The sequence below is a fragment of the Gardnerella sp. DNF00747 genome (assembly GCF_049262675.1).
Taxonomy (GTDB): Bacteria; Actinomycetota; Actinomycetes; order Actinomycetales; family Bifidobacteriaceae; genus Bifidobacterium; species Bifidobacterium swidsinskii.
In genome coordinates, this window is sequence record NZ_CP058394.1 from 1,268,773 (window position 1) to 1,326,443 (window position 57,671).

Below are 57,671 nucleotides of genomic sequence, written 5' to 3' on the forward strand. Positions count from 1 at the left end.
TTCGTTGTTCGCAGCTTTTCCGTTCGCAGCTTCATCATTCTCAAGCCCAAGCACAACCACGCGGTCAATCATGTCAATCCACGGCTCCGCGTGATGCTCCACAAGCACCATCGTGGCGTGCGTCAAATCCAAAACCGCGCGCACAGCACCAACAATCTGCTGCGTGCCATCCGGATCCAAATTCGCAGTCGGCTCGTCCAAAAGCAGCACACTCGGCTGCATAGCGAGCGCGCCAGCAAGCGCCAAACGCTGCATCTGACCGCCGCTTAAATGCGAAGTTGAGCGATGCAATTGCAAGCCATCCAACCCAACTTCTTTAAGACTTTTGCGCACGCGATCCCAAATTTCGTTGCGCGGAACGTTCATATTTTCCGGACCAAACGCAACGTTATCCCCCAAACGCTGGAAAATCGCCTGTGCATCCGGATCTTGCAAAACCAAACCAACGCGACCGCGCGCACGTCGAACCGGCACGCCGTCAACCAAAACACAACCCTCGCTCACACCACCATCGGCATCTTCGACGAGAGTGGTTTGCTGGGATTTTGCGCTATTTTTCGCCACAAAATCATTGCCAATAAGACCTGCCGCGCCGCTTAAAATCGTGGATTTACCGATGCCTGATGCACCAAGCAGCAACACGCGCTGCCCCGCCTTAATCGTGAGGTCCAACCCGCGCACAGCAAAAGCGCGACGGGAAGCATGACGATAACCCCAATTCTCAAAACGAAGTTCAGCGTTACTTGCGTTAGAAGCGTTATCACTAGCTCTACTTGCGTCACTAGCGTTGCTGATACTCTTGCGATCACTTAAATCTGTTGGAAGGAAAGTTTCAGATTCTTGCGATTGAGTAGCATCAGGCATAGTAAATCCTTTATGGCAATGATAGATTTTAGTTATTTCTTAATACGTTATTCGCTATTTTTCGCGTATTTCGCGACCGGACGCAAACTGATCCAACGCGCCGGTCTTAGCGATTCCCACATACAAGAACCACATTAAAACACCAGCAAACACAATTCCGGAAACCACTGTGCTGGCGAAGTATGGAAGACCATACTTGCCGAATACGCTAACAGCCTGTAACTTACCGAGGAAGGTGTAACCCCAGCAACCAATGCCAGTCAATGCGCCGGAAAGAATCATTGTGTTCAAATTCCACTTCTTGTAAGCGAAAATAATGAACGCAATTTCAGCAAACAGACCCTGAACCACTGCAATAGCGAAGGTTTCAGCACCACCCCACTGATTGCCCATCAAAGCTTCGAGCACGCCAGCTACGACTTCAGCGTAAATAGCAGCACCCGGCTTACGCACGATTACTGCGGCCAAAGGAGCAGCGAAGAGCCAAAGACCGTTAATAAGACCTGCAAAACCTGGAAGAATGCTGTTTAGCGCAGTCCATGGAACCTCACTAAAAATGGCAACAACCCAATAAATAAAAGCAGAAACAACGCCAATTACGGAAGCAACTGCGATGTCTGCAACACGCCACTGCATGTTGGACTGATAATTTTCTTCTGACATAAAAATGTGCCTTTCTTGTTACGTGTTGCAATGCGTTACATTGTGCGCAATGCAATATTTTGCGTTACATGTGTACATTACGATGTTGTGCGTCAAACGCGTTACATCGTGATGCGTTACATGCAATACTTTGCGTTACAAAGAAACCTTGCAACACCTCTCCAGGCACGGGAAAAACAGACCTCCGTGCGCCGGTATTACCCGGATTCACGTTCAAGCGGTTTTCTCTCAGCTCTGAATGTTCACGCTTGCATAAGCGAGATAACACAGAGCACCCGTGTCGATTGACGATTGTACGGCACTGCGTCGACGCCAACCCTCCAAACGCGCGCGCTGTGCTGCGCTCAAGCAGGTCGTCGCATCAATAAAAATGTGCGCAAGCGACGAACAAACGCCACTTACGCACGCAACAATAAGGCTAAAACACTAAAATTTACTTAATTTACTTACCGCGCATTGCACGACGGCTGATGCGCTGAGGACGCGTTGGATCGATGCCCTTCGGAATGCCAAATCCACTCTTGCTTTGCAACGTGCGCAAACGCTCATTCAAAATCGCAAGCTCTGTCTTAGTAAGGAAGAATCGGCGGTTCGGATGAATTTTATCGAACAACGCAAACTTGTGCTTCACAGGCTGTAGCGTCTTCGAGCGCAACACCTTTCCGCGCAATTCTTTAAGCTTCACCTGATTTTCGCCATTACCAACAGCAATACGGTATACAGGTATATTAGATCCGGCAGTAACGCTTTTAATAGCGTGCTCCTGTCGATCCATAGCATGCATTAAACGCTCGTAATTACCCTCACCAACGAGGAAAATTCCGTTAAAACCAGTGCCTCGCCAAAGCGCATCCTTCGTGCGCGCGTCCACCCACACAGGCTGCTGCGGAAAAGTAAAACCGCCCTTATTAATCGCAGAAATAATGCCAGCAGCCGCACCCGGGCGACCTTCCAACTTTGCGTAACCAACTTTATCTGCGCGCTTCGTAAGTACAACAGTAAACAGCAGCAAACCAAGCATCGCCGCTGTAATAAGCATCATAATCCACATCAAAATGGACCAACGAGATACAATTCCAAGAATTACAGCAACCAAAATCGGTGCAGCAAACGCGCAAGACAACCACAAAGGCAGCTGCTTATCGTCAGAATGCGTGTACTTATAAATACGTATAACCTGCGAGAACATGCCCTGCTTTTTCTTAGGCTTCTTCATACCTTGCGTCGCGCCCTGAGACGCGCCTTGCGATTTGCTTTGTGCTTTATCTTGTGCCATGCGTTTACCCCATGATATTCGCGTTATTTTGAGTATCTCAAATAATAATAGTAGCTTGTGCAAATATTAATAAATTTGCACTTACTTGTGCACTTACTTTTACACTTACTTTTACACTTACTTTTACACTTACTTCGGCCAGTTACCACGCTTTGCGCTACTCGGCTTAGGCAAACGCCAGCGACGAAGCTGCATAGCGCGGCTGAATGCGTACATGCCGGAACGCGATTTGCGCGACACAGCCACATCACCAAAACGACGAATCAGCTCCTTACGCAACTTACGCCACATAACAAACATGTCAATTACAGATGCAAACAAATACGCGTACAAGAACACTGCAAAAACAAAATAAACAATCACAAATTTAGATAGCGCAAACAAGCAAATCATAATCAACACTGCAACTGGTATGAAAAACTCGCCAATATTAATTCGAGCATCCACGTAATCGCGAATATACACACGCCACGGAAGCTGCTCAATTTTTGGCATATGCGCCAAATCGCCAGTGCGCATTGCGTTGTATTGCAAATTCTCAGATTCGCGAAGACGAGCGCGCGCGCGTTTTGCACTTTCCTTGCGATCTGCCGGCACTAGTGGACGAAGCTTTTGCGCCTGAGCAGCGTTGCGCTTAGGAGTTGGCGCGTTTTTTTCGCGAGATTTCGTCGCTACGGACGATTCTGCATCCGCTACTTTCTTTTGCAACGAAGGAGTAGACGCGCCCTCATTATTGGCAGTTTTCTTTGCAAATGGATTCCATGTCATGTTTGCAGATTACTCAACAGACTAGACGCATGCAGACGCGGCGGAAACGGCAGAAAATTTACAGTAACGTAAAATTTCGGTCGAGAATCGCCACAAAAACGGCAGAAACTTTACGCGCATGTAAAGAAAAAGGGGTACATATCAAAAAACGGCAGAAACTTTACAGCGTTGCAAAGTTTATGCCGCCTTCGCGCAAAATTAGCCAGAATTACTCGCCCAATCGATCCAAAAGCAGCGCTTCCGTCACAATATTTCCGCGCAAACCAGAAAGCGAAATCGACTCGTTCGGGCTGTGTGCATTAGACTTAGGGTCTTCCGGACCCGTCACCAGCACCTGCGCCTTCGGGAAGATGCGCTGAAGCTCAGGAATAAACGGAATCGAGCCGCCCTCGCCCTTGTTTACCGGCTCCACGCCGAAAGCATCGCGCATAGAAGCGAGCGCATCCTTCGTTGCAACAGCATCCGGATCCATTGCCCAACCCATGCCGTTATCAATCGGCTCTGCAGTAACTTCCGCACCAAAAGGCGCGTGAGATACCAAGAAGTCACACAACGCTTTTTGCGCTTCTTCCGGACGCTGCGAAGGCGCGGTACGAAGCGAAAGACGCAACTTAGTTTCGTGCGCAATCACATTAAAACTGCCCTCAACAGGATGTGCGTCCATGCCGATTACCGTCAGGCTTGGCTTAGTCCACATGCGCGCGGCGAGAGAACCGGTGCCTGCAAGCTTATAAGAATCGACCACGGAAGCGTCGGCGCGCACTTGTGCTTCGTCCAAATCGCGCTGCAAACCGCCAACCGGTTCCTGTGCTTCAATTCCAGGAACTGCCAAGTCGCCAGCTTCGTTGTAAAGCGAGGCAATAAGCATGGAAGCGAGCGTGTAAGCGTCCAAAATCGGACCGCCAAACTGTCCAGAATGCACTTGATGACCAAGTACTTTAACCCTTACATCCACGTCGGTATTTCCACGCAAACTCGTTGTAAGACTTGGGATTTCGGCGGACCAATTGCCGGAGTCGGCAACGATAATTACGTCGGATTCGAACTCGTCTTTATGCGATTCAATGAACGGGATGAAGCTTGGCGAGCCCATTTCTTCTTCGCCTTCGATGAAAACCTTAATATTTACGCGCAAATCGTCGCTTAGTGCGCGCAAAGCTCCGTAGTGAATTGCGATTCCGCCGCCGTCGTCAGCTGAGCCGCGTCCGTAGAGGCGACCGTCGCGCTCTGTGCCTTCAAATGGGTTTGTGTTCCACTCGGATGGGTCCGGAACAGGCTGCACATCGTGATGCGCGTACAGCAAAACCGTTGGCGCACTTGGGTTTACGATACGAGAGCCGACCACTTCAAAAGCCCCCGGAGTGCCGTCCGGATTCGTGGACTGCTCAACGCGCGCGTCAATACCAACCTCACGCAATACCCCAGCCACGTATTGCGCGGACTTTTGCATATGCTCGCCGGCAATACCCTTAGCAGAAACCGCAGCCAGCGAAATCTTCTTATTCAACACGGAAACTACATCATTCCAGGCGTTTTGCACGCGAGCGCGCACGTCTTCGACAGCCAAATCTGCCATAAATCCTCCCAACTAAAAGCAACAGAGCGGTAATTGATGCCTGTAAAACTATACCTACAAATTTAAACTATATTCGCAAACGTGAGAAAACGCTCGCACTATAAGTGCTCGCTTATAGCGCGAGCGTTACCTCACATTTGGAGCGTTTAGTTTAGTCAGCCCTCTCAATGCGCGCGGCAACCCAATCGACGATATAAGGCGCGCACTGCTCAACCTGATCCATCGCAACCTCAAATTCGCGAGGACCTCCGTACCACGGATCAGCCAAGTCGAGCAACATCTCGCGACCAGGCTGCGGCTTAGGAAGCGACGGATCAAACGCGCGATACATATGCACAAGTTCGCGCTTTTGCACAGGCAACAAACGCAAAAGCGAGCGCATATGCGAAGCCGTCATAGGCAAAAACAGGTTCGTTTCCGCAATCTCATCCGCTTCAATTCGATGCGCAAAATGCGAAGCAGGAAGCCTGTATCCGCGCTTAGTTAATTCCCTTTGCGCGCGGCGATCAATCGGATTGCCATACTCTTCGTCGCTTACACCACTGGAACGCACAGCAACGACGTCGCCCAATCCCCTCAATTGAAACTCGTTGCGCAACACGATTTCCGCCATTGGCGAGCGACAAATATTGCCTGTGCAAACCGTCATGACGGTATATGGGTGACGCGCGTCTACCTTGATTTTGCTTGATTCTTCAGTCATGCTTCCTCGTTTATTTTGCTGTCTCGTTTACTTTGCGATTCTCGTTTACCGCGCAGGCTCATATACCATAGACCGGTATCGTGCAGGATTGCTTTCGCTACCAACCTTAAGCAGCGCTTCCTCAAACTCACCTTCGCGCGCAACATGCCATTTTCCTGCATCAACTAATGCATGAATGTTCGGAGCAAACGTGTCCGCTGCAACTTTCGCATCGATTTGCGTTACGTAAGCTGCGTCCGCGTGATAATTCGCGAGCATCTCGCGCAAAATCGCAGCACCGCCAATAACCCAGATTGCGGAGCCGTCTTGCGGCAAGTCTTGCGGCAAGTCTTGAGATGCGCTTTCCTGATTTTCCAGCGCTTCCCTATTTTCCAGCCATTCGCGCGCATAATCCAAAGCCGCGTCAATACTAGTAAAACTACGCGCTCCATCCGCCACAAAATCCGAATTATGCGTAACAACAATATTTTCACGCCCAGGCAACGGACGGAATTTCGGCGGCATCGCATCCCACGTGCCACGACCCATAATCACAGGGCAACCGATAGTCATCGCCTTAAAATAGCGCAAATCCGGCGAAAGTCGCCACGGCATACCTCCGTTTACACCCATCGCGCCTGGCTTGCCGTCCAAACCAAAAGCCTCGCCCCAAATCAGTCGCACAGGGAAATTATGCGACACGCTGTTTGCCATATACGCACCTCACACGCTAAATCAAGCTAAAAATTAAACTAAATCAAGCAAAATAATTCGCAACCAATCAAACCGCAATCAATCACACCGCAACCGGCGCTTTAATCGTCGGATGATGCTTGTACTCAACCACCTTAAAATCGCTGTAATCGTAGTCAAAAATCGAATCCGCCTTACGAATTTCAAGCTGCGGATACGGGTATGGCTCGCGCGAAAGCTGCTCAAGCACCTGCTCAACGTGATTGTCGTAAATATGGCAGTCGCCGCCCGTCCACACGAACTCACCCGGCTCCAAACCTGCCTGCTGAGCCATCATCATCGTCAAAAGCGAGTAGGACGCAATGTTAAACGGCACGCCGAGGAACATATCGCAAGAACGCTGGTAAAGCTGGCACGAAAGCTTGCCGTCGGCAACGTAGAACTGGAAAAGCGAGTGGCATGGCGGCAACGCCATATGCTCAACTTCCGCAGGATTCCAAGCGCTAACAATCATGCGGCGAGAATCTGGGTGATTCTTCATAAGATCCAGAACGTTTGCGATTTGGTCGATTGTGCGGTTTGGATTTTCCGCTGTCGAAGCCGGCCAACTCCTCCACTGCACGCCGTAAACAGGGCCCAAATCGCCGTTTTCGTCCGCCCACTCGTCCCAAATATGAACGCCGTTTTCTTGCAACCAACGCACATTACTCGAGCCTTTAAGGAACCAAAGCAGCTCGTACGCAAGTCCTTTGAAAAACACGGTTTTCGTGGTGATAAGCGGGAAGTATTTGCTAATATCGAAACGAATTTGCTGGCCAAAAAGTGAGATTGTGCCAGTGCCGGTGCGATCTGATTTTAAAGTGCCTTCCGTAAGGATTTTTCGCACTAAATCCTCGTAAGGAGTTGGGATGCTGGAAAGCGGTTTTTGTGGTACGCGCGCGCGAATTGCGGCAAGTTCTTCTTCTGTTAAAGCCATGCTGCCATGTTAACAAAGTGCTAATAAATTTAAAGAATCGCGCTCGTAAAACCATATGCCTACCGCGCAAAACGCTAACTTCTGCAATTGAACGCAAAGTTACAATCCTTACGATAACATGAACAAATACGACTACAGCAAAGGAGCAAAAATGTCTAGAAGATTATGGGTAGAGCGCAACGAAGACGGCACTTGGGAAGCACACAGCGACGACGGTGTGAGCTTGAAGTTTGGTCACGGCGAAGGCATGTTCAACCCGGTTGAATTAATGCAAATCGCTTTAGCTGGTTGCACAGCTCTTAGCAGCCAGTACGCTGCAGAACACGCTATTGGAGAGGGTGCTGGAGCGCGAGTTGTAGTAAACGGCACGTACGACGCGGAAGAAGGCACATACTTGCGTTTTCAAGAAGACGTCACTCTTGACGCAACTTGCGCAAAACCTGCACTCAGCCAGGAAGATGCGTCCGCACTAAAAGAGCGCATGGAACGCCACATTTCCAGGGGTTGTACTGTTAAACATACGCTCGAAAAAGGCGCGCAAGTTAGCGTAAACGTTACGGTTCGCAGCTAGAATAAGCCAAAAGTCGCACCAAAAGTCGCGAAAAATCACACTAAAATTCACCACGTGTGGCACAATTGAGTACACAAGATATTTGCGCAATAATGACGCTACGCATGCATGTATGCAACCGGAGGAAACTTTGAAAATCGCTATTTTTACCGAAACGTATCCACCGTACATAAATGGCGTCGCAACACAGTCTTATATGCTCAAAAAGATGTATGAAGAGCTTGGGCATGAAGTGCTAGTAGTCACGGTCGGCTCCAAAAAACAGCGCAAAACCAAGCTTGAAGATGGGGTTGTTTACGTTCCGGGCATATTGCTTAAAAAGCTTTACAAATACCGCGTTGCGCTTCCGATTGGTCACATGCGAAAGCAACTTCCTCTTAAATTTAAGCCGGATGTCATTCATATTCAAAACGAATTTGGCATTGGCGAAATCGGCTTGGAAGTAGCAAAAAAAGAGCATATTCCCGTTATTTACACGCTTCATACAGAATACGATAAATTCCTGTTTTACATTGGCTTAAAGCATTTTACTGAGTTCTCTCGCAATATTTCGGCGAAATATTTTATGCGATTCTCGAAAAATGCCACAATTATTACGAGCATGTCTCCTAAAGCACAGGCATATATTGACCGTCAGAAGGTTGATAAAAAAGTAATTGTGCTGAATAATGCTGTGGAATATAAAAAGTTCCTACCAACGCCTGAGCGACTTGCATTCCGCAAAGCTTTCCGCGAAAAATATGGCGTTTCTGACTCTACTAAGCTGTTTGTTTTCGTTGGTAGAATCGGCGCTGAAAAAAATATTTCAGAATTAATTGACAACTTTATGTATTGCGATTTTCCTCGCGAAAAAGCGCGCTTATTTGTTATTGGCGGCGGTCCTGATTTGGAATCGTTGCGCAAGCGCGTGGCAGATAATGGTTTTGACGACAGAATTTGCTTGCTTGGGCCTATTGCTCACACGGAAATTCCAAAGTATTTGCACGCAATGGACTACTACACAACCGCATCACTTTCCGAAATGCACTCACTTTCGATGTTAGAAGCAATGGCTTCCGGTCTGTTTGCGCTTGTAAAGCATGATGTACCGAATGAGAAGCAGATTATCAGCGGTCAAAACGGGTATCAGTGGGATACTAAGGAAGATTTTAAAACTGTTTTTAGTAAAGTTTTGAATATGAGCGAGGCTGAGCAGGCTCAGCTTAAGGCGAACGTGCTCGAGTATTCGAAAAATAACGATTTTAAGAGCCAAGCGCGTGAGCTGCTTAAGATTTACAAGCGCGCAATCGAGATGAATAAAGAAAAGCTCGCTGAAAAGAAAGCTAAGCGAGATGCCAGGCGCGCGCGTTTTATGCTGAAAAAGCGCGAGAATACTGAAGCGGAGTCGCAAGAGCCGCAAAAGCCGCAAGACTAGATGACCTGCGCGCTCCAAATGTGGGATAAAATCCCCGGCAAATGTGGTCAGCTTCGGCAAAACCAACAACAAACGCCAGTAAAAACTCCGGCAAATGTTTCACTACGCCGGTCTTCAGACACGCGCGCAGCGCGACGACCTGCTTTCGCGCTGCGATTTTAGCGCGCGAAGGCAATTTGGAGCGGAAACTCGCTTAAGTTGGAAGTCCAGTGGACTTCCAACGCGAGTTTCGCGCGCGAGCGTAATCAGCGCGAGCGCAATCTGCACGAATGTCTCAAAACAAGCAAAATGAGACCCTAATGCAGTACGCAATCTGCACTAATGTCCGAAAACAACCAAACAGAGACAATAACGCAGTAACTCATCTGCACCAGTGTCTCAAAATGGGCAAAATGAGACACGCGCGCAGAAAGCAAGTCAACGCTAGTAATTCAATGCTCAAGCAGGTCGTCAGCGCACACAAAACACAACCTAGTTTCTAAAGCATAACCACACAAATCTGTCCTGCCTTCGTCAATCGAGACGAAGGCAGACCTCGCTTGCGTTGAAAGCACACCGTGCTTTCAACCCTAAGCAAGCTCGGCGCTCCGAGTTGCTTTCGCGCGCGCTGTGCTGCGCTCAAGCAGGTCGTCGCAGCAACGCGAGCGTTATCCCAAGCAGTCGTTGCATTATCGCAGCGGATCGATTGTTTGTTCAATCTCCTTAGCAGCTTCTTTACCAGCCTTCGGCACATCAACCTCATGCACTCCGGAAATATCGTCAATAGACGCTTCAGAATGCTGCTTTTGCGCTGCCGCAACCTGAGCTGCACTAAATTCCACATACTTGCGCGGCACAACGTACACAGGCCTCGAAGAATGCTGCAACAATCCCTGGCTAATCGAGCCAAGCAGCAAACCGGTAAAGCCACCGCGACCGCGAGAACCAACAACCACAAGATCATGATTCAAACTAGCTTGAGTCAAAGCTTCAACAGCAGAACCAGGCACAACAGTTCGATGAATTTGCAAATCCGGCAAACGCTGCAAAATTGGCTTCACGCGCTCCTCAAGATCCTCCATGTACGAGCCCATAACAGCGGTATCGCCCTCAGCACCTTGCACTCTTGGCACTGCAGAAATAACATCAAGCTCAGCATGCCAGCTATCCGCCAAATCAGCCGCAATTTCAAGAGCTTTAAGCCCCCACTTCGACTCGTCAGAGCCAACAGCCACACGCGTAATCGTATTATTCAAATGAATACGCTGACCGTCATCGTCAGTGTAAGGCACAACCACAATTGGGCAATACGCATAAGCTGGAAGCGAAGAACTAGTTGTGCCGAGCAAACGCTCTGCCAAGCCACCTTTGCCGCGATTGCCAATCACAATAAGCTGATAGTTACGAGAAAGCTCCACGAAAACCGAAGAAGGATCGCCCGTAACAATTAGCGTAGTCGCGTCAACACCCTGCTCAAGAGCAACAGCTTTTGCTTTAGATAGAATTTCTTGTGCATCGTGATGAGCTGCATTATCGTCACCAATCGCAGTGTAAGTGGCATCAAAAGAAACAGCAGCATAACTCGGCAACGAATAAGCGCAAACAATTTGCAATTGCAACCCAGCATGCTTTGCGTAATTTGCAGCCCACCAAACCGCTTTATAGCTCGCGTGCGAGCCGTCAACTCCAACCAATACAGCTTTTTCTGGGATCATTGCCAACCTCCTCATACTTGCACTTGCGACAGCAGCGTCACTCGCGCACAACTTGTAAATACTATTGTAGCGTAATTTTAGATTGAGTGTTGGCCAGTTTTGCGATATATGACTACAGAAACTCTACAGAAGCTATAGAAACTACAGAACGCGACGAATAGAGTATCCGCCTGGGAACACGCAGCGGATAGGATCGTACTTAGTGCCAGCAAGCTGCGAATTAATTACCATGCCGTTACCAACATAAATAGAAGCATGCTGCGCATTCGCGATAATATCTCCAGGCTGCGCTTGAGCCAAACTTGGGATTGGGGTTCCAACAGTTGCCTGCGCTCCAGAAGTACGAGGCAAAGAAACACCAACACTAGCAAAAACATACTGCACAAAACCGGAGCAATCCCATCCAGCAGGAGTATTGCCACCACTACGATACGGAACTTTGCCTAAGAATTGAGTAGCAAAATTCAAAAGAGAAGCAACAGACTTACCGTCAGGAGGAACTACAGAAGCAAGAGGAACCTGCTCAACACCACTGCGGAAACCAGAACGGCTTGCAGCAACATTTCCAGCAAAAGCACGGTGTGCCACTTCAGCAGCTTGTTCGCTAGGAGTCTTAGTTTGAGGTACATTCAAGCTTTCTATGCCACCCCAATGAGAATCTGCGTCGACATCAGTAGAAGTAGATTCAGTTAAAATATCGCGACGCACATTCGTCACCTTTGGAAATGCGCGCGTAGAAGTGACAGCTGACTCGGAAAGCTCATGCGAAGACTCTGCCATGGCGAATGGCGCCATAACAGTAAGCATTGAAGCTGCAGCGGCAGTTGATACAAAAACTGAGAAAATTCTACTTTGTTTTAGCATACTTTCCGTAGTGTATCATCTGGGTATTACATACGAGAAAAATAGCAACGCCAGTAATAAGCAAACTAATTTTAGCAAACCAGCTCTAGTAACGAAACTTCAGTAATGCAGCTTTAGTAATGAATAAACTGATATTGAGAAACTTCCTTAGCGTCAAACTTGCGCGAGAAAGTTCGTCCTTGGTAAGAAGCGCCACATTCAGAAGTTTCAATAGAACCGTCTGAATTAATTTTTTCAACAACTGCAACGTGCCCATAGAATGGATCAGAACCAGCCTGACCCGAGCGGAACACCATGATATCGCCAACATGACGAGCGGAATTATCTACCCAATAGCCAAGACTGCGCGCAGAATCAGCCCACATATTTCCGTTGCCAAAATGCGAGCCAACAGGCAAACCTAACTGATGGCGGCGAATATACACCCACCACGTGCACTGGCTGAACTCATACGCGTTACCGGTATCCCCAGTTGCGTGATTTGGGTTAAAGCCCTTCGGCAAAACGTCAAAGTCTTTATCTATCAACAAAGCAACCTTAGGATTATTCGCAGCAGAACGCGACATTTCCGCAATATTAAAGCCTGAATCAGAACCTAAATTCCACGAATCAGACTTCGAAGATATAGTAGAAAAAGTGCCAGGTTGTACTGAATTAGCAACCTTATTGGCTAAGTTTCCATGCTTCGAATCCGAGCGAGCAGAACTATCTTCATTCGCGCTATTTGCAGCATCAGCAGAGCCCGCATTATGCGATTTTTTAGCAGCATTCTCAATAGAGTCAACAGCATTATTAATAGTCGCCATAGGATCAAGAGACTCGCGCTGGCTAGAACGCGAAACTGTTGAAGATGCGTCGCCAACTGCAGTCATAGACGGCTCAAATTCGGAAGCGCGAGCATCAAAACTATTAACCTTAGTTAAAGCCATAGTAGCTGCAACAGTACCAACCATTGCAACAAGAGAAGCCGAAAGTATTACATTGTGACGACGCTCATTAGCAAGCTTAGACAACCTAAGCGCGCGCCTGCTTTGAGGAACAAGCTCCTGCAAACGCTCAGAAACAGCTTCTGGAAGCTCTACAACAGCACCATTGCTAGTAGCAACCGCAGCCAAACGCTCACTAACACGATTAGCCTGAACAGAACGCATACCGCGCACACTATGCGCACCATGCGCGCCATGCTGAGCTACAAACAGCGAAAGCGGCGAATCACCACGCCTCTTTGCTTTTGTGGCACCATGTGCAGCATGTCTCATACTAATCACTTTCTTATGTTAAACGTGGAACGCAGCGCACAAACGCTACACCCCCAACTGATTTTCTTCCAATCTTCTATGTGAAAGGTTACAACGTGGTTAGGATGTAAGAAACGCACACAACCTAAATCCGCCAATTTTCGCGCTTAAGCTGCACTTGTCACACTTAGACTTCGGTAAGTTGTATGGTTGGAAGTATGAAATTTGCACCTATAGTTAATCCTGATGCACGAAAAGCAGCACCAAAACCGCTGCGCGTTGATTTGCGAAAGGTTTTTGCTATAGGAACGATCGCGTGGCTAGTCGCAACAATGATTGCGCTTATCGTTGCGTTATTGCATATTACAACTTGGTTTCCTGTGCTGTTTTGCGTATCGGGAACAATTATTGGCGTTCTGCTATTAATCTGGGAACATTTTGACCGTTGGGACTACAGGCGCTTAGGAAAATAGTTTATTGCTGATTTGCTAACTTGCTAACTTGCTGCTTATTTATTTGCAATTGGTAGCGCAAAACTTACGGTAGTACCCTGCCCCGGCATACTCCAAAGCGTAATATTTCCGTGGTGCGTAAGTGCCACATGCTTAGCAATTGCAAGCCCTAAACCTACACCATCCTGGCTTTGACTATTTTGATTATTCGCACGATAGAATCGTTCAAAAATTCGCGACTGATCTTGCAAATCAATGCCAACTCCGCGATCTACAACACGAATCACAGCGTATTGACCATCTGTTGAAAGTGACGCAGATAGCGAAACTGTAGAATTTTTTGGAGAATACGTAATTGCATTCTCAACTAATTTCCGCACTGCAGCTTGAATTTGCGAAATTTCACCGCGCACGCATAAGTGCGAATCGACTTTTGACACGACGCGTACGCAACAATCCTTAGCAAACGCAGCAACTTGATTTTGCACATACGACAAAACATCATTCAAAGAAAATACTTGCGCAGAATCTAAATCAATAGGATTTTGAGCGCGAACCAGCCATAACAAATCTTCAAGCATGTGCTCAAGTTTCTTGGAAGATTTACCGGCAATTTGCGCAATATCTTTAATTTTTTGCGCAGATACCTGTTCGTTTTGCAAAACTTTCGTAAGCTGAGTTAAGTTGCGAGTAGATCGCATTAACTGCTCAGAAACGTTGGAAATAAAGTCGTCGCGAGTTTGCGCAAAACGGTGAGCTGCACTCGTATCCTCAATAATTACAACTACAATACCGCCTCCAATGCTTCCAGCCGTAACAGTAAGCCAATTAGGGCGCGAAACAGTGGTTGACTCTTGAGGATTTGCAGTTATTGACACATAACGCTCAGGGGTCGAAGTGACCAAAGAGAAGCGCTCGAATCCACCAGAAGCGCGTACGGAATTAGCAGCTTGAAGAACGCGAGGCTGACATAGCGAATCATCGCTAACAACACCTAGCAAATAAGCTTCAGAACTTGCGCGAATTACGTCATTGTTGGCATCAATTACAACAGTTGGCATGTCGAGCATTGCCAAAACTTGGGACGCGTCGTCGCTGATGTCGTCGCTTGCGTTGTCGCTGATGTCGTCGCTTATGTCGTCGCTTTCGTCATACTTTGTGCCATACCTTGCGCCACGAATATAATTAAACGCTCGCTTAAAAAGACGCAAAACTGTAGAAAACCAATCCGACATCAACACACACAACGAAAGCACAACGCACAACGCAAGCACGCCGAAAGCAACAAATACAACGATCACAACCGCAGAAGAACCTTGAGGCATACTCCTATAATCTCATATTTTGCGCGCTTTTGTAACTATGCAACTAAAAAGCGGCAGAAACTTTACACGGCTGTAAAGTTTCGGTCGCTTCGTTACCAGCGTCGTCTATAATTACATAGGATGCCTGACTTATAGCGACGTGCAAACTAGGCGTTCAAATAAACTCACAGCACTGAGAAAGGACGCACCATGCGAGTAATTTTCAACGAAGAAATGAAGGCGATTGCTTCAAACATCGAGCGCATGGCAGAACTTGTAGCAAAAGCTATGAACGATGCTGGAAGCGCGCTTTTAAACGCGGATTTGGAAGCTGCTCAAACTGTTATCGATAAAGACGCAGACTTAGACGCTTTAGAAGCAAGCACTATTGACCAATGCTTGACTTTGCTTGCTCGCCAAAACCCTGTGGCAACAGACTTGCGTGAAGTTGTAGCTACAATGCGATTAGCTGCAACGTTTGAACGCATGGGAGATTTAACAAGTCATATCGCTCAAATTACTAGACGAACCTGGCCTGAATCTGCTATTGCGCAAGAAGGACGCGAAACTATTGTTGCAATGGTTGATTTCTTGCACGAACTGTCAGGCCGCTTAACGACCATGGTTGCAAATCGCGATGTGCAAATGGCGGAAACTATTATTGCTGGCGACGATGCGCTCGACAAATTGCACGAGAAGATTTTTGAGCTGGTAGAAGGCGAAAATTGGAAGGGTACACGCAGGCAGTTAATTGATGTCGTTCTGCTTAGCCGCTTTATTGAGCGAATTGGAGACCATTGCGTTGCCGTCGCAAGGCAAATTGTGTTTATTGTTTCCGGATTCGATCCGTCCAAGAAGCCGGAGCCAGATAAAGACACGGTTGTAGCGTAAAGCGGTTACAGCGAAACGCGCTACGCAATTTCAAGTTACTCAAAAGTGCGCACGAAAATAAAACGTGAATAAAAAAGTAGGTCTGCAAATTAATTGCAAACCTACTTTTATTGTAAAAGCTAACTTAAGCAGTTCAAAGCTAACTTAATCAGAGTCTCACTTCTGACCTTGAGCAGCCACGGCAGCAGCGCCGGCAGCAGCAGCTTCTGGATCCAAATACTCACCGCGAGGCTTGATTGGCTTGAAGTTCTCATCCAACTCGTAAAGCAGAGGAATAGCGGTTGGAATGTTCACCTTGGAAATCTCTTCCTCGCTCAAGTTATCGAGCATCTTAACGATTGCGCGCAAGCTGTTGCCATGAGCAGCAATCATTACAGTCTTGCCGGACTTAAGCTCTGGAATAATATCCGACTCCCAGTAAGGAGTTACGCGAGTCACAACGTTTGCCAAAGCTTCAGTTTCTGGAACTGGATCGCCTGCGTAACGAGGATCATTCGTCTGAGAATACTCATCGTTTGGATCAATCTCAGGAGGTGGAGTTGCGTAAGAACGACGCCAAATCATGAACTTCTCATCGCCATATTCCTGACGAATCTCAGACTTATTCTTACCTTGCAAAGCACCATAATGACGCTCGTTCAAACGCCAGCTGCGACGAACTGGAATCCACAAGCGGTCGGCTGCATCAAGCGCGTAATTCGCGGTATTGATAGCGCGGCGAAGCAAAGAAGTGAACACGATGTCTGGAAGAACGTTCTTCTCTTTAAGAAGCTCGCCACCATGCTTAGCTTCCTCAACACCCTGCTCAGTCAGCGGTACATCAACCCAACCAGTGAACTGATTGGTCTTATTCCATGCGCTCTGACCATGTCGGAGCAATACTAATTTGTATGTCATAGTTACCTAGTCTATTCGTTTCGTACGACTACTTACAAAAAGTAAACAAACACGAAAAATTTAATCAAAAAAGTCGCCGAACACTAAAATAGCATTCAACGACTTTTAAGATTAATTCAACTGATTATAACTAATACAACTAGCGATAATCACAACTAGCGAAGAGGCTTCACGAGTGGGAACGTAATTGTCTCGCGAATAGTTGCGCCAGTAAGAGCGATCAGCAAGCGATCAATACCCATTCCCATGCCGCCAGCAGGAGGCATACCGACGCCGAGAGCCTCAATGAAGTCCTCGTCAATATCCATTGCCTCAACATCGCCAGCCAAAGCATCCTTAGCTTGAGCAACAAAGCGCTCGCGCTGCACAACAGGATCGTTAAGCTCGGAGTAGCCGGTTGCAAGCTCAAAGCCACGCACGTACAAATCCCACTTTTCGACCATTCCAGACTTCGTACGATGACCTTTAACAAGCGGGCTCGTCTCAACTGGGAAGTCGCGCACAAACGTTGGCGCGTAAAGCTTATCCTCGTAGAAGTGCTCCCACAAGTGCTCAACCAATTTGCCGTGATTCTCCACTTCGTCGCGCTCAACACCAAGCTTGTCTGCAATCGCACCCAAATGCTCAACGGAAGTTTCCGGCGTAATCTCCTCGCCCAAAGCCTCGGAAAGCGAGCCGTACATGGTAATCTGCTTCCACTCGCCGCCAAAATCGTACTCTTCGCCATTAAGCAAAGTCACCTTAGTGGAACCGAAAGCATCGACAGCAGCCTTCTGAATCAACTCCTTGGTAAGAGCAGCAATCGTATCGTAGGTGCCGTAAGCTTGGTAAGCCTCAAGCATTGTAAACTCTGGAGCGTGAGTTGCATCCACGCCTTCGTTGCGGAAATCGCGGTTGATTTCGAACACGCGCTCAATGCCACCAACCAAGCAACGCTTCAAGAAAAGCTCAGGCGCAATGCGCAAATAAAGATCAATGTCGAAAGCGTTCATGTGAGTTGTAAATGGACGAGCAGCAGCACCGCCGTGAACCGTTTGCAACATTGGAGTTTCGACTTCCAAGAAGTCATGACTGTCGAAAGTACGGCGAAGAGAAGCCACAGCGCGCGAACGCCTGCGAACCATATCGCGAATCTTCTCGTCCGCAATCATGCCAATATAAGGCTTGCGCGTACGAGTGTCGTCGCTTAATTCCTTATGCAAAGCCGGAAGCGGCTGCAAAGCCTTAGCCGCAATCGCCCACTCGGTTGCAAATACAGAAAGCTCGCCAGTCTTAGAAGAAATCACGCGACCACGAACGTACAAGTGGTCACCCAAATCCACCATCTGCTTAAAACTTTTAATGGACTCCTCACCAATTTCCTTCTTGGAAACCATCGCCTGAATCGTAGTACCGTCACCGGCAGAAAGCTTAACAAAGCACAAGCCGCCAGCGTTACGCAAGAAAAGCACGCGACCTGCAATACCAACCTCGGTATCGGTTTCTTCGCCAGCTTCAAGCTTGCCATCGAAATCAGCACGCACCTTTTCGATTGTGTCAGTAACGTTAAGATGCACAGGATAAGGCTGCACACCCTCCTTAAGCATCATTGCGCGCTTAGCAACGCGCATCTGTACCTGCTCAGGATGAGCTTGTGGCCCAAATTCTTTATTGCTTGGGTCGATTGCTTCATCCAAGGTTGCGCCTTCGTTTACGCGCTTGGCGATTGCCTCGTCTTGAGCGAGTAACATTTCGGCATGTTCAACAGTGTCAATTTCATTGACGGTATCTGTTGCTTCGTTTTCTGCTGCATTTTTAGCGGCAGATTCTGCGGCACTTTGCGCGGCAGACATTGCAGTATTGGTGTCAGTCATAAACGCTAATTGTAGCCAGTAGGTAATACAGGTTTTATACGCGACTTGCAGTGATAATTTGCGATATGTTTACAAAGAAATTCCGCAGCCTGTAGCAATATGCTTACGCGGGACTTACTTTGCGTGACTTGCTTTGCGCGACTTGCACACGCTTTACAATAATTTGTATTAGCCAACCTGTAACATTACGGACGTTGTTGGAACTTTTATGCGCATATGCTTTCGCTAGTTTCAGCATCGGGCTGTAGCGCAGTTTGGTAGCGCGCTTCGTTCGGGACGAAGAGGCCGCGGGTTCAAATCCCGCCAGCCCGACTTTTGATTTCTAGAATCACCCTCCACCCACGCACACGCAATTCCGACATTTCCTATACGCGGCTGTAAAATTTCTGCCGAATTAAGGCGCGTAGGCGATATTTCCTTTACACGTGCGTAAAGTTTCTGCCGCAATTTGGCGTGAAAGCGGCAGTTTCTTTACATGGCTGTAAAATTGAAGTCGATTGATTGTGAACAAGCGCAATAGCAAGGGGGCTTTGATGGAGGACGCTGCGCAATTTTATAACGAGCTTGACGAAATGTTCGCGAATCACGCGAGCGCAGACGCGATTGAAACGTATCTTTTGCGAAAACTTACCGAAGCCAATCCCCTGCAACTGTCTATTCTCAACGAACTCATGGGCTTTTACCGTTCGCGCGGAGAGCACACAAAAAATCAGCCAATCATCAATCGCGCTCTAAATCTTGCAAACAAAATGCAGCTAGCTGGCACGGAAGCTGGCACAACTACGCTAATTAACGCCGCCACAAGCCTTCGCGCGGCAGGCAGCTACGATCGCGCCGAAAAAATTTACACTCAAGCTCTTAACGAATCCACCGAAACGCTCGGCACTAAAAACCGCAAGCTTGCCGCGCTTCACAACAATCTTTCGATGCTTTACAGCGAAACCGGTCGCACGCATGATGCAATTGAGGAGCTTAATCAGGCGCTTGAAATTTTGCAAAATACGAGCACGGATCCTGAGTGCGACATCGATATTGCCGCCACGCACACGAATCTTGCGCTTTCGATGCTGCAGGAGTGTACGAAGGAGCATACGAAGGAGTGCTCGCATCCCAACACCAGCACAAACAGCAAATCCGCAACTCTTGAATCCGCTTTTGAACACGCTTCGACCAGCGTTCGCATGTATATTGCGGGGAATAACGAAAATCAGCCGCACTACGCTTCTGCATTGGCAGGCTTTGCGCAAGTACAGTGCGCGCGCGGAGAGTACGCTCAGGCTGAGGAAAGTTACAGTAAGGCACTTGATTTGATTGCGAGATGCTACGGAAAAGATAGCGAATCTTACGCGATTACGGCAGAAAATTTGCGACAGACGCGCAAGTTGGCAGAAAAAGTTACGAAAATATCCGAAAAAGTATCTGCAAAATTATCTACAAAAATTCAAGAATCATCAAGCCAACAAACAGAAAGCCAACACGCAGCAAACAATAACATAAAAACCGGCATGCAATTATCGCAATCATACTGGCAAACTTACGGAAAGCCGTTACTTGATCAGCCAAAATTCGCGAGGTACAAAAATCGCATTGCAGCAGGATTAGTTGGTCACGGATCGGAATGTTACGGTTTTGACGACGAGATTTCGCGCGATCACGATTTTGGACCAGGCTTCTGCTTGTGGCTTACCGACGAAGATTACGCGGAAATCGGCGCGGATTTGCAGGCTGCTTACGACGCACTTCCGCGAAAATACGCCGGTTTTGACTCTCGCAACGAAACGCCGCGCGCAAAATCATGCGAAAGCAGCAAGCGCGTCGGAGTATTTCGCATAAGCGAATTTTTTGAAAATATAACCGGCTTCCCCACTGCTCCAAGCCAAAACGAGCCACACTTATGGCTCTCATTAAACGAGCCAACGCTTGCAGTAGCAACGAATGGCAAAATTTTCGCGGATCCTCTTGGAAAGTTCTCAAAGGCGCGCCAAAGCTTCAAGCTCATGCCGGACGATGTGCGAATCTCACTAATCTCGCGCAGACTTGGCATGATTTCGCAAGCTGGCCAGTACAATTTCCCACGCATGATCGCGCGCAAAGACGCATCCGCAGCATGGCTTTCTATCAACGAATTCGTGCGCGCAACTGCTTCCCTCGTTTTTCTGCTCAACAATCCTGTAACCGCAGGCTACTTGCCTTACTACAAGTGGCAGTTTGCGGCATTGCGCAAGCTCAGCAATCGCATGGCTTCTAGGCTTCCGGAAGTGTGCGGAAAACTTGAGTCGGTAATGCGACTTTCTTCCGCTGCTTGTTTTGGCGGCGACGGTTCCGGCGGCGACGGTTTTGGCGAAGGCGGCAAAGGAGCGGGAATTGCGCAAAAGCAAGTTACGCAAATAATTGACAGCATTTGCGAAGATATTGTGCGAGAATTGCAATATCAAGGCTTAAGCGATTGCGACGAAACTTTTTTGGAATGGCAGCGGCCGTACGTTGAAGCGCATATTAATTCGCGCGCTGCGTGCTTAAGGAGCTTATGATGTGCGATTCATCAGTAAATACGAAAGCGCAAAAGCTTGCGAAAGCAGAAAATCTTGCGGAAGAAATCACTAAACTCGAGTGGGATCAGTTTCAGCTTACAGAAAACGAAGGCGGACGCGCGAATTGCCAAGGAAACTGGCCAACTTTTCGCATTATGCGCATGAGTCAGTTTTTGGCGTGGCCGCTGGATTTGCAGGAGTCTTATAAGCAGGATCTTGAGCGCGCAAACAGCAACGGCGGCAATTTGATTACGGAAAAGTATGCGCGAATGATGGAGTCGACTGCGCCGGAAATTTTTGAGCGCACGATTAAGCCTTATATTAAGCCGATTTTGGAGCCTAGAAAAAGCGCGCAGGAGCAGATTATTTTAACTCAAGTTGAGTGGGCTGTGGGTTTTCGCAATCGCTACCCAAATTTGGGTTTTGCGATGCGCGTGCTTAAAACTAGCGAGGATACGGCAGAGAATACGTCTTTTGAAACGTATTTGCGAGGCGAATTAAGCACGTATTCTGACGCAACTTTCGCTAAATACCAGCGTTTTGTACATAACTTGCGCGCGGAAAACCTAAATCTTACGCAAATGATAATCGCGAATACCGTGCACATGTATGGCTACGATTCGCTCGAAGCGGCCGAGCGCGCGCAGATTAGAAATGCAGCTTAAGAATAAAGCAGCGACGCTGCAGAAGCTGCGCGAGAGTCACTTTCGAGAAAAAGCGCGGAAGCAGCGGAAAGACCGGTTTGTTGCAAAAACGTGCGGTAAAGCATTACGTCGGGTTTGCGCAAATGCGATTCGTAAGATGCACAAACGCCGTTAAGCTCGCCGAGTATTGGGCAAGTTTTGCGCGCGCAGTTTACCCAATCGCAAGAAGCGTTACCAAGCGCCCACACGCGCACGCCGCTCGCAATCAACTCACGCACCACAGCCGAAGCATCCGCAAGCTCGCCTGCAAAACCGCGCTCGAAACGCTCAAAATACAAGCGATATAGCCATGTAACTGCCGGCCCGTGATGCTCATCAAACGAATCCAGCGCTTGCTTGCAACTCCACCCAGCCTCGCGCAATGACTCGTGAAACTCAAATCCCCACTCAGGCTCGAAACTAAAAAGCACTTCCCCAATAAAATCAGGATAATCTGCAGCCAGAGTGCGGCGCGCATCCCAATCCACCAGCAATTGCAAGTCGAAAACAACGTCAGTTATTTTGCGCAAAGCATACTTGCGAATACTATTTTCGCGCACATCACTATTTTCGTGCACATCATTGCGCACATCATTGCGCACATCACTTATTTCGCGAATATCACAGATACCGCTTGCACTAACTGCCTTTATTTCAGCGCCCATAATTCCCACTTGTGCAATACGTTGCTCTCAAAACAAAACAGCACGCAAACCAAATACTCACACAGTTGGCGGAATACCAGCACTCATCGACGCATCGCCAACTACGCCAGAACCGTACATTCCTGCAGCAAAATTCGCTTGCAAACTGTTGAGATTGTAGCCAAGCGCCTCAAGCTGCGCGCGACCGTCCTCATTAATGTTTTCAACGCTCCAACGCGGCTTCCACGTCCAATCAATACGAAACTCTTCCACCAAGCCTGCGAGCGCATTCGCACACTCATCCTCAATCAATTCAGTTAACGGACATGCAGGCGTGGTAAGCGTCATAGTAATAATTGCGCGCCCAAGCTCATCAATTTCAATACCATAAACCAAGCCTAAATCAACCACGTCAATGCCAAGCTCAGGATCCACAACATCGTGTAAAGCGTCTAAAATATCATCTTCTGTAACTCGGCCAATGTCATTCGCGCTTAAATTCGCAGGATGCGTTTCATACATCACCTCAGATGCCGATTGATTTTCTGCCATAATATTCCTTGCTTTTACGTTACATAAAGATTTTATAGTTCTTTCATAGCCTTTGCAATGCTGTCTTTTAAGCCTTCCCACGCCAAAAGCGCGCACTTAATTCGCATTGGGTAGCGCGATACGCCTTGCAAAACCATTGCATCTTCCAGCACATCTTCGTCCTCTTCGCTTTGCAAACCTTCTCCGCGAGATTCCATAAGTTTGTGGAAAAGCGCGTCTAATTGTAAGGCTTCGTCAACTGATTTTCCTTCGACTAGATCAACCATCATTGAAAGGCTTGCTTGCGAAATTGAGCAGCCGTGACCGTCCCACTTAATACTTGATACTATTGGTGTTTCGTCATTATTTGCGCTGCGCGAAAGCTCCACGCGCATGGTAACTTCGTCGCCGCAAGTTGGATTGAATTGGTGCGATTGACCTAAAGCAGAGTTTTCGTCAGATGTAACAGCGCAACTTTCGTGAGTATTATTTAGGGTGATTTCGGCAGATTTTGTATTTTCAGCAGATTCTTTATTTTCGGAAGATTCTGTATTTTCTGCAGATTCGGCAGATTCAGCAGATTCTTGAGATTCTTCCTGCAATTCCGCTTTTGCGAGCGCATCCGTGCTTTCAAAATGAGTTTTGCCATGCGGATTTCTAGCAGCATCCAAAATCACTTCTTGATACATGTTTTCCAAGCCGTCACCAGCCGCATCTGAAAAACCAGCGCCCGCACCAAAACCCATATCAAACATACGCTCTCCTTACCTACTCGCTAATTCGCTAACTCGCCAATTCGCTTTGCTAACACGCTAACTCTCCAACTCGCTCGCTAACAATATTATGCGCCAAAGTAGGCGCGAACGTGTGAGACTGCTTCAACAAACGCGCGAGCCTCGTCAACTGTGTTGTAAACGCCAACAGAAGCGCGATTCGAAGCATACACGCCAAAATGACGGTGAATCGGCTGAGCACAATGGTGTCCGACGCGAATCGCAATGCCCTGCGCGTCCAAAAACTGTCCAACATCGTGCGGATGCACACCTTCAACTTCAAAAGCAACCGTGCCAATTCGATTCTCTAAATCAGCCGGCCCCAAAATGCGAACTCCCGGAACGTCTTGCAATTTTAGCAATTCTGCAGCAATTTCCCGCTCATGCTCTGCAACTTTATTCATGCCCACCGCGCGCAACCAATCCGCTGCAACGCCAGCCGCAACCATTTGCGCAACCGGCTGAGTTCCAGCCTCAAAACGGTAAGGCGCATCCATGTATTGCGCCGGCTTGTTAAGCCACGCAAGCTCTACCATTGAGCCGCCAAAATTGGCAGGTGGAAGCGCGTTCAAAAGCTCGCGGCGACCATACAAGAATCCAACTCCTGTAGGACCATACATTTTATGCGCACTAAATGCCGCAAAATCAACGTTTAAAGTGTGAAAATCAACCGGAATATGAGGCACTGACTGGCATGCGTCGAGCACAAAAATCGCACCAACTTCGTGAGCGCGCTTGCAAATCGACGAAACATCCGTAATCGCGCCAGTAACGTTGCTAATATGCGTAACTGCAACGATTTTCGTGCGCTCGTCAATAATTGTTCGCAAATAATCCGCGTCCGTGCGCACGCGGCCGTCCTCTGTTACGTCAATCCAACGAAGCTCCGCTCCAGTGCGAAGAGCCAGCTCTTGAAATGGTAGCAAAACAGAGTGATGATCTGCGCGAGATACGACTATTACATCGCCTTCTCGAAGCACAAAATTTTGGCGGAAATCAGCAGAATCATCGCTGTCTTTTTTGCAAATTCTCGCCTTCGCACTAGCGTTACCAATAGCAGTTGCGAAAAGATTAAACGCGCCGGTCGCGCCCGGAGTAACAATAATTTCCTCGCTGCCAGCATCCGCGCAAGCTCCAACGAGACGCGCAACTTTCGCACGCGCTTCTTCGAACGCAACCGTGGAAAGTGCCGCCAACTCGTGCGCTCCCCTGTGCACACCAGCGTTAATTGTTTCGTAAAACTCTTTTTCGGCGTCGATTACAACTTGCGGCTTTTGCGAAGTAGCTGCAGAATCCAAGTAAATCAAGGGTTTTCCGTGCACAGTATCGTGAAGCGAAGTGCCGTGAACCGTGCGACTTAAAATCGGAAACTGCGAGCACAAATCACTAAATTCTCGCATAATATTTTCTGTAGTCACTGTAGTCATATTAAACCGTTTTTTACGCTATTTTGACGCTATTTTTACGAATATACAGATAGATTAAACTGTATTTGAACCGCGCTTAAGCCAGTGCCGACTCAGTTGCACCTTCCGGCAAATACTTGTCGTAGCCTTCTTCTTCCAGCTCGTCCGCAAGCTCCGGTCCTGCAGTCTTTACAAAGTGACCTTGCGCAAAAACGTGCACAATATCCGGCTTAATATACTTGAGGATTCGCGTGTAATGCGTGACCATCATAATGCCCAAACCGGTGTTCTCTTTGGCGCGATTCACGCCTTCAGACACAATTCGAAGCGCGTCAACGTCTAGACCAGAATCAGTTTCATCCAAAATTGCAAACTTTGGTTTCAAAAGCTCTAATTGCAAAACTTCCGCACGCTTCTTTTCGCCGCCGGAGAAGCCTTCGTTTACAGAACGCGACGCAAATTTTGGATCCATTCGAAGCTTTTTCATAGCCTCGCTAAGTTCTTTCACCCAGCTTCTTAAAGATGGAGCTTTGCCTTCGACTTCAGTTTTTGCAGTACGAAGGAAGTTCGTCATAGATACGCCCGGTACCTCTACTGGATATTGCATTGCGAGGAATAATCCAGCTTTTGCGCGCTCATCAGGAGTCATTTTCAAAATATCTTCGCCGTCGAGAAGAACTTGACCCGAATCGACTTCATACTTTGGGTGTCCTGCCAAAGTGTAGGCAAGAGTAGACTTTCCAGATCCGTTAGGACCCATGATTGCGTGAGTTTCGCCAGAATTAACTGTAAGATTTACGCCTTTTAAGATTTGCTTGCGACCTTCTTTTGTTTCTACAGAAGCGTACAAATCCTTAATTTCCAAAGTTGACATGTTTTTCTCCTATTCTTCCGTTCTTGCAAGACGGCGCTCAATCGCCTTCATTAAGTGATCAACAATTTCCGGAACGCCAATTTCTTCAATAAGCTCGTTAAAGAATCCACGCACAACAAGCTTTCTGGCTTCAACCTCACTAACTCCGCGAGACTGCAGGTAGAAAAGCTCTTCGTCGTCAAATCGTCCAACTGAACTTGCATGACCCGCGCCAATAATATTGCCGTTTTCAATTTCCAAATTTGGCTCAGAATCGGCGATTGCGCCAGGAGTGAGCACCAAATTACGGTTCAACTCGTACGAATCTGTGCCAGGAGCTTCCGGCTTAATAAGCGCGTTTCCAACCCAAGTTGAATGCGCTCCCTTCCCTTCCAAGGCACCCTTGTACACTACTCTGGACTTGCATTCCGGATAATTGTGCACAACCATTGTGCGGTGCTCAACATGCTCGCCTGGATCCACAAAATACATGCCGAGCATGTTCAAATCACCCTGTTCGCCGCCAAAATCCTGATCCATGCGAATGCGCACAACATCTCCGCCAAGAGTGACCATCGTGTGGCGAAGCGAAGCTCCCTCACCAACGTGAATACGCTGATTTCCAACGTGTTTACTGCCCGAATCCCACTCTTGAATAAAGGTAGTAGAAACGTGCGCGTGCTTTCCGAGGATGATTTCCACACCTTCAGCAAGTTTTGCGCAGCCGGTATGTTCGATAATAATGTCAGCATTCGAGCGAGAATCCGCTTCGATTACTAAGTGCAATGCGTCAAGCGTATTAACATTATCACCCTGAATTTTCAGTACGATTGGCTTTTTGATTTCGCCAGATACGTGAAGCACGTATGCAGATTTCGCTGTATTCCACGCGACTGCAGCTACGCGATCAGACGGCTTCATATCGGTATGAGGAGCCTCGTTTTTCGGCTTTACTTGCAAACTTACGGAACCGTCGCTACCAACGTAAGAATCATCCAATGCAGCTCCACCAACACCTTCAAGAGTTACTTGAATACTATTAGATGGTTCAAAACGCTCGAAAAACTCGGAAATTCGCTCAACTGGAGTATATCGCCAATCTTCCTGCTTTCTAGTTGGAATCGCAAAATCTTCCACATTAAACGAGCGCACGGATTTATCTGCGCTAGAAGGCATTGCTGCAGGAACCGCATACGGATCATTAGGGTCTGCTATAGGAATAGTAATTTCTTTTTCCGTCATTTTATTGCCTAAATTCTCTTTTAAATCTTCGCTCATCAGCCCACGGATCCTTCCATTTGCAACTCAACTAAGCGATTCAACTCAAGCGCGTACTCCATTGGCAGCTCGCGGCTAATCGGCTCCACGAAGCCGCGAACAATCATGCCCATAGCCTCTTTTTCTTCAAGCCCTCGACTCATCAAATAGAAAAGCTGATCCTCCGAAACCTTGGAAACAGTGGCCTCGTGAGCCATCGAAACGTCATCTTCGCGCACGTCAACATGCGGATAAGTATCGGACCTGGAAAAATCGTCAACAAGCAAAGCATCGCACACAACAGACGAACTAGAGCCCTTCGCACCCTTAATAATCTTCACAAGACCGCGGTAAGCTGAACGTCCGCCGCCGCGCGAAATCGACTTAGCAACAATCGTAGAACTCGTGTGAGGAGCTAAATGAATCATCTTCGCACCAGTATCTTGATATTGTCCGCGGCCAGCAAAACTCAAAGACATAGTCTCCGCTTTTGCATAAGGCTCGGCAAGAATACAAGCAGGATACTTCATAGTAGCTTTGGAGCCGATGTTTCCGTCAACCCACTCCATTGTGCCGCCCTCGCGCACGTAAGCTCGCTGAGTTACCAAGTTATACACGTTATTTGACCAGTTTTGCACTGTTGTGTAACGCACACGCGCATGCTTTTCCACAACAATTTCAACGTTTGCAGCGTGAAGCGAATCCGTGGAATAAATTGGAGCCGTGCAACCTTCAACGTAATGCACATAAGAGCCTTCGTCCGCAATAATAAGCGTTCGCTCAAACTGACCCATGTTCGGCGTATTAATTCTAAAGTAAGCTTGAAGCGGAATATCCACGTGCACGCCTTTTGGAACATACACGAACGAGCCGCCACTCCAAGCCGCGGTGTTAAGAGCCGCAAACTTGTTGTCGTCAACAGGGATCACGGTTGCGAAATACTTTTTTACAAGCTCCGGATACTTTTGCACTGCCGTATCCGTGTCAACAAAAATCACGCCTTGAGCTGCCAAGTCTTCGCGAATCGAATTGTAAATAACTTCCGACTCGTACTGTGCTGCAACGCCTGAAACTAAGCGCTTTTTCTCCGCTTCCGGAATGCCTAAGCGATCGTAAGTTTTGCGAATATCTTCCGGCAAATCGTCCCAAGTTTTTGCTTGATCGTGAACCGGGCGCACGTAGTATTTAAAATCGTCAGCGTCAAAACCGCTTAAATCCACGCCCCAATCCGGCATTGGCTTTTGCAAAAACGCGCGGTAGCCTTGCAAGCGAAGATCTAGCATCCACTCCGGCTCGTTTTTATCGGCAGAAATTGCGCGAACAACCGACTCGTCAATACCCTTTTTTGCAGCCTCGCCTGCAGCGTCCGAATCGTGCCAGCCGTAATTGTAATCACCAAATTCAGCAACAATTTGCTCATCTTGGCGGATTTTCTCTTCGTTTACGCGAGCGCGATCTGCCACATACTGGCTCATTTCAACGTCTGCAGCTTTATTTTTTGCTAGATTACCATCGCTTGCTGCAACGCTTGTATCGCCAGTAACGCCAGTATCATTCATATTGCCAGTATCGCTCATAAAGCCTGTAACACCTCCATACTTAACGCACACCTGCGCGCGGTACGTATCAATTGGCAAAAGCTGCTCCCCAAGCGCTACTTTTGCACTCTCCCCACTCAATTATCACCTATCTAAGGTTACCTCGTAATGCGATTTCTTGGTATAGCCGTGTTACGCGCAAAACGTAATGTTTATCACAATCTAATAAAACAAAAACGGCAGAAACTTTACGCGCGTGTAAAGAAAAGATCGGTTGCGAATGAAAAAGCGGCAAAACTTAGGAAAACCCAGTCTTACCGCTTATTTCTATTTACTTAATTCTTACTTAAGCCTTACTTATCAGCCTTACTACTAGCAGCAGCTTCCTGATGTTCCAGTGCTGCCGCAACCAATCCAGCAAACAGTGGATGAGGTTTAGTTGGGCGAGACTTAAACTCTGGATGAGCTTGAGTTGCAACATAGAATGGGTGAACACTCTTAGGAAGCTCCACAAACTCAGTCAAATTACCATCTGGGCTTTGACCGCTAATACGCAAGCCGGCTTCACGCAAACGATCCTTATATGCCACGTTCACTTCATAACGGTGACGGTGACGCTCAGTAACATGCGTAGTGCCGTAAAGCTCAGCAACAATAGAACCTTCTTCAAGCATTGCAGGGTAAGAGCCAAGTCGCATTGTGTGACCCATATCTCCCTTACCAGCCACGATATCCTTCTGCTCTTCCATAGTCGCAATTACTGGATCGCCACAATCCTTCTCGAACTCAGTGGAATTAGCATCCTCAAGCCCAAGCACGTGACGAGCGTACTCAATAACCATAGATTGCAAGCCAAGGCAAAGACCAAGCGTTGGCAAACCATGCTCGCGAGCGTAACGAAGTGCGCCAATCTTACCTTCAATACCGCGAATGCCGAAGCCGCCTGGAATAACCATGCCGTCCATTTGGTCAAGAGCCGCAGCTGCACCTTCTTGAGTTTCGCACTTGTCGGCAGCAACCCAGCGCACATTCACCTTAGCCCAGTTTGCAAAACCGCCAGCTTTAATAGCCTCGGTAACAGAAAGGTAAGCATCCGGCAAATCAATATACTTTCCAACGATTGCAATGTTTAGCTCATGCTTTGGATGATGCACGCGCTCAAGCAAATCTTCCCACTCGTTCCAATCAACATCGTGGAATGGAAGCTCAAGCTCGCGAACAACGTAAGCGTCCAAGCCCTCGTTGAACAAAATCTTCGGCACATCGTAAATGCTTGGAGCGTCAACGCAGTTCACAACGCCTTCAGCATCGACATCACACATAAGCGAAATCTTGTCTTTAATAGCCTGATTAAGCGGACGATCGGAGCGCAAAACAAGCGCGTCTGGAGAAATACCAAGCTGACGCAGCATCATCACAGAATGCTGAGTTGGCTTAGTCTTCAACTCGTGCGCTGCAGCAATATAAGGTACCAAAGAAACGTGCACAAACATGCAGTTTTCAGGACCTAAATCGCGACGAACTTCGCGAGCAGCCTCCAAGAATGGCTGGGATTCAATATCGCCAACTGTGCCGCCGATTTCCGTAATAATCACGTCTACATCGTCGGAAGCTTGCGCGCGCATACGCGACTTAATCTCGCCAGTAATATGCGGAATAACTTGCACGCACTGACCCAAATATTCGCCAGCGCGCTCCTTACGAAGCACAGATTGATAAATCTGACCTGTAGTTACATTCGCTTTCTGGCTTAAGAAAACATCGAGGAATCGCTCGTAATGACCAATATCGAGATCTGTTTCTGCACCATCTTCCGTAACATAGACTTCGCCATGCTGGAATGGGTTCATTGTACCCGGGTCAACATTGATATAAGGGTCGAGTTTTTGTTGTAATACATGCAATCCGCGACTGCGTAAAAGTCGACCTAAAGATGATGCTGTAAGGCCTTTTCCGAGGGACGAAACTACGCCACCTGTGACAAAAATATGCTTTGTAATATGCTCCTGAGAGTTACCATGTTGTCTTCTAACCATGGAACTCCATGGTATCTTCGAGCCTCGACGCTGGGTGTTGATTCGCAAAAAATCGAACAAAATCAAACAAGATGCGCAACAGCTTCCAAAGCGAGCTTATAGCCGTATAATCCCATGCCTGTAATAGTGCCGGTTGCAACAGGACTAATTACACTAATTTTACGAAAAGCATCGCGCGCAGCAGGATTAGAAATATGCACTTCCATGAGCGGAACTCCAGCATCCAAAACCATGTGAACAGCGTCCGCGAGCGCGTAACTGTAGTGTGTGAAAGCGGCAGGATTCATAACAACAGGCGTATGAGTATCTGCAGCTTCGTGCATCCAGTGAACCATTTGCGCTTCGTCGTCACTTTGGCGCACTTCTACTTCAAACCCAAGTTCCGCACCCCACTTTTCGCATTTCTCGCGCAAAGTTTCAAAGTTCTCACTACCGTACACGTCCGGCTGACGCACGCCTAAACGACCCAAATTCGGTCCGTTTACAACAAGCACTTTTTTTGTATGCTGATTTTCCATTTTTACCTCGCAAGATTAATTAATTTTGCTTATAAACGCGCTCAAAAGCTTCACGAACAGCTTCAATAGGCGGATTGTCTAAATGCATAGGATTAGAAATACCATCCAAAATTACGAAACGTAGCATGTTGCCGCGCGCTTTTTTGTCGCGATGCATAAGGTTAAGCACGCACTCAAAAGCGGCATCCGCATCTTTTGCACACTGCCACGAAGTTGGCAATCCAAGCGAATCCAAAAGCGAACGATGATACGCAACGTCTCCCGCATCCAAATATCCTAAAATTTGCGCAAGCTCCGCCGCAAAAACCATACCAACAGCTACAGCGTTTCCATGACGCCAGCGGAAATGCTCAATCTGCTCAATCGCGTGGCCAAGCGTATGCCCGTAGTTCAAAAACTCGCGCAAACCCTGCTCTTTTAAATCGCTCGATACGTGATACGCCTTTACTTTAACTGTGCGTTCAATAAGCTCCACGAGCAGTTCATGAAGTTCGTTATTATTTTCTAAATCATCCCCATTAAATTCACGCAAAAGCCTTGCGTTATTGGCATCGCTAAGAATCTTCAAAATTTCGCCATCGCGAATAAAACCAGATTTTGCAACCTCGCCCAAGCCTTCAATAAGAATATCGTTTGGAAGAGTTGCAAGCGTAGAAGTATCTGCTAAAACGCCAGCTGGAGTGTAAAAGCTGCCGACTAGATTCTTTCCAGCATCCGTATTAATACCAGTTTTACCGCCCGTAGACGCGTCAACCATCGCAAGAAGCGAAGTAGGGCAGTTTACATAGCGAATTCCACGCATCCAAGTTGCAGCAACAAAGCCAGCGACATCCGTTGCTGCTCCTCCACCTAAACCAACAATTGCATCCGAACGAGTAAAACCAGCTTCTGCCAGGTTAGCCCACAATCCACTTGCAACTTTAATAGTTTTTCCAGCTTCTGCATCCGGAATTAACATGTCGAAAACTTCGTAACCAGATTGGCGCAAAATAGTTCGAGCTTTGTCGCTATGACGCTGAACAGGTTGCGTGTGAACTAACGCCACTTTAACTGGCTTAGTCCCAAGCATTTGCGGCAGAAGTTGCATTGCACCGTCACCAATTCGCACATCGTATGGTTCAATTCCTTCACCTGTTACGTGCACAATACGTTGCATAATCATGCTCCTTAATTTTTCTGCAGCCATATACGGAGTCGAACCTTTTGTTTGCATGTGAATATTCGATACCGCTCTAAAAACAGGATCTCTCTGCTCAAATAATTCCATCCAACGCTTTTGCGCATCTTCTCCAGAAAACATAGGACGATTATTATTCCAGCTTGCACGCTCAATAGCCTCTTTAGCATTTGCTTGCAAATACACAACGCGACCACCACTACGCATATACTCACGCAAAACTTTTTGAGTTTCTTCACGCATAGGCGCACCGCCACCAAGCGAAACTATTCCCTTTGTAGAATCTTCTATAGGTGTATCTCCCAAAATTGCCTCTCGCACTATGCGAGCTTCTATTTTACGAAAAGCATCCTGGCCATATTCCTCGAAATATTGCGGTATTGACATATCAATATCGCACTCGATCATGTCATCTGTATCATAAAAAGGCAGATTCATAAGATGCGCAACTTCGCGGCCAACACGCGTTTTTCCAGCAGCAGGCATGCCAATAATAACAGCTAGCGGAAGTTTAGTGTTGCTCATTTCATATTCTCCGGCCAGGAAGCTACGTAAGACTCCACATTTCGGCGCGTTTCTTGCAAAGAATCTCCGCCGAATTTTTCCAAAGCATACTTAGCTAAAGTAAGCCTTACCATCGCTTCTGCAACTACAGAAGCAGCTGGCACAGCAGTGAAATCAGAGCGCTGATTAATAGCTTGAGCAGCTTCGCCAGTAAGCACATCCACTGTGCGCAAAGCGCGTGGAATAGACGGAATTGGTTTCATTGCAGCGCGCACGCGAATGATTTCGCCGTTCGACATTCCGCCTTCAATTCCTCCAGCTCGATTAGTAAGACGCTTAATTTTCCCATTTTCGTCTGTTACCATTTCGTCGTGCGCGGCCGATCCGGGGCGATCTGCTTCTGCAAAACCGTCGCCAATTTCCACGCCTTTAATAGCCTGAATTCCCATAATCGCGCTCGCGAGAGCCGCATCCAAGCGACGATCCGACTCAACGTATGTGCCAACTCCTGCAGGCATGCCGTAAGCAAGCACTTCCACTACTCCACCGAGCGTATCTGCATTTGCTTTTGCTTCGTCGATGCGAGCCATCATTCGCGCTTGCGCATCTTTGTCAAGAGTGCGAACTGGAGAAGCATCCAAAGCAGCAACATCATCTGGTGTTGGTAAAGCTAAACTTTTGTTAGTGTATTCGCCGCCGATGCCGATAACATGCGCAACTGTGCGCACGCCTAAAGCTTGCTGTAAAAACGCATCAGCAATAGCACCCAAAGCAACGCGCGAAGCTGTTTCCCTAGCGCTCGAACGCTCTAAAACTTCGCGAGCATCATTAAAACCATACTTGCGCATACCAGTTAAATCCGCATGCCCTGGACGAGGGCGGCTCAAAGGAGCATTTCTGCCAACTTGCTCAACCTCGTGATCCAAAGGATCTGCACTCATTACTTCGGTCCACTTTGGCCACTCTGTATTCGCGATTTCTACAGCAATCGGAGAACCAAGCGTTACGCCGTGGCGAACTCCAGTTAAAAGACGCACTTTGTCTTGCTCAAACTTCATACGCGCGCCACGACCATAACCAAGGCGACGGCGAGCAAGTGCCGAAACTACATCATCGCTAGTAATATGCACGCCAGCCGGCAAACCTTCAATCATGGCTACTAACGCTTCACCGTGCGACTCCCCTGCCGTTTGCCATCTAAGCATGCCATTTCTCCTTTCTCAAGCAATTTACGCGTCTAAATACTCTACTCTACTAACTACCAAGTATTGAGCTGGTTGTTATTGACAGCAATGCTGCGAGTATTGCAGATATTGCTTCTACTGGTACGAATGGTATTGATGCGTTGATTGGCGAGCAGATTTTGCAGTAAATTTTCCATAGCAAAAGCCAAAGTAAGCCAACTGCTCCAACTAAAGCGAACCAGTAAATTAAGCAGTAAAAGCCGAATAATACCAAGGCTTGCGCAATCATCGACGCGCTCGTAACATCTCCGAAGCCAATAGCATTTTTTGCGGAAATTTTTCGCATACTCCAGTAAATTACAAAAATAATTACGCAAGAAATCCAGCCGAAAATAAGCACGCTAATATTTCTAAATAAAATAATCGAATATATGAGATTCGCAAAAGATTGAAAAATTCCTGCAATAACAACCCAAAGTCTTGGCACTACGCGACTTTTTATGTCTGTTGCGCAAACTGAAATTAAACATGTGAGCGTTGGCAGCACCGATAGTATCGTAATAATTAATTGCTTCATTAAAGCAGATTACGAAAACTTGCGAAACTGTTACAACCTCAAAACATATATGTGGTTAAAAGCTATATTTTAATAGTTTAATTTTGCATCATTCAGTCGTGTGGATATTAGTGTGGTAGAGATTTGAGATTTTTCGCACTGAGCGCGGCGAACGTCAGAGCCGCAGGCTGCTGATTCGCCAAGCGAAGAAGAAAAATCGAAAAATCTCTGCGATAAAACGAGGTTATTAACGATTAAACACGCAGAGTTTTGGGGGATTTCTCTACGAGCACTAAAAGAGGACTGAGAAGCTACATTCTTTAAAGAAAGGCGAACACACTAAACTCTTTTAGCAGCCAGAGCGCACGAAGGACGGGACGTGCGAGGAGAGAAATCCCCCAAAACTCGCGCCACATCAAGGAAAACAAAAACAAGCTTTAGTTTAGTTGCCTTCAGGATTGTTGCGCTTGTACTCGTCGCGGAACTTCAAAAAGTCGTCTTTATTATCCGCAAACTTCGTTTCGCCAGTTTTCAAATTCGTGGTGACGAAGTAAAGCCACGGACCGTCTTGAGGCTTAATAGTGGCAAGAAGAGCGTTGTCTCCAGCAATACCAATAGGCGTAGGAGTCAAACCCTTGTGAATGCGAGTATTGTAAGGATTATTTGGATTATCTAGCATTGATTGCGTAAGCTTTATAGGTTTTACTCCCGCTCCGTAGCCAATTGTAGAGTCCATTCCAAGAGGCATATCTTTTGCCAAACGGTTCAGTATTACGCGAATAACTTTGCCATAATATTCGCGATTATTCACTTCAGCTTCGGCAATAGATGCCATAATTAAGGCTTTTTCTCTATCTTTACCTTTAGGAATTCCAAGAGAATCAAGTTTTTCAATACGCTTTTTTACCATTGCGGAAAGAATAGCATCCGCACTTTTCATAGCTTTTACGTTATAAGCTCCAGGCTCTAGCCAGCCTTCAACACTACCGTTTGCTTCAGCAGGCAGAATTCCTGCAGCACCATCAGCTAACGCAGCCTTGAATTTATCTAAACTTATTCCAGATAATGTTGAAGCTTTTTGCAAAACGTCTGCTGCGTGATCCCCTGCACGAACTTCAAGGAATCCGCCTGCTTTTGTTTGATCTGAAAGAATATCAACTACATCAATAGCAGCCATATGTTTTTTCAGTGAGTAAACGCCAGGATACAAAATTTTATTATTTGCAGAAACAGCTGAAGTAAAAGCTGATTGAGATTTAACAACATTTGCCTTAACTAATTTGTTGGCAACGCTAATAGCACCCTCGCCGGTGTCAATAGTAAACTCAACCGTTCCAAAGCCTGGGCCTGGCCAATCTGCAACAGACTCGCTATTTTGAGATAATTTCCACGCGCGAACCGCACTGTATCCAAAATATCCAACAACAGCTAATACGAATACGAGCAGAATAGATAAAACGACTTTTGCTCTACGCCTGCGTTTTTTTGCTTCAAGACGAGCTTTAGCACGTTTTCTGGAGCTAACAGTCGAAGACTTGTATTTAGAAGAATTAGATGATTCTGACGACGGCTCGCCATCATGCTCAGTCCACTTTGCATGTTTGTCAAAAAATTCATCAAAATTGTCAGACACGCTATTCTCCTCTTCGCTATTTCTGCTTTTATTCGATTTTCAAAACTACTCTGCATTATTTGCGTCAAGCGCAGACTGCAAAATCAACACTGCCGACTGCTGATCTACCATTGGACGATGCTTTTTAGTAGAAAGATCCGCTTGCAAAAGCTGACGATGAGCACTTACTGTTGTCAAACGCTCATCTTTCCAAACTACTTCTGGCATATAATCCAACGCCCAATCTTTTTCGTCATGCAATATTTGCATGCGTTTTATTAGATTCTTCCCCCAGCGCAGAGCTTTTTTAGCAGATTTTCCTTCAGTGCCATCAAGTTGCAAAGGCAAGCCTATAACAACTTTTTCTACATTGTTATCTTCAATAACTTCAAGCACTTCATCTATAGCATGGAAGGAATCTCCAAACACTTGCACATTACCAATAGGATGTGCAAAGGTGAGACCAGGGTCGGAAAGTGCAAGTCCGACCCTTGCGTCACCTAAATCAATACCTAACCACACCATATTTCGTGTTGCTTTTGGTATAGATTCGTAAATTTTTAAGCTGTAAAACACGCACTAGGCGAGCTTAGCTACTTCTGATTTCGCAGCTTCGAGAGCTTCATCAAGCTTAGAAGCATCTGTACCACCGCCCTGAGCGAAGTCTGGCTTGCCGCCACCGCCGCCACCAAGCACCTTGGAAGCAGTACGAACCAAGTCGCCAGCCTTAGCACCAAGACCGCGAGCAGCTTCGTTTGTAGCTACTGCAATCATTGGTCGATCGTCTTCATTAACACCAGCAAGTGCAACAACCACTGGAGCATCTTCACCTAAACGAGCACGAATATCTAGGACTGTCTTGCGCAAAGCATCGAATGAGCCAAAGTTGCCAACATTCTTAAGAGCCAACTTAACTTTTTCGTTACTATTCTTTACTTCATCAACTAATGTTGGTACAGCTTCATTTAATTGAGCTTCGTAAACAGAAGCAAGCTTACGATCAGAATCCTTCATCTTGTTAAGCAAAGATTCCAAACGTTCAACCAACTCGTCTGGGCGAGCATTAACCATGTCTGCTAATTGCGCAACCAAAGTGTGCTCGCGGGCGCCATACTCGTACGCTGCCTCGCCGCAAAGAGCGTCGATTCTGCGCACACCAGAGCCAATAGAAGACTCGGAAAGGATTGTAACCATACCAATCTTTCCGGTGCTCTTAGCGTGAGTGCCACCGCAAAGCTCGCGGCTCCAACCGTCGCCGATTTCAACAACGCGCACAACATCGCCGTACTTTTCGCCGAACAAGTGCATTGCTCCAAGCTTAAAAGCGTCGTCGATTGGCATTTCCTTAGGAACAACCTGCAAATCGTCGCGAATACGCTCGTTTACGCGAGCTTCAACGCGAGAAAGCGCATCCTTATCAACAGCCTTTGGCCACTGGAAGTCGAAGCGCAAGCGGTCTGGATCAACCACGGAACCGCGCTGAGTTGCCTGTGGACCAAGCTCTTCTCGCAAAGCCTTGTGAAGGGTATGCGTAGCAGTGTGGCTTCGAGCCAAAGCAGCTCTACGAACCTGGTCAATATTGGTGTTTACAGGAGCACCAACGCTAAGAGTTCCTTCGGTAAGTCGGCAGCTGTGAACAATCAAATCCTTGATTGGTCGCTGAACATCGTCAACTTCCAAAATCGCGCCGTCATCGGAAATAATCTCGCCCTGGTCAGCAATCTGGCCGCCGCGCTCAGCGTAGAATGGCGTGCGGTCGAGAATAATCTCAACGTTTGCAGGAGCAGTAACGCTTTTAACAGAGCCTTTACCTGCTTCAACAATTGCCAAAACGTTAGAACGGCTGGAGAAGTCAGTGTAACCGAGGAAGTCGATTGGCTTTTCGAGCGACTTCTTAATATCGTCGTAAACGCTAACGTCCACATTGTGACGCTTCTTCAAAGCGTCAGCGCGAGCGCGACCTTTCTGCTCGCTCATAAGCTCGCGGAACTTAGCTTCGTCCACTTTAACACCCTGCTCAGCTGCCATCTCCAAAGTCAACTCGATTGGGAAGCCGTAAGTATCGTGCAAAGTAAACGCGTCGGAGCCGCCAACCATAGGGTCATCCTTGTGCTCTTTCTTAGCTTTTTCAACAGCCAAATCGAGAATAGTCGTGCCCTTTTCAAGAGTGCGACGGAACGCGTCTTCCTCACCGTAAGCAGCTTCGCTAACCTCATGGAAAGTATCATTAAGCTCTGGATAGCTTGGTTCCATAGCAGCTTTAGAAACTGGGAAAAGCGTTGGCAAAACTGGATCTTGCACACCAAGCATACGCATTGCGCGAACAGTTCTGCGAAGAAGACGACGAAGCACATAGCCGCGGCCAACATTACTTGGGCGCACGCCATCGCTCATAATCATCAAAGCGGAACGCACGTGATCTGCTACAACGCGGAAACGCACGTCAGCATCATTATTATCGCCGTACTTTACGCCACTAAGCTTTTCTGCAGCTTCAATAACTGGGTAAACTTCGTCAGTTTCGTAAATATTTTCCTTACCTTGCATAAGGTAAGCCAAACGCTCCAAACCAGCGCCAGTATCAATATTCTTTTGATCGAGTTCGCCAGCAATATGCAAATCAGTCTTAGATTTGACGTTATCTACCTGGTAATTTTCGAAAACCAAATCCCAAATCTCAATAAAGCGAGATTCGTCAGCAGCCGGACCTCCATCGCGACCATATTTAGGACCGCGATCCACGTAGATTTCGGAGCATGGACCGCCAGGACCAGGGCCGCCGGTAGTCCAGAAGTTATCTTCCATACCGAAAACTTGCATATGCTCTGGGTCGAAGCCTTCGTTCTTCCAAATTGCGCGTGCTTCATCGTCGTCAGTATAAGTAGTAACCCAAAGCTTTTCAGGGTCAAAACCGTAGCCGCCCTTATCTTGAGGACTAGTTAAAAGCTCCCAAGCGTAGTGAATAGCTTCCTCTTTAAAATAATCACCAAACGAGAAGTTACCAACCATCTGGAAGAAGGTGCCGTGACGAGTAGTCTTACCAACTTCGTCAATATCTAGAGTGCGAACGCACTTCTGATTCGAAGCCATACGACGCGAAGGAGGCGTCTGCTCTCCGAGCAAGTAAGGAATAAACGGCACCATGCCTGCGATAGTAAATAACGTAGTTGGGTTCGGCGAAATAAGAGAAGCCGAAGGAACAACCATATGACCATTCTTGGCAAAATAGTCAAGATAACGCTTTGCAATTTCTGCTGTGCGCATACGTACGAACTCCTTGTGTAATTTTTAGCAAGACCCACGCAAACCGTCACAAATAACCGTCACAAACAAAAGCCACATGCAACGCTCACACGAAATCGTGCCGCATGACGCACGACGCAATCATGCAAACATTCAATATAGTACTTCAATACTTAACTTAACTAAACTTAGCAAAGTAACGAAATTATGAAAAACTCGTTTTTTATTTAAAATTCCCTATTTCTACGATTAGCATAACGAGAATTAAGCTCAGCCTCATGCTCTTTACGGCTAGTATTAAAATCTTTAAACAATCCCATTACTGTGCGCAATGTGATATTTTTCGGTTCCTTATCAAATATAAAATGACTAGCAGAAGACGGCATTTTTGCTTTAACATATGCACGAGCCTTCGTAACTGTAAGAACACCAATTACAATGCCAACAAACATCCAAAATAAACGCTTGAACATTACTCCCCCTTGCTTGCATTCTTAGTTGCATTCTTATCAGAGGATTCTTTTGAAACGTTACTATTGGCACTATTCTTGTCGGTTGGAACAGTAGGCTTATTAAAGAAAGAAGCAACCGTATCTTTTAGCGCGTAGCCGGCAGCTGCAATTTTTACGAGCGGTTTTCCAAGGAAAGCACCATACAAATCAGTAAGAGCACCAATATTCGTAACAGTTGTGCGCGTAGCTCCTGAAACAGCGTTTACATCGTCAAGAGTCTTATTAACTTGCTTAATCGTCGTCACAGACTCGTCAATTGCAGGCATCGCATGCTCACCCGACTCTTTGACAGTTTTCGCAATCTGATCGAACAACTTGCCCAATCTAATTAGCGGATAAATCAAAAAACCCGAAAGCACAGTAAACGCAATCGCGGCAATAAGAGCAGCTATGTCTCCAACGCTCATCGTAACCTCTTTCTGTACCATTTTTGCTTAAGACTTCACCGCGCTGAAAGCTAATACAACAGCAAATCAGACTACAGTTAAAACCATTCGCAATGACTTAAGACTAACGAACGGTAACGACGCATACGTTAAGAAAGCTGTAGCAAAAAGCTACTCGTTGTAGCCTTGAATAGTAATAGCGTTATCAATAGGTTTAGTAGTGTCAAAATCGAGCCTAGTTACGCTTCCGTTTTGAGGGCGTTCGCTTAAATCGTAGCCTGCAGGCGCAAAACGGTGCATAAGACTTAGCAAAGTGTTGCCATGCGAAATTTGCAAAACATTATCTCCATCGTTAAGCAAAGAATTTGAAGCGATTAACGCAAAACCTTCTTCTACGCGAGTCCAATATTCGATATCTGACTCGGCATCGTGGAAAGGATCCGCTTCTTTAAGCATGTCACGAGTGGCTGCAAGCCCAAATTTTTCAACAATTTCGTTATAAGTGTGCGCTCCGTGAGGCGCTCCTGCAGCCCACCAAGCCATTTGCATATCTTGACCTTCAAAATAGCCGTAGCATTGCTCACGAAAATGCATATCGCTTACAAGCTTTGGGCGCGCGTTACCGGCAGCTTCATTTACGTCGAGAATACACTGAGCCGTGATTTGCGCACGCGTAGTATCCGAGCAGTAAGCTGCAGCAAAAGTAATATTTTGCAGCTTTTTTGCGGCAGTATCCGCATCTTTCAAACCTTTTTCAGTAAGCGGAGAATTTGACCAGCCTTGCAGTCGATTATAGCGATTAAATAGCGTCTGTCCGTGACGCACTAAATAAAGATGCAGCAACATAGCTCCATTATTGCACTAAGCGGTACATAACTGTCGAAAACACCAAACAAACCGATGAAATCGACAAAAACGCATTGACCCCTGCCACGCGAATGCGCAACAGGGGTCAAGCGGTATGTCCTTAAGAATTAAATCGGCGAATTAACGAGCGTAGTATTCGACGACGTACTGAATGTTGACTTCAACTGGAATCTGATCGACTTCCGGCTTACGAGTCAAAGTAGCCTTCAAAGAGGCAAGATTCACATCGAGGTAACCAGGAACTGCTGGCAAAACGTCGCGATGAACGCCTTCTGCAGCCATCTGGAATGGAACCATGGTCTGGCTCTTGGCACGAACCTGAATGGTCTGACCTGGCTTCACACGGTAAGATGGGCGATCGACAAGATTGCCATCAACCAAAATATGACGATGCACAACAAACTGACGAGCCTGGGCGGTGGTGCGAGCAAAGCCTGCACGCAAAACCAAAGCATCAAGACGAGTTTCCAAATCGGTGAGCATTGCGTCACCGGTCTGGCCTGCAGTGTGCGTACCCTTCTCGTAAGCAGCACGAAGCTGCTTCTCGGAGATGCCGTACTGAGCGCGAAGACGCTGCTTCTCGCGAAGACGTACTGCGTAATCGGACTCGGTGCGACGACGAGTGCGACCGTGCTCACCTGGAGCATATGGACGCTTCTCGAAGATACGCTGAGCCTTTGGGGTTAAAGCGATGCCGAGGGCGCGAGAAAGACGCACCTGACGGCGAGAACGCTGAATATTAGTCATAACTAATCCTTTAATTCTGTCGTTATCTGAACGGAACGTGAACCAAGTTTTTAGTCAATCGCAAAATCGCCTAAAAATTATTCACGCTGAGCCGGCCTCTCCAGTGCTTCTTCGTGCTAACACACGAACGCGCAAGTATTAAAACGTTGAAATAACGCCATAACTACCGCGCGCCGACCCACTGATGGGCTAAGGCTCCAGATGATGCTTACACAAAATAGGCATCGTTTCTGATTCTACACACCCGTAAGAATAATTGTTGATATTTTTCGTACTGAGCGCGAAACTCACGTTGTAAGTTCCCCGGCAAATGTTCCACAAACCAGCCAAAACGCTCGCGCGAGTAACGCGCTCGCTTGCGAAACTCGCGTTGGAAGTCCACTGGACTTCCAACTTTAGCGAGTTTCCGGATTGAAGTGCCTTCGCGCGCTACGCTTCAAGCGCTCCGGCAAATCAATCCGCAATCCATTGTGTATGTGCGATCCGCACAGCGAGCAGCCTCAACATCGTGAGTTACCATGAGCACTGCCACACCATTTTTTGCAGCCTCGCGCAACATTTTCACCACTATGCGAGTATGCTCTACATCCAAATCGCCAGTAGGCTCGTCAAGAATAAGAAGCTTTGGATTGTTTATTAGCGCGCGCACAATCATTACGCGACGCATTTCACCACCCGAAAGCTCATTTGGGTAGCACCACAGTAAATCTTCAATATGCAATTGCTTGCAAAGTTCTAACGCGCGAGTCTCGTTTAAATCTTCGCTTACTTCAGACTTACTTACTTCAGCCTTACTTATTCCAGACTTACTTACTTCACAAGCACTAGCTGCAATTTGCACAGGTAAAAGTATGTTGTCATGCACAGTAAGATTTTGTAAAAGCGTCTGCGATTGCGTCACAAAACCTATATCACATGCGCGCAAACGAGACATTTTTGCATCACTAAAAGTGCGTTCAGAAATCTCTTCGCCGCAAACTTTTACACTTCCATGCGTTGGCTTCAATAACCCAGCAATCAAATTTAGTAAAGTAGATTTTCCGTTACCTGACTTTCCAACGATTGCCACAAAATCGCCGCTATTTAGCGCAAAACTCACGTTATTTACTGCAAAAAATTTGTGTTTTCTGCGCATAAATTCGCGAGTTACACGAGTAAGCTCAACAACAGGTAAAATATCAAACTCATTACTTGGCAGTTTTTGACTCTTATCTTCCATACTTACTCACCTGACCTAAGTGTCAAATACGTTTCGCGCATAGCAATACGCAATGTGGTAAGCGCTGAAGCTACAACAACTGCAACAAGCGCAAGTAGCACAGACGCTAACATAAGCACTGCTACTGGTAGCGCAGTCACTTCCAAATACGGAAGCTGCAACTGTTCAGAAATAAGAGAACTGTAAGGGAACAATATAAGACTTGCAGACGCAACCCCCAATACTCCACCAACTAAGCCAAGTATCGCAGATTCCCTAACGACAACGCCTAAAAGCATATTTCTTGTTGTGCCAAGTATGCGAAGAGAAGCAAACTCTTTTTTGCGTTCGTTTACAGATGTTGAAAACACTGCAACTAAAACTAGCAATCCAACTAGCCAGCACGCAGCAATTATAAAAGTCAACGTGCGAGTAAAAACACCAAGATTAGCTTGCGTAGTTGCTGTAATTCCGCCCGGAAAAACTATGCCAATGCTTGAAAGACCAGTTGTTTTGCGAATATTTTTTGCAACTTCTTGCGCGCTGTAACCCTTTTGTACTTTTACAAGTACTGCAGAAACTGCTTTTTTAGCATATTCCTTTGGAATAGCAGTGTGCCCTACTTTCGTTGAATACTCAACTACTTGCGGCACACTTTCGCGTCGCACAAACACTGAATTATCAATGCTTGTGCCGGTTTTTGCAAGCTGTGCAGCTACAGGCCATTGGTGTCCAAAAAGACGAACAGTATTCATATAAGACACGATTACATTTGCGCCAGCAATCATCTCGCCTTTTTGTAACTTCTGCTTATGTTGAGAATAAATCCAAGGACCTATAACAAAATCAGAATCGGGATCAAAACCAATAATTTGCAATTTTTCAGCGCAACATCCTGCAGAAAGCGAAGAAATATACGTTTGTGCACTCGCCTTTTGCACACCCGGAGAGCGTCTTACTAAATTCTCAATATCGTTAGTGAAATAAAAAGTGCTTGAACCACTGTTTGTAAGCAACGCTTCTGCCTTAGTGTGCGTACCTTGAGGGATAACCATAATATCGGCTCCCATGCGTTCTCGCATACTGTTCAAGCCGCGTTCAAGATTCATAGAAATCAGCGAGCCGCCGAAAAATATTGCAGACAAGCACGCAGATACAATAATAAGTGCAGCAGTGCGCAATGGCTTGCGTTTAAGATTTTCCAGCGGCAATCGCTTTAGCGTAATAGTGCGCATAATTTTGCTTTAGTAAGCTTTTCGAACTATTTGAACTATTAATCTTCTTTATTATCCAAATACACGGAAACAGCTGCGAATACCAATGCGAGCACAGACAGAACAATCAACGTTGGGCGCATAACGGATGCACAATGCATCATTGGGCTCTTGCACACGCCAATAAGGAATGTTGTAACAGCAAGCATAAGCAAAGCATTCACAACTACAGCAATATTTAAACCAATGCGAACATTTTCTTTAACAAATAACGCAATAATTCCAAGTACTGCAATAACTAAGCCGATTCCAACAGCTGCACGACCTGTGTAGTAGCATGCCATAGGTTGCATCATCATATGCATTTTGTGCATGCCTCCGGTTGAGCATGGCTTTGCAAACGTCAATGGTGCAATGGCAATAAGCAAGCCGAAAATAATTGCAGGAATTGATGCGAATAATTTGTTTTTCATAATTTATACCTCATTAAATGTATGTTTTTATTTTTTAGTGTCACATTTTCGTTAATGCAACACGCTTCTCGGCACCCACACCCGCGAATGCCACGTCCTTGTTAAAAATTTATCTTACATTAAAGTGCATAAATAGAAGATTTTACAATTTCTCGATTGGTGCAACTCTAAGCATTAGTCGCTTTACTCCATCGGAGCCGAAATCGACTGTAATAATTGAGTTTCTGCCCTTATCTTGCGTTGCTAGCACAGTTCCTAAGCCGTAAGTATCGTGAGTAATTTTGTCGCCAACTTGGAAGTCTTGAATATTTAGATGATTGTCTTTATTCATAACTGCGGAAGTTGAACCAACTTTTGTTGCGTTTGTTGAAGCCGCAGTTTTTGCGGTAACTTTGCGCGTTTTTACTGCACTTGACTTAGACCAATTCGATTTAGAATAAGACGAGCCGTAAGAAGAACCGTAAGAAGAGCCATAAGACTTGCTATAAGACTTTCCGTAAGAAGATCCGTAAGAACTCGAGCCATACGATTTATTTCTTCCGTAAGAACTCGAGCCATACGATTTATTTCTTCCGTAAGACTTAGAGCCATGCGATTTTTCAGAACTGTAACTGCTTCCACCATAAGTTGTTTTTTCACTAAACGCATCGCTATAATCGTCATCCCAGCCGCCGAAGTCGCTATCAAAATCGCCGCCAAAATCACTATCAAAATCGCTATCGAAATCATCGCCGCGTCTAGACGAAGCACCCCAACGCTCAACATCAGACTCTCTGCGCTTCCAATCAATCAAATTATCTGGAATCTCATCCAAAAACTGGCTTGGAAGCATATCTTGAGCCTGCCCCCATTGCGCACGAACAGCAGCACGCGTAACATACAAACGCTGCTTAGCTCGCGTAATACCAACATAAGCAAGACGACGCTCCTCGCAAAGCTCGCCATCGTCTTCCAAAGCGCGAGAATGCGGAAAAGTTCCCTGCTCCATGCCAGTTAGGAACACAACCGGATACTCCAAACCCTTAGCCGTGTGAAGCGTCATCAACGTAACTTTACCAGTGTCCTCATTTTCATCCGGCAATTGATCCGAATCAGCCACAAGCGCCGTCGTTTCAAGGAAACCAGCAACACTAGCATCCGGCGTATTCTGCTCATACTCAGCTGCAACCGACTGCAATTGTGACAAATTATCCACGCGAGCGGCATCTTGAGGATCTTCAGAACGTTGCAAATCCTCCAGCAAACCACTGTCGTTCAGTATGCTGTCAATAACTTTAGAAGGTTTCGAGTCATCGTTTTGCATACAAGTAATTAAATTGTGCATAAGCTCGCGGAACTCTTTAAGCTTGGTTGCAGTGCGAGTTGGCATGCCTTCGATTGACTCCAAATGCTCCAAAGCTTGCCAGAAGCTAACTCCTTGTGTTTGAGCGTAAAGCGTTAGCAAAGCCTCCGCACGCGCTCCAAGCCCACGCTTAGGCACATTCAAAATTCGGCGCATATTCACATCGTCATCTGGGTTTGCCATAGATTGCAAGTATGCGAGCGCATCTTTTACTTCGCGACGCTCGTAAAACTTCGTGCCGCCAACAAGTTGATACGGAAGACCTGCTTTAACGAGCGCATCTTCCAGCGAACGAGACTGTGCATTAGCGCGATACATAATCGCCATATCCGAATAAGCAACGCCCTCTTCACCTACTAATCGCGCTATTTCTTGCGCAACCCAAGCTGCTTCCTGTTGAGCACTGTCTGCTGCATAACCAGTAATTGGAGTGCCCTTACCTAATGCCGTCCACAATTTTTTAGGCTTTCGTCCTTGATTATGCGAAATAACTGCATTTGCAGCATCCAAAATAGTTTGCGTAGAGCGATAATTTTGCTCAAGCATAATAGTTGTAGCGTTTGGGAAATCTTTTTCAAAGTCTTGAATATTGCGAATATCTGCTCCGCGGAAAGCGTAAATCGACTGGTCGGAGTCGCCTACAACTGTGATTGATGCAGGAGTGTTATTTTGCTGAGATGGATTTGCACTATTTTGCTTTACATCCACTCCAGCAAGCTCGCGAATAAGCTCGTATTGAGCGTGATTCGTATCCTGGTACTCGTCTACAAGAATATAGCGGAACTTATGGCGGTAATATTGCGCAGCTTCTGGTACTTCGCGCATGAGTTGCACAGTTCGCATAATTAAATCGTCAAAATCAACCGCATTTGCTTGAGATAAACGATGCTGATATTCCGCATAAATAGTTGCGTAAACAGCTTCAGAATTGCCAGCGTGCGCAATTTGTTGACCTGCAACACCAGGCTTGTAATCGTTAGCATACATGTCTAGTTGCTCACGCCAAGTGATTAAACTATTTTTGCAATCCGAAATCTTGCCCAAAATGCTGCGTGGCGTAAAACGCTTAATATCAACGTTAAGCTCTGTTGCAATAATTTTTACTAATCGCTCGCAATCGGAAGTATCGTAAATAGAAAAGCCTGATTTTAAGCCAATATACTGTCCTGATCTGCGAAGTATTTTCACACATGCAGAGTGGAACGTCGAAACCCACATAGTATTTGCTTCGCTACCAATAAGTTTGCTTAAACGTTCACGCATTTCGGCAGCTGCTTTGTTTGTAAAAGTGATGGCAAGAATTTGGCTTGGCCAGGCACCTTTTTGGCTTAATATCCAAGCTATTCTTCGCGTAAGAACTCGCGTTTTGCCGCTTCCAGCTCCTGCTCCAATAAGCAGTGCCGGTCCGTCGTACTGGACTGCTTGAGATTGTTGCGGATTTAAGCCGTCGAGTAGTTTTTGCGCGTCAACTGCAACTCTAGAATGTGCGAAATTTTGGGAATATTCTTGAGATTCTTGAGGAAGCAGTTCTTGTTGGGCAAGAGCTTCTTGTTGGGAAGGCACTGATTCTTGGGAAGGCACTGATTCTTGAGGAGGCACTGATTCTTGAGGAGGCACTGATTCTTGAGGAGGCACTGATTCTTGAGGAGGCACTGATTCTTGAGGAGGCACTGATTCTTGAGGAGGCACTGATTCTTGATCAGACGCATATTCTTGCTGCGTAAAATCAGGCTCTTTAGCGTAAGCGTCAGCATACTCGTCGTAACTGTAGTTGGCATAATCATTCGCATCCGCAACATTCTCGTAAAAACGATCGTCAGAATCGAACGAATCAACTGGATTCCCCAACAAATCACTTACATATCCGTAATCGCTATCCTTTGCACTCATATTTGCATTCATACTTGCGCCCATACTTACGCTCATACTTGTACTCCATTAATGCTGCCAATTATCTACGTTTTAGCTTCAGCAATAAAACGCCCCCACGTTTTAATTGCGCACGTATTTAATCAGGTTTACCACATGCTGCAGTCGTTTTTACTCATATTGTGTCACGAACTTGGGTATGCTTGAGCGTACTGCAATGTAATTGTTCGTAAGAAGGGGCGCATCGTGCAAGAACTGGAAGAACGCATTCTCCAAGATGGTATCGTAAAACCAGGCAATGTATTAAAAGTAGACGCTTTTTTGAACCACCAGTGCGATGTGAATTTATTTGATCATATGGGAGCCGCTTGGGCTGAGCATTTCCGCGACGCAAATATTACTAAGATTCTTACGATTGAAGCTTCTGGTATTGGAATTGCATGTGTTGCAGCACGCCATTTTGGTGGAGTTCCTGTGGTTTTTGCAAAGAAAGCTCAGTCGATTAATCTCGATGGCGACCAATACGTATCTACGGTATTTTCTTTTACAAAGCAGCGCGAGTTTCCGGTGATTGTGTCACGTAAGTATTTAAGTGCGGAAGATCGCGTGCTTATTTTGGATGATTTTTTGGCGAACGGCAAAGCTTTGCAAGGATTAATCGACATTTGCAATCATGCTGGAGCTAGCGTTGCCGGCATTGGAATCGCTATCGAAAAGGGCTTCCAAGGTGGTGGAGATGCGCTTCGTGAAGCTGGATATGACTTGGATTCGCTGGCGATTGTTGACGCGATGGATCCTGTTGATGGGTCGATTTCGTTCCGTAAGTAGCGCTCCGACCTGCTTTCGCGCTTAGAGCGTAGCGCGCGAAAGTAACTCGGAGCGGAAACTCGCTAAAGTTGGAAGTCCAGTGGACTTCCAACTTTAGCGAGTTTCGTAGCGAGCGTATTCCTCACGGCTATTGGTAGCCGTTCGGCTGATTTGGCATGTGAAGCACACCGTGCTTCACAATTGAGCCAAATCACGCTTTGAAGGAGCTTGAAATCCCAATGATTTCAAGCTCGGTCAAAGCGCTGCGCGAGCGCCCTTCGCTCAGTGCGAAAAATCTCAAATCTCTACCACACTGGTATTCGTGCAACTAAAGTCACGAAATTAAGCTGCGGTGGGGTGTGTGGTATTTGTGCCCGGTGTGACGTGTGCAGCAGCACGGATGTTAGCGTTCTTTGGACAGTAGTAAATCAACGTTTGCAGAGCATTACTGCAAAGCTTCAGAAGGTTTGGGAGAAATACGACTCTTAATTTACGCGGCTGTAAAGTTTATGCCGGATTCGGAAGCGCAAACTCATTGAAGCACGCTTAATTGTGAAGGAAACGAGAAAAATTTTTCGCAAATGGTAATTTTGTCGAAAAATACGATAAAGTAGTCCGGTTGGTATACTTCAACACGTATTGCAACAAACAATTGATTAGGTGGCTAAACATATGACTGAAGTGGTGATTGCAAGCGCTGTACGTACGCCTATTGGCAAATTCGGCGGCAGCTTATCTTCGCTTTCCTCAGTTGATTTAGGAACAATCGCAGCAAAAGCAGCAATAGAACGCGCTAGAATTAGCTCACACGACGTGGATCAAGCTATTTTTGGAAACGTATTACAAGCAGGCAGCGGACAAAACGTTGCTCGCCAAATTGCGTTAAAAGCAGGATTAGATACTTCTAGCTGCGCAATGACAATTAACGAAGTATGCGGATCCGGCTTAAAAGCAGTGCGCTTAGCACAATCCGCAATCGTTATGGGAGATGCGCAAGTTGTTGTTGCAGGCGGCACTGAAAGCATGAGCAACGTACCGTTTTACGCAACTAATTCGCGATTTAGCGGACACAAATACGGGAATTTTGCGCTTATTGACGGTTTGCAACGAGACGGCTTAAACGACGCTTTTACTGGCGACGCAATGGGCGTTACTGCAGAAAATGTTGCAGCAAAATTTGGTATCACTCGCGAAGCACAAGATATTTTTGCACTTAAATCTCACCAAAAAGCTGTTGCCGCTATTAAAAGAGGCGATTTTGCTTCTGAAATTGTGCCAGTAACGCTTGCAAACGGAACTGTTATAACTCGCGACGAGCATCCTCGCGAAGATACGTCTTTAGAGCAGTTGTCGAAATTGCGCACGCTTTTTAAAGCGTCGGAAGAAACTGCGGACGCGACTTGCGAAGTTGACAAGCGCGAAGTTGGCGAAAACGAAGTTTGCAAGCACGAATCGACTGTAACTGCAGGAAACGCAAGCGGAATTAACGACGGAGCTGCAGCTCTAGTGCTTATGAGCAAAGATTACGCGCAAGCGCACGGAATTGAATATCTTGCGCAAATTGTGGGATTCGCAGAAGGCGGAATCGACCCAGATTTAATGGGATACGCTCCAAAACATGTAATGGAACGCATGCTAAATGCGACCGGCAGCAACGTTGACAACATTGACTTATTCGAAATAAACGAAGCGTTTGCAGCGCAAAGCATTGCTGTTTCAGAGCAACTTCATATTGACGAGTCAAAACTCAACGTACGCGGTGGAGCAATTGCACTCGGACATCCGCTTGGCGCTAGCGGAGCGAGGATTTTGACGACGCTTATATACGCTTTGCGAGATAGCAATAAGTTAAATGGAGTTGCTGCGCTGTGCGTCGGCGGCGGAATCGGCGTTTCTATGCAAATTAGAATGCGAAACAATCAAGCCAGAATGTAAAACAATAAAGTCAGAATGCAAACAACCAAGTCAGAATGCAAAGCGATCAGAAGCATTCGTAGTCTACAAATCATGAGGTTATTTCGATGGCTGCTTTTCGTGAATTAAGCGTGGAAAATCGCATAAAAACCTTGCAAAATGAGGGCGCAATTAACAAGGCTGAGGCAGCATTTTTGCTTAAACAGTTTGCGGAAAGTTCCGATACTACAATTTCTACAGACGTTGCAAATCATATGATTGAGCATCAAATTGGAAAGTATACGCTGCCGGTTGGCGTTGTGCGTGGGCTGATTGTGAACAGCGAAGTGCGTGACGTGCTGGTTGCAACTGAGGAGCCATCCGTGATTGCAGCTGCGTGCAATGGGGCGCGGATTGCTGCAGCAAGCATTGAAGGTTGCATTGTAGCAAACTCGCCACAATACGTGACTACAGCGCAAATAGCTTTTGAGGACGCTGACGGGAGCGTGGCGGCGCGTTTGAGCAGAATCGTTGAAGATAAAGAAAAGGTTGCAGAACTGTTGCGCATTGCAAACGAGTCACACCCATCAATGAGTAAAAGGGGTGGCGGCGCGCGAAAATGCCGCGCTTCAGCTTTGCACGGCTTCGCAAAGCTCGAGATTGACGTAGACACATGCGACGCAATGGGCGCAAACACAGTGAACACTATGGGCGAAGCCGTCAAAGCCCAGCTGGAAAGCTGGCTCGGCGTGCAGGCGCTAGTTGCAATACTCACGAACACCAGCCGCGTTGCCAGCACAGCAGAAGTGCATATACCGGTTGAAGCACTAGCATCCAGGCGGCTGGAAGACTCTGAACGAGAGCGCGAGGGAAAGCGCCTTGCGCGCCGAATCGCGGCATTGAGCGCACTTGCCGCCAGCGACCCTGCACGCGCCGCCACGCACAACAAAGGAATCCTAAACGGAATCGCAGGAGCCGCGCTCGCGTCCGGGAATGATACGCGAGCACTAGAATCGGCAGCACACGCGTGGGCGGCGCGCTCCGGTCGCTACCTACCACTGTCAAAGTGGAACACCGAAACTTTAAACGGAAAAACCATACTCCACGGCAGGATTGAAATTCCGCTACAGATCGGCATTGTCGGCGGCTCAATCTCATCGCTTCCAATGGCAAAACTCGCGATCAAAATCGGCAAATACAAAAACGCAAACGACTTTAGAAATACGCTTGCCGCGCTCGGTTTGGTGCAAAATCTTGCGGCTCTTCGCGCACTAGCAGGCCCTGGAATTCAAGCAGGTCACATGGCATTGCAGTCTTCAAACCTGGCAATTGCAGCAGGTGCCAAAGGTGCGGAAATCGCAGAAATCACGCATAATATTTTGCAACTTAGCCCTGCAGAAAGAACTACAGAAAAAGTTACGCAATTACTTCAAAAGTTACGAGAATCAAGTAAAAATTAAGAAAATTTAAGGGTTTAGGACAAATGAGCACACAAAATATCAAAATATCAGCAACCGCAGCAGCCAACACAACCACAACCTCCGCAACCACTCCCCTTACCGTCGGCATTGACCGCATCTCCTTCGCAACGCCGCACTATTACCTAAACCTCGAAGAATTGGCGGAACACCGCGGAATCGACCCTAACAAATTCACAATCGGAATCGGTCAAAGCGAACAATCCGTGCCACCAAATCACCAAGACATCGTCACTCTCGCCGCGCAAGCCGCATTCCCACTACTACCATACATCGATAGCAATCGCCTCAAAATGCTCATCGTCGGCACAGAAAGCGGAGTCGACGCAAGTAAATCCAGCGCGCTATACGTTCAAAATCTGCTAAAACTCACGCCGTGGGTGCGCTCTATTGAAGTAAAAGAGGCTTGCTACGGCGGAACGGCAGCTTTGATGATGGCATGCGATTACGTGCGCGCGCACGCAGAAAAAAATCCGCAAGTGCTTGTTATTGCAGCCGATATTGCGCGCTACGGGCTTGCTACCCCTGGCGAAGTTACGCAAGGCGCTGGGGCTGTGGCAATGCTTGTGAGCGCGAATCCGCACGTGCTTAAAATTAACGACGACAGCGTTGTAAAATCCGCGGATATTCAGGACTTTTGGCGACCTGTTTACCAAGACACCGCTCTTGCTCGCGGCAAGTTTTCAACCGAGCAATACATACAATTTTTCTGCGAAGTTTGGCAAAAGTATTGCGCGCAAAACGATTGCAATTTCAGCGATTTCGCCGGATTGTGCTTCCATTTGCCATATACGAAAATGGGTTTGAAAGCACTTAAGGCTGCGATGGATTCTTGCGCAAATTCTTGCTCTGATTCTTGCGATAATAGCAACCTAAGCGAGTCGTCGCGCAATCGCTTACTTTCGCGCTACGAAACCAGCACGAAGTACAGCCGTCGTGTAGGCAACATCTATACGGGTTCCCTGTATTTGGGATTGCTGTCTTTACTTGAGTTAGACGAATTTACTTGCGAAAATAGTGATCTTACTGCACTTAAAAGCGGCGATAAGATTGGACTATTTTCTTATGGTTCCGGCGCTGTTGGTGAATTTTTCAGCGGCACGATTGCGCCAGGATTTAGAGATGCGCTGTTTGCGCGCGAGCATGCGGATATGCTTGATTCGCGCGTGCATTTAAGCGTTGCTGATTACGAGGAGATGTTTGAAAGCGTTGCGCCTTACGCTCCGGAAGATTTCGAAAGCAGCACGTCTTGCCGCGAAGGTGCAAGCTTCTTCCTGGACGACATCACATCACAAGAGCGTCACTACTCCGCGCGCTAAAATCGAGCGAGCGCACGTTTCGATCGGATTCTCGCTCGCAAACGACCCTTCCTTTACACGACTGCAAACTTTCCGCCACCTTCACGCCCTTTCCCGTCAATCGAGACGAAGACAGACCGAGCTTTCACTGAAAGTACAGTGCACTTTCAGTCCTGAGAAAGCTCGGCAGAATAAAAAAGCTTCAAGCGCGAAATGCAGCAACACAAACCTAACACACTACGTTAAACACACTAGCCCACACTTTCTGCGTCTTTATTGACGCAGAAAGACCTCGCTTGCGTTGGAAGCACACTGTGCTTCCAACCTGAGCAAGCTCAGCGAATTAAAAAAGCCTAAAGCAATTTCACATGCTTTAGGCTTAGTTAATTCGCGGATGAGGCGAGATTCGAACTCGCGGTAGGTTTCCCTACAACGGTTTTCAAGACCGTCTCCTTAGACCGCTCGGACACCCATCCATTTGCGCACGAAAGCAATCAAATTGCCGCTTTCAACGCACAAGTGGTAAGCATATCATCACGTATAGAACACAACACACAACACCCAGATTCAAAAAGCTTATCAACTAAAAAATAAAGCCCAGGCAATTTCCCGGGCTTTGTAGCTAATTAAACGGTTTTTTGAAACAAACGCCGTGTTTGTGCACGAGTAAACTCATGCTTCCCACTTCGTCGGCTCAATCACTTCCTTGCCACCCATATAAGCCTGCATTGCCTTTGGAATATCAATCGAACCATCTTCATGCTGATGATTTTCCAAAATAGCCACAAGCCAGCGAGTAGTAGCCAAAGTGCCGTTAAGCGTACTAACTGGGCGAGTTCCGCCATCTTCCATACGTTCGCGCACATTCAATCGGCGAGCCTGATACTCAGTGCAGTTAGAAGTAGAAGTAAGCTCACGGTAACGTCCTTGCGTTGGAACCCAAGCTTCACAATCAAACTTACGAGCGGCAGAAGAACCAAGGTCACCTGCAGCAGTATCAATAATGCGGTAAGGCACTTCCACCTTAGCAAGCATTTCCTGCTCCATACCGAGCAACTTTTGATGCTCAGCGCGAGAATCTTCCTGCTTGCAATAAACGAACATCTCAACCTTATCGAACTGATGCACACGAATAATACCGGAAGTATCCTTTCCAGCAGCACCAGCCTCACGACGGTAGCAGCTCGACCAACCGCAATAACGCAAAGCACCATTGCTTAAGTCAAGAATCTCATCCTCGTGCATGCCAGCCAAAGCAACCTCGGAAGTACCGACCAAATACTGATCATCTGGTTCGCGCAAACGGTAAATCTCGTCCGCGTGAGAATTCAAGAAGCCAGTTCCGCGCATTACTTCTGGACGAACAAGCGTTGGCGTAATCGCAAGCGTAAAACCGTGCTCTTCGGCTTGATCAACAGCCATAGTAAGCATTGCGATTTGCAAGCGAGCCACAGCACCGCGCAAGAAGTAGAAGCGAGATCCTGCAACCTTCACGCCGCGACGCATATCAATTCCAGCAACGCCAGTTCCAAGAGTCAAATGATCCTTTGGCTCAAAACCTTCAGCTGCAAAATCGCGAGGCGTACCAACCTTCTTAACTACAACATAGTCGTCTTCTCCGCCTTCTGGAGCTTCATCTTCAACGATGTTAGAAAGCTTCCACATTGCCGTAGTGTAGTCGGCAGTAGCTTTTTCGGATTCAGCTTTGTATTCCGCAACTTTCGAAGCTAATTCTTTAGTTTCGGCAATAAGCGCAGTCTTTTCCTCCGCGCTAGCTGTTGCAACCTTCTTACCAATAGCTTTTTGCTCGGCGCGAGCTTCTTCAAAAGCCTTAAGAGCGGTTCGGCGCAAATCATCGCTGCGCAATACTTCATCGACGAGCCCAACGGATTCACCGCGCTTGCGCTGCGATTCCTTAACTACGTCGGCATGTTCACGAATAAATTGGATATCAAGCATGACTCCTAGCCTAGTGCCGCAAGACGACAGATAAGCGCACTATCGGCAACTTTATGCAAGGCGGCACGTACAATAAAGCAAATACGCAAAATATCGAGGGGGTAATATGGCAGCAATACATGCTACTACAGAAAATTTTGAGAAGATTGCTTCGACAAATGAAATAGTTGTTGTTGATTTTTGGGCAACATGGTGCGGTCCATGCAGATCTTTTGGTCCTATTTTTGAGAAGGTCAGCGAAAAATATCCCGAAATTCCTTTCGTAAAAGTTGATATTGACAAAAGCAACGAGATTGCTGCAGCTGCTCAAATCCAAGCTGTTCCAACAGTAATGGTTATTAAGCGCGGCGAAGTTATTTATAGACAAGCTGGAGCATTACTAGCTTCTGATTTGGAAGATTTGGTTGAACAAGCTAAATCTTACGAATCTGATGATTCTGAATCCTGATTTATAGACTATGCCATGAGATATAATACGTGAGGTTTTGCATATACGTTTTGCACATACATTTTAACGCATGTTTCTCATGTTTTATTAGTCTACGTTGCGAGCGTTTGCAAGTATCAATAGAGTAATTGCAGAAATAAGGAGGGTTATGGCCAGTCACCGTAAGCATACTGTTACGCTTGGTTCACTCAGTTTACGACAGTGGGCTAGAGTTAGCGCGGTTATTTTGGGCTTCGTTGCTTTGGTGATACTTGGTTTTGCCTCGCGAGATTTTTACGCTTCGTCTAAAGGTCACGCTGTTCAGGTTACTTCTTATTCGGCAACCGATTCTTCGCAAGTTTCTCGTAGTGCTAGCCGTGGTATGTTGCATAATGGTGCGACTTCATATATTAACGTTGTTATAAATGGTCATCATCGTACTATTTTGGGCACTGATTTCACTGATGTAAAATCCGTTCTTGATGCTGGAGATATCACTCTTGAGCCACACGATGTTGTTACTCCATCTCTTACAACTAAAGTTAGCGAATCAACTGTTATTACGATTAATCGCGCAGGCGCAAAATTAGAGAATTCCGACGACCCAATCGCGTTTAACGTCGTTAAAAAGGAAACTGCTGCACTTCCAAAAGGTACTGAGAAGGTGCAAAGTGAAGGCGCTAACGGCGTAATGGAAACAGCAAAAATAGTTACTCGAGCTAAGGGAAAAATAGTTTCCTCTAATATTTTTGCTTCTTATGTTAAAAAAGCTCCAAAAGATAAGGTTATTCTTGTTGGAACTGGCGGCTCTTCTGCCGCAATTGGCTTAGCTGCTTCTATCGGTACGACTGTTCCTGCTGGCGAGATGCAACAATGGGCTCACGACTGGCTTATCTCTAACGGTTATAGTGAAGCTGATTTTACTGCAACAGTATTTATTATTTCTCATGAGTCCGGTTGGCGCGTAAACGCAATGAATCCTTCTGGGGCCTACGGTTTACCTCAAGCTTTGCCAGGCGGAAAAATGGCTTCTGCTGGCGCTGATTGGGCAACTAACTATCAAACGCAGCTCCGCTGGTTCTGGAATTATTGCAATGGTCGTTATGGCTCCATTCAAGGCGCTTACAATCATTGGCTTTCCTACCACAGCTACTGATTAGAATCAGTCTAAATATCATTGTTTTGCGCAAAATAAATTTTTAAATAACTTTTGTTTTGCGTAAATTAAGTTTTGCAATTTTTGTTGTAATAGATAAGAGAATAGACTTAAGTCGATTGACTTTTGCCACCTATGCTTAAAAATACGCTTAAGAAAAACTATGTTTAAGAACAAAAAAGGATGTTTTATTTTGACGCACTCAACATGGCTGTCTAATAAAAGCCAAGATCTCAGTCATGCATTAACAGGCGAAGAAGCATACAATAACAATCGTCTTACACGTCCTGCTTTAATTTCTCTCGCTATTCTTACGTTTATTA

Annotated in this window: 51 protein-coding genes and 2 tRNA genes (2 of these 53 only partly in view); 14 read left to right on the forward strand and 39 right to left on the reverse strand. The window is 46.7% G+C overall.

Going from position 1 to position 57,671, the window contains the following annotated elements:
* From HXT32_RS04915 to HXT32_RS04950, 8 genes are all read right to left on the reverse strand, one after another.
* A protein-coding gene (locus HXT32_RS04915; RefSeq protein WP_102703394.1) for an ATP-binding cassette domain-containing protein crosses the window boundary here: on the reverse strand, positions 1-864 show its start. 1,824 nt of this gene lie to the left of the window's left edge; only the first 864 of its 2,688 coding nucleotides appear in the window; the start codon lies at positions 862-864; its stop codon lies beyond the left edge, outside the window.
* Between the two features lie 54 nt (positions 865-918).
* Positions 919-1,527: an ECF transporter S component gene (locus HXT32_RS04920; RefSeq protein WP_004105192.1), complete on the reverse strand. Its 609-nt coding sequence runs from the start codon at positions 1,525-1,527 to the stop codon at positions 919-921.
* Positions 1,528-1,969: 442 nt separating this feature from the next.
* Complete coding sequence (locus HXT32_RS04925; protein WP_422119868.1) at positions 1,970-2,743, reverse strand: DUF4191 domain-containing protein; 774 nt, start codon at positions 2,741-2,743, stop codon at positions 1,970-1,972.
* Between the two features lie 189 nt (positions 2,744-2,932).
* Positions 2,933-3,571, reverse strand: coding sequence for a DUF3043 domain-containing protein (locus HXT32_RS04930; RefSeq protein ID WP_004105197.1), 639 nt, complete (start codon positions 3,569-3,571; stop codon positions 2,933-2,935).
* Positions 3,572-3,779: 208 nt separating this feature from the next.
* A complete protein-coding gene (locus HXT32_RS04935) occupies positions 3,780-5,147 on the reverse strand; it encodes a dipeptidase (protein ID WP_421783643.1) in 1,368 nt (455 codons plus the stop codon).
* 151 nt (positions 5,148-5,298) lie between these two features.
* Positions 5,299-5,850: a low molecular weight protein-tyrosine-phosphatase gene (locus HXT32_RS04940; RefSeq protein ID WP_050770725.1), complete on the reverse strand. Its 552-nt coding sequence runs from the start codon at positions 5,848-5,850 to the stop codon at positions 5,299-5,301.
* Positions 5,851-5,895: 45 nt separating this feature from the next.
* Positions 5,896-6,543, reverse strand: a complete 648-nt coding sequence (locus tag HXT32_RS04945) for a dihydrofolate reductase (protein ID WP_119504570.1) — start codon at positions 6,541-6,543, stop codon at positions 5,896-5,898.
* An 82-nt stretch (positions 6,544-6,625) separates the two neighbouring features.
* Complete coding sequence (locus HXT32_RS04950; protein ID WP_119504571.1) at positions 6,626-7,498, reverse strand: thymidylate synthase; 873 nt, start codon at positions 7,496-7,498, stop codon at positions 6,626-6,628.
* 151 nt (positions 7,499-7,649) lie between these two features.
* On the opposite strand from HXT32_RS04950, the gene HXT32_RS04955 reads away from it, so the two are divergent.
* Both HXT32_RS04955 and HXT32_RS04960 read left to right on the forward strand, forming a co-directional pair.
* Positions 7,650-8,069, forward strand: coding sequence for an OsmC family protein (locus HXT32_RS04955; RefSeq protein ID WP_004119211.1), 420 nt, complete (start codon positions 7,650-7,652; stop codon positions 8,067-8,069).
* A gap of 112 nt (positions 8,070-8,181) precedes the next feature.
* A complete protein-coding gene (locus HXT32_RS04960) occupies positions 8,182-9,483 on the forward strand; it encodes a glycosyltransferase (RefSeq protein WP_421783641.1) in 1,302 nt (433 codons plus the stop codon).
* A 668-nt stretch (positions 9,484-10,151) separates the two neighbouring features.
* Here the strand turns inward: HXT32_RS04960 and HXT32_RS04965 are convergent.
* The 3 genes from HXT32_RS04965 to HXT32_RS04975 all read right to left on the reverse strand — a co-directional run bounded on the left by HXT32_RS04965 (position 10,152) and on the right by HXT32_RS04975 (position 13,300).
* Positions 10,152-11,177 (reverse strand): universal stress protein, encoded by a 1,026-nt coding sequence (locus HXT32_RS04965; RefSeq protein WP_004105206.1) that lies wholly within the window; start codon positions 11,175-11,177, stop codon positions 10,152-10,154.
* Between the two features lie 141 nt (positions 11,178-11,318).
* A complete protein-coding gene (locus tag HXT32_RS04970; RefSeq protein WP_004110623.1) occupies positions 11,319-12,041 on the reverse strand; it encodes a C40 family peptidase in 723 nt (240 codons plus the stop codon).
* Between the two features lie 113 nt (positions 12,042-12,154).
* The gene (locus HXT32_RS04975) at positions 12,155-13,300 is read right to left on the reverse strand and encodes a CHAP domain-containing protein (protein WP_116773805.1); all 1,146 of its coding nucleotides are present in this window, start codon (positions 13,298-13,300) and stop codon (positions 12,155-12,157) included.
* A gap of 185 nt (positions 13,301-13,485) precedes the next feature.
* On the opposite strand from HXT32_RS04975, the gene HXT32_RS04980 reads away from it, so the two are divergent.
* Entirely contained in the window at positions 13,486-13,752 is a 267-nt protein-coding gene (locus HXT32_RS04980; RefSeq protein WP_004110629.1) for a DUF2530 domain-containing protein, read from the forward strand.
* A 35-nt stretch (positions 13,753-13,787) separates the two neighbouring features.
* Here the strand turns inward: HXT32_RS04980 and HXT32_RS04985 are convergent, their stop codons facing one another.
* Positions 13,788-15,056, reverse strand: coding sequence for a sensor histidine kinase (locus HXT32_RS04985; protein ID WP_116431885.1), 1,269 nt, complete (start codon positions 15,054-15,056; stop codon positions 13,788-13,790).
* A gap of 189 nt (positions 15,057-15,245) precedes the next feature.
* Between HXT32_RS04985 and phoU the strand changes: the two genes are divergently transcribed.
* Positions 15,246-15,926, forward strand: coding sequence for a phosphate signaling complex protein PhoU (phoU, locus tag HXT32_RS04990; protein ID WP_248893152.1), 681 nt, complete (start codon positions 15,246-15,248; stop codon positions 15,924-15,926).
* A gap of 156 nt (positions 15,927-16,082) precedes the next feature.
* Here the strand turns inward: phoU and HXT32_RS04995 are convergent, their stop codons facing one another.
* The gene (locus tag HXT32_RS04995) at positions 16,083-16,823 is read right to left on the reverse strand and encodes a phosphoglyceromutase (RefSeq protein ID WP_004112459.1); all 741 of its coding nucleotides are present in this window, start codon (positions 16,821-16,823) and stop codon (positions 16,083-16,085) included.
* Between the two features lie 155 nt (positions 16,824-16,978).
* On the reverse strand, positions 16,979-18,676 hold the full coding sequence (lysS, locus tag HXT32_RS05000; protein ID WP_116431886.1) for a lysine--tRNA ligase: 1,698 nt from the start codon (positions 18,674-18,676) through the stop codon (positions 16,979-16,981).
* A gap of 238 nt (positions 18,677-18,914) precedes the next feature.
* On the opposite strand from lysS, the gene HXT32_RS05005 reads away from it, so the two are divergent.
* The 3 genes from HXT32_RS05005 (at position 18,915) to HXT32_RS05015 (ending at position 21,872) form a co-directional block, all read left to right on the forward strand.
* A tRNA-Pro gene (locus tag HXT32_RS05005) sits at positions 18,915-18,988 on the forward strand.
* A gap of 221 nt (positions 18,989-19,209) precedes the next feature.
* Complete coding sequence (locus HXT32_RS05010; RefSeq protein WP_422118930.1) at positions 19,210-21,207, forward strand: DUF4037 domain-containing protein; 1,998 nt, start codon at positions 19,210-19,212, stop codon at positions 21,205-21,207.
* Positions 21,204-21,872, forward strand: a complete 669-nt coding sequence (locus HXT32_RS05015) for a DUF4125 family protein (RefSeq protein ID WP_422118931.1) — start codon at positions 21,204-21,206, stop codon at positions 21,870-21,872. Before HXT32_RS05010 ends, HXT32_RS05015 begins: the two co-directional genes overlap by 4 nt.
* Here the strand turns inward: HXT32_RS05015 and HXT32_RS05020 are convergent.
* The 23 genes from HXT32_RS05020 to HXT32_RS05130 form a co-directional block, all read right to left on the reverse strand.
* Positions 21,869-22,555 (reverse strand): HAD family hydrolase, encoded by a 687-nt coding sequence (locus HXT32_RS05020; protein ID WP_422118932.1) that lies wholly within the window; start codon positions 22,553-22,555, stop codon positions 21,869-21,871. The genes HXT32_RS05015 and HXT32_RS05020 overlap by 4 nt on opposite strands.
* A gap of 57 nt (positions 22,556-22,612) precedes the next feature.
* Entirely contained in the window at positions 22,613-23,086 is a 474-nt protein-coding gene (locus HXT32_RS05025) for a metal-sulfur cluster assembly factor (protein WP_004110664.1), read from the reverse strand.
* Positions 23,087-23,118: 32 nt separating this feature from the next.
* Entirely contained in the window at positions 23,119-23,820 is a 702-nt protein-coding gene (gene sufU / locus HXT32_RS05030) for a Fe-S cluster assembly sulfur transfer protein SufU (protein WP_116431889.1), read from the reverse strand.
* 86 nt (positions 23,821-23,906) lie between these two features.
* A complete protein-coding gene (locus tag HXT32_RS05035) occupies positions 23,907-25,238 on the reverse strand; it encodes a SufS family cysteine desulfurase (protein WP_422119083.1) in 1,332 nt (443 codons plus the stop codon).
* 103 nt (positions 25,239-25,341) lie between these two features.
* Positions 25,342-26,118 carry a Fe-S cluster assembly ATPase SufC gene (sufC, locus tag HXT32_RS05040; protein WP_004110671.1) on the reverse strand — a complete coding sequence of 259 codons (777 nt, stop codon included), beginning with the start codon at positions 26,116-26,118 and terminating at the stop codon, positions 25,342-25,344.
* A 9-nt stretch (positions 26,119-26,127) separates the two neighbouring features.
* Complete coding sequence (gene sufD / locus HXT32_RS05045) at positions 26,128-27,375, reverse strand: Fe-S cluster assembly protein SufD (protein WP_064621560.1); 1,248 nt, start codon at positions 27,373-27,375, stop codon at positions 26,128-26,130.
* Positions 27,375-28,913, reverse strand: a complete 1,539-nt coding sequence (gene sufB, locus HXT32_RS05050; protein WP_049762345.1) for a Fe-S cluster assembly protein SufB — start codon at positions 28,911-28,913, stop codon at positions 27,375-27,377. Before sufB ends, sufD begins: the two co-directional genes overlap by 1 nt.
* 332 nt (positions 28,914-29,245) lie before the next feature.
* A complete protein-coding gene (locus tag HXT32_RS05055; RefSeq protein ID WP_415690094.1) occupies positions 29,246-30,928 on the reverse strand; it encodes a CTP synthase in 1,683 nt (560 codons plus the stop codon).
* 62 nt (positions 30,929-30,990) lie between these two features.
* Positions 30,991-31,446, reverse strand: a complete 456-nt coding sequence (aroQ, locus tag HXT32_RS05060; protein ID WP_064621559.1) for a type II 3-dehydroquinate dehydratase — start codon at positions 31,444-31,446, stop codon at positions 30,991-30,993.
* A 19-nt stretch (positions 31,447-31,465) separates the two neighbouring features.
* The gene (locus HXT32_RS05065; RefSeq protein WP_422118933.1) at positions 31,466-33,148 is read right to left on the reverse strand and encodes a bifunctional shikimate kinase/3-dehydroquinate synthase; all 1,683 of its coding nucleotides are present in this window, start codon (positions 33,146-33,148) and stop codon (positions 31,466-31,468) included.
* The gene (aroC, locus tag HXT32_RS05070; protein WP_422118934.1) at positions 33,145-34,332 is read right to left on the reverse strand and encodes a chorismate synthase; all 1,188 of its coding nucleotides are present in this window, start codon (positions 34,330-34,332) and stop codon (positions 33,145-33,147) included. The genes HXT32_RS05065 and aroC overlap by 4 nt, the downstream gene beginning before the upstream one ends.
* Before the next feature lie 49 nt (positions 34,333-34,381).
* Entirely contained in the window at positions 34,382-34,798 is a 417-nt protein-coding gene (locus tag HXT32_RS05075) for a peptidase A24 (RefSeq protein ID WP_081378921.1), read from the reverse strand.
* A 511-nt stretch (positions 34,799-35,309) separates the two neighbouring features.
* Positions 35,310-36,500 (reverse strand): endolytic transglycosylase MltG, encoded by a 1,191-nt coding sequence (gene mltG / locus HXT32_RS05080; protein ID WP_415693317.1) that lies wholly within the window; start codon positions 36,498-36,500, stop codon positions 35,310-35,312.
* 45 nt (positions 36,501-36,545) lie between these two features.
* On the reverse strand, positions 36,546-37,004 hold the full coding sequence (ruvX, locus tag HXT32_RS05085) for a Holliday junction resolvase RuvX (RefSeq protein WP_004110340.1): 459 nt from the start codon (positions 37,002-37,004) through the stop codon (positions 36,546-36,548).
* Between the two features lie 54 nt (positions 37,005-37,058).
* Entirely contained in the window at positions 37,059-39,743 is a 2,685-nt protein-coding gene (gene alaS, locus HXT32_RS05090; RefSeq protein WP_422118935.1) for an alanine--tRNA ligase, read from the reverse strand.
* 206 nt (positions 39,744-39,949) lie between these two features.
* On the reverse strand, positions 39,950-40,195 hold the full coding sequence (locus tag HXT32_RS05095) for a hypothetical protein (protein WP_422118936.1): 246 nt from the start codon (positions 40,193-40,195) through the stop codon (positions 39,950-39,952).
* Positions 40,195-40,641: a DUF948 domain-containing protein gene (locus tag HXT32_RS05100; protein ID WP_076002650.1), complete on the reverse strand. Its 447-nt coding sequence runs from the start codon at positions 40,639-40,641 to the stop codon at positions 40,195-40,197. The genes HXT32_RS05095 and HXT32_RS05100 overlap by 1 nt, the downstream gene beginning before the upstream one ends.
* A gap of 150 nt (positions 40,642-40,791) precedes the next feature.
* A complete protein-coding gene (locus HXT32_RS05105; RefSeq protein WP_076002649.1) occupies positions 40,792-41,466 on the reverse strand; it encodes a histidine phosphatase family protein in 675 nt (224 codons plus the stop codon).
* A gap of 141 nt (positions 41,467-41,607) precedes the next feature.
* Positions 41,608-42,234, reverse strand: coding sequence for a 30S ribosomal protein S4 (rpsD, locus tag HXT32_RS05110; protein ID WP_004105277.1), 627 nt, complete (start codon positions 42,232-42,234; stop codon positions 41,608-41,610).
* A 436-nt stretch (positions 42,235-42,670) separates the two neighbouring features.
* Positions 42,671-43,453: an ABC transporter ATP-binding protein gene (locus tag HXT32_RS05115; RefSeq protein WP_422118937.1), complete on the reverse strand. Its 783-nt coding sequence runs from the start codon at positions 43,451-43,453 to the stop codon at positions 42,671-42,673.
* Positions 43,454-43,455: 2 nt separating this feature from the next.
* A complete protein-coding gene (locus tag HXT32_RS05120) occupies positions 43,456-44,667 on the reverse strand; it encodes an FtsX-like permease family protein (protein WP_004110327.1) in 1,212 nt (403 codons plus the stop codon).
* 38 nt (positions 44,668-44,705) lie between these two features.
* Positions 44,706-45,119: a DUF4418 family protein gene (locus tag HXT32_RS05125; protein ID WP_004110325.1), complete on the reverse strand. Its 414-nt coding sequence runs from the start codon at positions 45,117-45,119 to the stop codon at positions 44,706-44,708.
* A 142-nt stretch (positions 45,120-45,261) separates the two neighbouring features.
* Positions 45,262-48,387, reverse strand: a complete 3,126-nt coding sequence (locus tag HXT32_RS05130; RefSeq protein ID WP_422118938.1) for a UvrD-helicase domain-containing protein — start codon at positions 48,385-48,387, stop codon at positions 45,262-45,264.
* A gap of 189 nt (positions 48,388-48,576) precedes the next feature.
* Between HXT32_RS05130 and HXT32_RS05135 the strand changes: the two genes are divergently transcribed.
* The 4 genes from HXT32_RS05135 (at position 48,577) to HXT32_RS05150 (ending at position 53,827) form a co-directional block, all read left to right on the forward strand.
* A complete protein-coding gene (locus tag HXT32_RS05135) occupies positions 48,577-49,158 on the forward strand; it encodes a xanthine phosphoribosyltransferase (RefSeq protein ID WP_004110321.1) in 582 nt (193 codons plus the stop codon).
* Positions 49,159-49,809: 651 nt separating this feature from the next.
* Complete coding sequence (locus HXT32_RS05140) at positions 49,810-51,072, forward strand: acetyl-CoA C-acyltransferase (RefSeq protein ID WP_119522422.1); 1,263 nt, start codon at positions 49,810-49,812, stop codon at positions 51,070-51,072.
* A gap of 86 nt (positions 51,073-51,158) precedes the next feature.
* Positions 51,159-52,490, forward strand: coding sequence for a hydroxymethylglutaryl-CoA reductase, degradative (locus tag HXT32_RS05145; RefSeq protein ID WP_119522420.1), 1,332 nt, complete (start codon positions 51,159-51,161; stop codon positions 52,488-52,490).
* 23 nt (positions 52,491-52,513) lie between these two features.
* On the forward strand, positions 52,514-53,827 hold the full coding sequence (locus tag HXT32_RS05150) for a hydroxymethylglutaryl-CoA synthase (RefSeq protein ID WP_004110316.1): 1,314 nt from the start codon (positions 52,514-52,516) through the stop codon (positions 53,825-53,827).
* A 370-nt stretch (positions 53,828-54,197) separates the two neighbouring features.
* Here HXT32_RS05150 and HXT32_RS05155 read toward each other — a convergent pair.
* Positions 54,198-54,282, reverse strand: a tRNA-Ser gene (locus HXT32_RS05155).
* A 196-nt stretch (positions 54,283-54,478) separates the two neighbouring features.
* On the reverse strand, positions 54,479-55,765 hold the full coding sequence (gene serS, locus HXT32_RS05160) for a serine--tRNA ligase (RefSeq protein ID WP_119522418.1): 1,287 nt from the start codon (positions 55,763-55,765) through the stop codon (positions 54,479-54,481).
* A 106-nt stretch (positions 55,766-55,871) separates the two neighbouring features.
* On the opposite strand from serS, the gene trxA reads away from it, so the two are divergent.
* The 3 genes from trxA to HXT32_RS05175 form a co-directional block, all read left to right on the forward strand.
* Complete coding sequence (gene trxA / locus HXT32_RS05165) at positions 55,872-56,213, forward strand: thioredoxin (RefSeq protein ID WP_012913881.1); 342 nt, start codon at positions 55,872-55,874, stop codon at positions 56,211-56,213.
* A 148-nt stretch (positions 56,214-56,361) separates the two neighbouring features.
* A complete protein-coding gene (locus HXT32_RS05170) occupies positions 56,362-57,348 on the forward strand; it encodes a G5 domain-containing protein (RefSeq protein ID WP_102155412.1) in 987 nt (328 codons plus the stop codon).
* A 163-nt stretch (positions 57,349-57,511) separates the two neighbouring features.
* On the forward strand, positions 57,512-57,671 hold the start of the coding sequence (locus HXT32_RS05175; RefSeq protein ID WP_119522416.1) for an MDR family MFS transporter. Its footprint extends 1,469 nt past the window's final position; 160 of the gene's 1,629 nt are visible here — the first part of the coding sequence; it begins with the start codon at positions 57,512-57,514; the stop codon falls past the right edge of the window.

Bases quoted from the DNA above. Each gene is read 5' to 3' on its own strand.
- HXT32_RS04920 (WP_004105192.1), bottom strand. From the start codon at position 1,527: ATGTCAGAAGAAAATTATCAGTCCAACATGCAGTGGCGTGTTGCAGAC.
- HXT32_RS04925 (WP_422119868.1), bottom strand. From the start codon at position 2,743: ATGAAGAAGCCTAAGAAAAAGCAGGGCATGTTCTCGCAGGTTATACGT.
- HXT32_RS04930 (WP_004105197.1), bottom strand. From the start codon at position 3,571: ATGACATGGAATCCATTTGCAAAGAAAACTGCCAATAATGAGGGCGCG.
- HXT32_RS04935 (WP_421783643.1), bottom strand. From the start codon at position 5,147: ATGGCAGATTTGGCTGTCGAAGACGTGCGCGCTCGCGTGCAAAACGCC.
- HXT32_RS04940 (WP_050770725.1), bottom strand. From the start codon at position 5,850: ATGACTGAAGAATCAAGCAAAATCAAGGTAGACGCGCGTCACCCATAT.
- HXT32_RS04945 (WP_119504570.1), bottom strand. From the start codon at position 6,543: ATGGCAAACAGCGTGTCGCATAATTTCCCTGTGCGACTGATTTGGGGC.
- HXT32_RS04950 (WP_119504571.1), bottom strand. From the start codon at position 7,498: ATGGCTTTAACAGAAGAAGAACTTGCCGCAATTCGCGCGCGCGTACCA.
- HXT32_RS04955 (WP_004119211.1), top strand. From the start codon at position 7,650: ATGTCTAGAAGATTATGGGTAGAGCGCAACGAAGACGGCACTTGGGAA.
- HXT32_RS04960 (WP_421783641.1), top strand. From the start codon at position 8,182: ATGCAACCGGAGGAAACTTTGAAAATCGCTATTTTTACCGAAACGTAT.
- HXT32_RS04965 (WP_004105206.1), bottom strand. From the start codon at position 11,177: ATGATCCCAGAAAAAGCTGTATTGGTTGGAGTTGACGGCTCGCACGCG.
- HXT32_RS04970 (WP_004110623.1), bottom strand. From the start codon at position 12,041: ATGCTAAAACAAAGTAGAATTTTCTCAGTTTTTGTATCAACTGCCGCT.
- HXT32_RS04975 (WP_116773805.1), bottom strand. From the start codon at position 13,300: ATGAGACATGCTGCACATGGTGCCACAAAAGCAAAGAGGCGTGGTGAT.
- HXT32_RS04980 (WP_004110629.1), top strand. From the start codon at position 13,486: ATGGTTGGAAGTATGAAATTTGCACCTATAGTTAATCCTGATGCACGA.
- HXT32_RS04985 (WP_116431885.1), bottom strand. From the start codon at position 15,056: ATGCCTCAAGGTTCTTCTGCGGTTGTGATCGTTGTATTTGTTGCTTTC.
- phoU (WP_248893152.1), top strand. From the start codon at position 15,246: ATGCGAGTAATTTTCAACGAAGAAATGAAGGCGATTGCTTCAAACATC.
- HXT32_RS04995 (WP_004112459.1), bottom strand. From the start codon at position 16,823: ATGACATACAAATTAGTATTGCTCCGACATGGTCAGAGCGCATGGAAT.
- lysS (WP_116431886.1), bottom strand. From the start codon at position 18,676: ATGACTGACACCAATACTGCAATGTCTGCCGCGCAAAGTGCCGCAGAA.
- HXT32_RS05010 (WP_422118930.1), top strand. From the start codon at position 19,210: ATGGAGGACGCTGCGCAATTTTATAACGAGCTTGACGAAATGTTCGCG.
- HXT32_RS05015 (WP_422118931.1), top strand. From the start codon at position 21,204: ATGATGTGCGATTCATCAGTAAATACGAAAGCGCAAAAGCTTGCGAAA.
- HXT32_RS05020 (WP_422118932.1), bottom strand. From the start codon at position 22,555: ATGGGCGCTGAAATAAAGGCAGTTAGTGCAAGCGGTATCTGTGATATT.
- HXT32_RS05025 (WP_004110664.1), bottom strand. From the start codon at position 23,086: ATGGCAGAAAATCAATCGGCATCTGAGGTGATGTATGAAACGCATCCT.
- sufU (WP_116431889.1), bottom strand. From the start codon at position 23,820: ATGTTTGATATGGGTTTTGGTGCGGGCGCTGGTTTTTCAGATGCGGCT.
- HXT32_RS05035 (WP_422119083.1), bottom strand. From the start codon at position 25,238: ATGCGAGAATTTAGTGATTTGTGCTCGCAGTTTCCGATTTTAAGTCGC.
- sufC (WP_004110671.1), bottom strand. From the start codon at position 26,118: ATGTCAACTTTGGAAATTAAGGATTTGTACGCTTCTGTAGAAACAAAA.
- sufD (WP_064621560.1), bottom strand. From the start codon at position 27,375: ATGAGCGAAGATTTAAAAGAGAATTTAGGCAATAAAATGACGGAAAAA.
- sufB (WP_049762345.1), bottom strand. From the start codon at position 28,913: ATGAATGATACTGGCGTTACTGGCGATACAAGCGTTGCAGCAAGCGAT.
- HXT32_RS05055 (WP_415690094.1), bottom strand. From the start codon at position 30,928: ATGGTTAGAAGACAACATGGTAACTCTCAGGAGCATATTACAAAGCAT.
- aroQ (WP_064621559.1), bottom strand. From the start codon at position 31,446: ATGGAAAATCAGCATACAAAAAAAGTGCTTGTTGTAAACGGACCGAAT.
- HXT32_RS05065 (WP_422118933.1), bottom strand. From the start codon at position 33,148: ATGAGCAACACTAAACTTCCGCTAGCTGTTATTATTGGCATGCCTGCT.
- aroC (WP_422118934.1), bottom strand. From the start codon at position 34,332: ATGCTTAGATGGCAAACGGCAGGGGAGTCGCACGGTGAAGCGTTAGTA.
- ruvX (WP_004110340.1), bottom strand. From the start codon at position 37,004: ATGGTGTGGTTAGGTATTGATTTAGGTGACGCAAGGGTCGGACTTGCA.
- alaS (WP_422118935.1), bottom strand. From the start codon at position 39,743: ATGCGCACAGCAGAAATTGCAAAGCGTTATCTTGACTATTTTGCCAAG.
- HXT32_RS05095 (WP_422118936.1), bottom strand. From the start codon at position 40,195: ATGTTCAAGCGTTTATTTTGGATGTTTGTTGGCATTGTAATTGGTGTT.
- HXT32_RS05100 (WP_076002650.1), bottom strand. From the start codon at position 40,641: ATGAGCGTTGGAGACATAGCTGCTCTTATTGCCGCGATTGCGTTTACT.
- HXT32_RS05105 (WP_076002649.1), bottom strand. From the start codon at position 41,466: ATGTTGCTGCATCTTTATTTAGTGCGTCACGGACAGACGCTATTTAAT.
- rpsD (WP_004105277.1), bottom strand. From the start codon at position 42,234: ATGACTAATATTCAGCGTTCTCGCCGTCAGGTGCGTCTTTCTCGCGCC.
- HXT32_RS05115 (WP_422118937.1), bottom strand. From the start codon at position 43,453: ATGGAAGATAAGAGTCAAAAACTGCCAAGTAATGAGTTTGATATTTTA.
- HXT32_RS05120 (WP_004110327.1), bottom strand. From the start codon at position 44,667: ATGCGCACTATTACGCTAAAGCGATTGCCGCTGGAAAATCTTAAACGC.
- HXT32_RS05125 (WP_004110325.1), bottom strand. From the start codon at position 45,119: ATGAAAAACAAATTATTCGCATCAATTCCTGCAATTATTTTCGGCTTG.
- HXT32_RS05130 (WP_422118938.1), bottom strand. From the start codon at position 48,387: ATGAGCGTAAGTATGGGCGCAAGTATGAATGCAAATATGAGTGCAAAG.
- HXT32_RS05140 (WP_119522422.1), top strand. From the start codon at position 49,810: ATGACTGAAGTGGTGATTGCAAGCGCTGTACGTACGCCTATTGGCAAA.
- HXT32_RS05145 (WP_119522420.1), top strand. From the start codon at position 51,159: ATGGCTGCTTTTCGTGAATTAAGCGTGGAAAATCGCATAAAAACCTTG.
- HXT32_RS05150 (WP_004110316.1), top strand. From the start codon at position 52,514: ATGAGCACACAAAATATCAAAATATCAGCAACCGCAGCAGCCAACACA.
- serS (WP_119522418.1), bottom strand. From the start codon at position 55,765: ATGCTTGATATCCAATTTATTCGTGAACATGCCGACGTAGTTAAGGAA.
- trxA (WP_012913881.1), top strand. From the start codon at position 55,872: ATGGCAGCAATACATGCTACTACAGAAAATTTTGAGAAGATTGCTTCG.
- HXT32_RS05170 (WP_102155412.1), top strand. From the start codon at position 56,362: ATGGCCAGTCACCGTAAGCATACTGTTACGCTTGGTTCACTCAGTTTA.